At 70.2% G+C, this 54,726-nt stretch carries 60 protein-coding genes (1 of these 60 running past the window's edge); 42 read left to right on the top strand and 18 right to left on the bottom strand.

What is annotated here, in order from left to right:
• Positions 1–32: 32 nt before the first annotated feature.
• The 5 genes from IT072_RS07525 to IT072_RS07545 are packed head-to-tail and all read left to right on the top strand — an operon-like array spanning position 33 to position 4,078.
• On the top strand, positions 33–932 hold the full coding sequence (locus IT072_RS07525) for a F0F1 ATP synthase subunit gamma (RefSeq protein ID WP_223360331.1): 900 nt from the start codon (positions 33–35) through the stop codon (positions 930–932).
• Between the two features lie 40 nt (positions 933–972).
• Complete coding sequence (atpD, locus tag IT072_RS07530; RefSeq protein WP_223360332.1) at positions 973–2,436, top strand: F0F1 ATP synthase subunit beta; 1,464 nt, start codon at positions 973–975, stop codon at positions 2,434–2,436.
• Positions 2,437–2,438: 2 nt separating this feature from the next.
• Complete coding sequence (locus IT072_RS07535; protein WP_025157040.1) at positions 2,439–2,699, top strand: F0F1 ATP synthase subunit epsilon; 261 nt, start codon at positions 2,439–2,441, stop codon at positions 2,697–2,699.
• Between the two features lies 1 nt (position 2,700).
• A complete protein-coding gene (locus tag IT072_RS07540; RefSeq protein WP_223360333.1) occupies positions 2,701–3,258 on the top strand; it encodes an AAA family ATPase in 558 nt (185 codons plus the stop codon).
• Position 3,259: 1 nt separating this feature from the next.
• Positions 3,260–4,078: a YaaA family protein gene (locus IT072_RS07545; protein WP_223360334.1), complete on the top strand. Its 819-nt coding sequence runs from the start codon at positions 3,260–3,262 to the stop codon at positions 4,076–4,078.
• A 358-nt stretch (positions 4,079–4,436) separates the two neighbouring features.
• On the opposite strand, the gene IT072_RS07550 is transcribed toward IT072_RS07545, so the two are convergent.
• Positions 4,437–5,108, bottom strand: coding sequence for a DNA-3-methyladenine glycosylase I (locus IT072_RS07550; protein WP_442786789.1), 672 nt, complete (start codon positions 5,106–5,108; stop codon positions 4,437–4,439).
• Entirely contained in the window at positions 5,105–5,599 is a 495-nt protein-coding gene (locus IT072_RS07555) for a methylated-DNA--[protein]-cysteine S-methyltransferase (RefSeq protein WP_223360335.1), read from the bottom strand. Before IT072_RS07555 ends, IT072_RS07550 begins: the two co-directional genes overlap by 4 nt.
• A gap of 152 nt (positions 5,600–5,751) precedes the next feature.
• Between IT072_RS07555 and IT072_RS07560 the strand changes: the two genes are divergently transcribed.
• The 4 genes from IT072_RS07560 (at position 5,752) to IT072_RS07575 (ending at position 11,186) form a co-directional block, all read left to right on the top strand.
• Positions 5,752–6,723 (top strand): aldo/keto reductase, encoded by a 972-nt coding sequence (locus IT072_RS07560; protein ID WP_223360336.1) that lies wholly within the window; start codon positions 5,752–5,754, stop codon positions 6,721–6,723.
• A gap of 77 nt (positions 6,724–6,800) precedes the next feature.
• Positions 6,801–7,469: a TetR/AcrR family transcriptional regulator gene (locus IT072_RS07565; RefSeq protein WP_223360337.1), complete on the top strand. Its 669-nt coding sequence runs from the start codon at positions 6,801–6,803 to the stop codon at positions 7,467–7,469.
• Between the two features lie 10 nt (positions 7,470–7,479).
• Positions 7,480–9,213, top strand: a complete 1,734-nt coding sequence (locus IT072_RS07570) for an ABC transporter ATP-binding protein (RefSeq protein WP_223360338.1) — start codon at positions 7,480–7,482, stop codon at positions 9,211–9,213.
• Positions 9,210–11,186: an ABC transporter ATP-binding protein gene (locus tag IT072_RS07575; protein ID WP_308443829.1), complete on the top strand. Its 1,977-nt coding sequence runs from the start codon at positions 9,210–9,212 to the stop codon at positions 11,184–11,186. Before IT072_RS07570 ends, IT072_RS07575 begins: the two co-directional genes overlap by 4 nt.
• A 28-nt stretch (positions 11,187–11,214) precedes the next feature.
• On the opposite strand, the gene IT072_RS07580 is transcribed toward IT072_RS07575, so the two are convergent.
• Positions 11,215–11,997: a DUF1206 domain-containing protein gene (locus IT072_RS07580; RefSeq protein ID WP_223360339.1), complete on the bottom strand. Its 783-nt coding sequence runs from the start codon at positions 11,995–11,997 to the stop codon at positions 11,215–11,217.
• A 129-nt stretch (positions 11,998–12,126) separates the two neighbouring features.
• Here IT072_RS07580 and nusA point away from each other — a divergent pair, with 129 nt between their 5' ends.
• The 4 genes from nusA (at position 12,127) to rbfA (ending at position 16,851) form a co-directional block, all read left to right on the top strand.
• Complete coding sequence (gene nusA / locus IT072_RS07585; RefSeq protein WP_223360340.1) at positions 12,127–13,140, top strand: transcription termination factor NusA; 1,014 nt, start codon at positions 12,127–12,129, stop codon at positions 13,138–13,140.
• A gap of 44 nt (positions 13,141–13,184) precedes the next feature.
• Positions 13,185–13,460, top strand: a complete 276-nt coding sequence (locus IT072_RS07590) for a YlxR family protein (RefSeq protein WP_223360918.1) — start codon at positions 13,185–13,187, stop codon at positions 13,458–13,460.
• Positions 13,461–13,540: 80 nt separating this feature from the next.
• Complete coding sequence (gene infB, locus IT072_RS07595) at positions 13,541–16,339, top strand: translation initiation factor IF-2 (RefSeq protein WP_223360341.1); 2,799 nt, start codon at positions 13,541–13,543, stop codon at positions 16,337–16,339.
• 80 nt (positions 16,340–16,419) lie between these two features.
• Positions 16,420–16,851: a 30S ribosome-binding factor RbfA gene (gene rbfA, locus IT072_RS07600; RefSeq protein WP_223360342.1), complete on the top strand. Its 432-nt coding sequence runs from the start codon at positions 16,420–16,422 to the stop codon at positions 16,849–16,851.
• 73 nt (positions 16,852–16,924) lie between these two features.
• Here the strand turns inward: rbfA and IT072_RS07605 are convergent, their stop codons facing one another.
• Positions 16,925–17,788, bottom strand: coding sequence for an A/G-specific adenine glycosylase (locus IT072_RS07605; protein WP_223360343.1), 864 nt, complete (start codon positions 17,786–17,788; stop codon positions 16,925–16,927).
• Complete coding sequence (locus IT072_RS07610; RefSeq protein WP_223360344.1) at positions 17,785–18,342, bottom strand: ABATE domain-containing protein; 558 nt, start codon at positions 18,340–18,342, stop codon at positions 17,785–17,787. The genes IT072_RS07605 and IT072_RS07610 overlap by 4 nt, the downstream gene beginning before the upstream one ends.
• Before the next feature lie 52 nt (positions 18,343–18,394).
• On the opposite strand from IT072_RS07610, the gene IT072_RS07615 reads away from it, so the two are divergent.
• Positions 18,395–19,375 carry a DMT family transporter gene (locus IT072_RS07615; RefSeq protein ID WP_223360345.1) on the top strand — a complete coding sequence of 327 codons (981 nt, stop codon included), beginning with the start codon at positions 18,395–18,397 and terminating at the stop codon, positions 19,373–19,375.
• Positions 19,376–19,384: 9 nt separating this feature from the next.
• Positions 19,385–19,969 carry a hypothetical protein gene (locus IT072_RS07620; RefSeq protein ID WP_223360346.1) on the top strand — a complete coding sequence of 195 codons (585 nt, stop codon included), beginning with the start codon at positions 19,385–19,387 and terminating at the stop codon, positions 19,967–19,969.
• Here IT072_RS07620 and IT072_RS07625 read toward each other — a convergent pair.
• Positions 19,966–20,979, bottom strand: a complete 1,014-nt coding sequence (locus IT072_RS07625; RefSeq protein WP_223360347.1) for a ketopantoate reductase family protein — start codon at positions 20,977–20,979, stop codon at positions 19,966–19,968. The genes IT072_RS07620 and IT072_RS07625 overlap by 4 nt on opposite strands.
• Positions 20,980–21,093: 114 nt before the next feature.
• The gene (locus IT072_RS07630) at positions 21,094–22,587 is read right to left on the bottom strand and encodes a DHA2 family efflux MFS transporter permease subunit (protein WP_223360348.1); all 1,494 of its coding nucleotides are present in this window, start codon (positions 22,585–22,587) and stop codon (positions 21,094–21,096) included.
• Between the two features lie 93 nt (positions 22,588–22,680).
• Here IT072_RS07630 and IT072_RS07635 point away from each other — a divergent pair, with 93 nt between their 5' ends.
• From IT072_RS07635 to IT072_RS07660, 6 genes are read left to right on the top strand one after another with little or no spacing between them, the layout of a single operon-like run.
• Positions 22,681–23,313, top strand: coding sequence for a TetR/AcrR family transcriptional regulator (locus tag IT072_RS07635; RefSeq protein ID WP_223360349.1), 633 nt, complete (start codon positions 22,681–22,683; stop codon positions 23,311–23,313).
• Complete coding sequence (gene truB, locus IT072_RS07640; RefSeq protein ID WP_223360350.1) at positions 23,310–24,218, top strand: tRNA pseudouridine(55) synthase TruB; 909 nt, start codon at positions 23,310–23,312, stop codon at positions 24,216–24,218. Before IT072_RS07635 ends, truB begins: the two co-directional genes overlap by 4 nt.
• Positions 24,215–24,583: a hypothetical protein gene (locus IT072_RS07645; protein ID WP_223360351.1), complete on the top strand. Its 369-nt coding sequence runs from the start codon at positions 24,215–24,217 to the stop codon at positions 24,581–24,583. The genes truB and IT072_RS07645 overlap by 4 nt, the downstream gene beginning before the upstream one ends.
• 49 nt (positions 24,584–24,632) lie before the next feature.
• A complete protein-coding gene (locus IT072_RS07650) occupies positions 24,633–25,106 on the top strand; it encodes a hypothetical protein (protein WP_223360352.1) in 474 nt (157 codons plus the stop codon).
• Positions 25,103–26,044 (top strand): bifunctional riboflavin kinase/FAD synthetase, encoded by a 942-nt coding sequence (locus tag IT072_RS07655; RefSeq protein ID WP_223360353.1) that lies wholly within the window; start codon positions 25,103–25,105, stop codon positions 26,042–26,044. Before IT072_RS07650 ends, IT072_RS07655 begins: the two co-directional genes overlap by 4 nt.
• Positions 26,041–27,261, top strand: coding sequence for an MFS transporter (locus tag IT072_RS07660; protein WP_223360354.1), 1,221 nt, complete (start codon positions 26,041–26,043; stop codon positions 27,259–27,261). The genes IT072_RS07655 and IT072_RS07660 overlap by 4 nt, the downstream gene beginning before the upstream one ends.
• 72 nt (positions 27,262–27,333) lie before the next feature.
• On the opposite strand, the gene IT072_RS07665 is transcribed toward IT072_RS07660, so the two are convergent.
• Positions 27,334–28,284 carry an ROK family protein gene (locus tag IT072_RS07665; RefSeq protein ID WP_223360355.1) on the bottom strand — a complete coding sequence of 317 codons (951 nt, stop codon included), beginning with the start codon at positions 28,282–28,284 and terminating at the stop codon, positions 27,334–27,336.
• A 74-nt stretch (positions 28,285–28,358) separates the two neighbouring features.
• Between IT072_RS07665 and IT072_RS07670 the strand changes: the two genes are divergently transcribed.
• From IT072_RS07670 to IT072_RS07690, 5 genes are all read left to right on the top strand, one after another.
• Positions 28,359–29,318, top strand: a complete 960-nt coding sequence (locus tag IT072_RS07670) for a sugar-binding transcriptional regulator (RefSeq protein ID WP_223360356.1) — start codon at positions 28,359–28,361, stop codon at positions 29,316–29,318.
• Positions 29,319–29,357: 39 nt separating this feature from the next.
• Positions 29,358–30,380 carry a deoxyribose-phosphate aldolase gene (gene deoC / locus IT072_RS07675; protein WP_223360357.1) on the top strand — a complete coding sequence of 341 codons (1,023 nt, stop codon included), beginning with the start codon at positions 29,358–29,360 and terminating at the stop codon, positions 30,378–30,380.
• Between the two features lie 16 nt (positions 30,381–30,396).
• Positions 30,397–31,908: an aldehyde dehydrogenase family protein gene (locus IT072_RS07680; protein ID WP_223360358.1), complete on the top strand. Its 1,512-nt coding sequence runs from the start codon at positions 30,397–30,399 to the stop codon at positions 31,906–31,908.
• Entirely contained in the window at positions 31,905–32,765 is an 861-nt protein-coding gene (locus tag IT072_RS07685; RefSeq protein WP_223360359.1) for an aldehyde dehydrogenase family protein, read from the top strand. Before IT072_RS07680 ends, IT072_RS07685 begins: the two co-directional genes overlap by 4 nt.
• Positions 32,766–32,844: 79 nt before the next feature.
• Positions 32,845–33,438 carry an SGNH/GDSL hydrolase family protein gene (locus IT072_RS07690; protein ID WP_223360360.1) on the top strand — a complete coding sequence of 198 codons (594 nt, stop codon included), beginning with the start codon at positions 32,845–32,847 and terminating at the stop codon, positions 33,436–33,438.
• 42 nt (positions 33,439–33,480) lie between these two features.
• Here the strand turns inward: IT072_RS07690 and IT072_RS07695 are convergent, their stop codons facing one another.
• Genes IT072_RS07695 through IT072_RS07705 form a run of 3 tightly spaced genes read right to left on the bottom strand, consistent with a single transcriptional unit; the run spans position 33,481 to position 35,646 of the window.
• Positions 33,481–34,818: a M20/M25/M40 family metallo-hydrolase gene (locus tag IT072_RS07695; protein ID WP_223360361.1), complete on the bottom strand. Its 1,338-nt coding sequence runs from the start codon at positions 34,816–34,818 to the stop codon at positions 33,481–33,483.
• A 20-nt stretch (positions 34,819–34,838) separates the two neighbouring features.
• Positions 34,839–35,366: an O-acetyl-ADP-ribose deacetylase gene (locus IT072_RS07700; protein ID WP_223360362.1), complete on the bottom strand. Its 528-nt coding sequence runs from the start codon at positions 35,364–35,366 to the stop codon at positions 34,839–34,841.
• Between the two features lies 1 nt (position 35,367).
• Positions 35,368–35,646 (bottom strand): metal-sensitive transcriptional regulator, encoded by a 279-nt coding sequence (locus IT072_RS07705; protein ID WP_021764665.1) that lies wholly within the window; start codon positions 35,644–35,646, stop codon positions 35,368–35,370.
• Between the two features lie 58 nt (positions 35,647–35,704).
• On the opposite strand from IT072_RS07705, the gene IT072_RS07710 reads away from it, so the two are divergent.
• The 5 genes from IT072_RS07710 to IT072_RS07730 all read left to right on the top strand — a co-directional run bounded on the left by IT072_RS07710 (position 35,705) and on the right by IT072_RS07730 (position 41,482).
• Entirely contained in the window at positions 35,705–35,929 is a 225-nt protein-coding gene (locus IT072_RS07710) for a heavy-metal-associated domain-containing protein (protein WP_223360363.1), read from the top strand.
• Positions 35,930–35,988: 59 nt separating this feature from the next.
• Positions 35,989–38,109 (top strand): heavy metal translocating P-type ATPase, encoded by a 2,121-nt coding sequence (locus IT072_RS07715; RefSeq protein ID WP_223360919.1) that lies wholly within the window; start codon positions 35,989–35,991, stop codon positions 38,107–38,109.
• 170 nt (positions 38,110–38,279) lie between these two features.
• Complete coding sequence (locus tag IT072_RS07720; RefSeq protein WP_223360364.1) at positions 38,280–38,708, top strand: RbsD/FucU domain-containing protein; 429 nt, start codon at positions 38,280–38,282, stop codon at positions 38,706–38,708.
• Positions 38,709–38,789: 81 nt separating this feature from the next.
• A complete protein-coding gene (locus IT072_RS07725; protein ID WP_223360365.1) occupies positions 38,790–39,137 on the top strand; it encodes a DUF6804 family protein in 348 nt (115 codons plus the stop codon).
• A 170-nt stretch (positions 39,138–39,307) separates the two neighbouring features.
• Positions 39,308–41,482, top strand: a complete 2,175-nt coding sequence (locus IT072_RS07730; RefSeq protein ID WP_223360366.1) for a DEAD/DEAH box helicase — start codon at positions 39,308–39,310, stop codon at positions 41,480–41,482.
• Positions 41,483–41,557: 75 nt separating this feature from the next.
• Here IT072_RS07730 and IT072_RS07735 read toward each other — a convergent pair whose 3' ends face one another.
• Both IT072_RS07735 and IT072_RS07740 read right to left on the bottom strand, forming a co-directional pair.
• Complete coding sequence (locus IT072_RS07735; protein ID WP_223360367.1) at positions 41,558–41,743, bottom strand: hypothetical protein; 186 nt, start codon at positions 41,741–41,743, stop codon at positions 41,558–41,560.
• A gap of 43 nt (positions 41,744–41,786) precedes the next feature.
• Positions 41,787–42,185, bottom strand: a complete 399-nt coding sequence (locus tag IT072_RS07740) for a DUF3224 domain-containing protein (protein ID WP_223360368.1) — start codon at positions 42,183–42,185, stop codon at positions 41,787–41,789.
• Between the two features lie 77 nt (positions 42,186–42,262).
• Between IT072_RS07740 and IT072_RS07745 the strand changes: the two genes are divergently transcribed.
• The 4 genes from IT072_RS07745 to IT072_RS07760 all read left to right on the top strand — a co-directional run bounded on the left by IT072_RS07745 (position 42,263) and on the right by IT072_RS07760 (position 45,535).
• Positions 42,263–42,880 carry a CYTH domain-containing protein gene (locus IT072_RS07745; RefSeq protein WP_223360369.1) on the top strand — a complete coding sequence of 206 codons (618 nt, stop codon included), beginning with the start codon at positions 42,263–42,265 and terminating at the stop codon, positions 42,878–42,880.
• 167 nt (positions 42,881–43,047) lie between these two features.
• Positions 43,048–44,076 carry a 6-phosphofructokinase gene (locus IT072_RS07750; RefSeq protein WP_223360370.1) on the top strand — a complete coding sequence of 343 codons (1,029 nt, stop codon included), beginning with the start codon at positions 43,048–43,050 and terminating at the stop codon, positions 44,074–44,076.
• A gap of 119 nt (positions 44,077–44,195) precedes the next feature.
• Positions 44,196–45,119, top strand: coding sequence for an NADP-dependent oxidoreductase (locus IT072_RS07755; protein ID WP_223360371.1), 924 nt, complete (start codon positions 44,196–44,198; stop codon positions 45,117–45,119).
• 8 nt (positions 45,120–45,127) lie between these two features.
• The gene (locus IT072_RS07760; protein ID WP_223360372.1) at positions 45,128–45,535 is read left to right on the top strand and encodes a hypothetical protein; all 408 of its coding nucleotides are present in this window, start codon (positions 45,128–45,130) and stop codon (positions 45,533–45,535) included.
• Positions 45,536–45,594: 59 nt separating this feature from the next.
• Here IT072_RS07760 and IT072_RS07765 read toward each other — a convergent pair whose 3' ends face one another.
• Positions 45,595–45,993, bottom strand: a complete 399-nt coding sequence (locus IT072_RS07765) for a DUF5997 family protein (RefSeq protein ID WP_223360373.1) — start codon at positions 45,991–45,993, stop codon at positions 45,595–45,597.
• A 33-nt stretch (positions 45,994–46,026) separates the two neighbouring features.
• On the opposite strand from IT072_RS07765, the gene IT072_RS07770 reads away from it, so the two are divergent.
• From IT072_RS07770 to IT072_RS07795, 6 genes are all read left to right on the top strand, one after another.
• The gene (locus IT072_RS07770; protein WP_223360374.1) at positions 46,027–46,689 is read left to right on the top strand and encodes a LysR substrate-binding domain-containing protein; all 663 of its coding nucleotides are present in this window, start codon (positions 46,027–46,029) and stop codon (positions 46,687–46,689) included.
• Between the two features lie 261 nt (positions 46,690–46,950).
• Positions 46,951–47,358: a hypothetical protein gene (locus IT072_RS07775; RefSeq protein WP_223360375.1), complete on the top strand. Its 408-nt coding sequence runs from the start codon at positions 46,951–46,953 to the stop codon at positions 47,356–47,358.
• A complete protein-coding gene (locus tag IT072_RS07780) occupies positions 47,348–47,884 on the top strand; it encodes an RNA 2'-phosphotransferase (protein ID WP_223360376.1) in 537 nt (178 codons plus the stop codon). Before IT072_RS07775 ends, IT072_RS07780 begins: the two co-directional genes overlap by 11 nt.
• 175 nt (positions 47,885–48,059) lie before the next feature.
• On the top strand, positions 48,060–48,581 hold the full coding sequence (locus tag IT072_RS07785) for a hypothetical protein (protein ID WP_223360377.1): 522 nt from the start codon (positions 48,060–48,062) through the stop codon (positions 48,579–48,581).
• Positions 48,582–49,081: 500 nt separating this feature from the next.
• Positions 49,082–49,546, top strand: a complete 465-nt coding sequence (locus tag IT072_RS07790) for a hypothetical protein (RefSeq protein WP_223360378.1) — start codon at positions 49,082–49,084, stop codon at positions 49,544–49,546.
• A 319-nt stretch (positions 49,547–49,865) separates the two neighbouring features.
• Entirely contained in the window at positions 49,866–51,149 is a 1,284-nt protein-coding gene (locus tag IT072_RS07795) for an alpha-hydroxy-acid oxidizing protein (RefSeq protein ID WP_223360379.1), read from the top strand.
• A gap of 59 nt (positions 51,150–51,208) precedes the next feature.
• Here the strand turns inward: IT072_RS07795 and IT072_RS07800 are convergent, their stop codons facing one another.
• Complete coding sequence (locus IT072_RS07800; RefSeq protein ID WP_223360380.1) at positions 51,209–51,820, bottom strand: hypothetical protein; 612 nt, start codon at positions 51,818–51,820, stop codon at positions 51,209–51,211.
• A 141-nt stretch (positions 51,821–51,961) separates the two neighbouring features.
• On the opposite strand from IT072_RS07800, the gene IT072_RS07805 reads away from it, so the two are divergent.
• Positions 51,962–52,180, top strand: coding sequence for a PLDc N-terminal domain-containing protein (locus tag IT072_RS07805; RefSeq protein WP_223360381.1), 219 nt, complete (start codon positions 51,962–51,964; stop codon positions 52,178–52,180).
• A 24-nt stretch (positions 52,181–52,204) separates the two neighbouring features.
• Here the strand turns inward: IT072_RS07805 and IT072_RS07810 are convergent, their stop codons facing one another.
• The 3 genes in view from IT072_RS07810 to IT072_RS07820 are tightly spaced (at most 42 nt apart) and all read right to left on the bottom strand, a layout consistent with a single transcriptional unit that may run on beyond the window.
• Positions 52,205–52,609 (bottom strand): DUF1622 domain-containing protein, encoded by a 405-nt coding sequence (locus tag IT072_RS07810; protein WP_223360382.1) that lies wholly within the window; start codon positions 52,607–52,609, stop codon positions 52,205–52,207.
• A 29-nt stretch (positions 52,610–52,638) separates the two neighbouring features.
• Positions 52,639–54,642: an amino acid transporter gene (locus IT072_RS07815; RefSeq protein WP_223360383.1), complete on the bottom strand. Its 2,004-nt coding sequence runs from the start codon at positions 54,640–54,642 to the stop codon at positions 52,639–52,641.
• A 42-nt stretch (positions 54,643–54,684) separates the two neighbouring features.
• A protein-coding gene (locus tag IT072_RS07820) for an SDR family NAD(P)-dependent oxidoreductase (RefSeq protein WP_223360384.1) crosses the window boundary here: on the bottom strand, positions 54,685–54,726 show its 3' end. 1,476 nt of this gene lie beyond the right edge of the window; the window shows 42 of its 1,518 coding nt (coding positions 1,477–1,518); its start codon lies off the right edge, out of view; the stop codon is at positions 54,685–54,687.

Genomic DNA, 54,726 nt, shown 5'->3' on the forward strand with positions numbered 1-54,726 from the left:
GCCGGCACGCTCAGTAGGAACTTAGGAGACACATGGGAGCACAGCTTCGGGTCTACCGGCAGAAGATCAGATCTGCCCAGACGACCAAGAAGATCACCCGTGCGATGGAGCTGATCTCCGCCTCACGCATCCAGAAGGCGCAGGCGCGGGTGGCCGCCTCGTCGCCGTACGCCCGCGCGATCACGCGCGCGGTGTCGGCGGTGGCGACCTACTCGAACGTCGAGCACGTCCTGACCACGGAGCCGGAGAAGATCGAGCGCGCCGCGATCGTCATCTTCTCGTCGGACCGCGGCCTCGCGGGCGCGTTCAACTCGAACGTGCTCAAGGAGTCGGAGAAGCTCGCCGAGCTGCTCCGCAGCCAGGGCAAGGACGTCGTCTACTTCCTCATCGGACGCAAGGCGCAGGGCTACTTCAGCTTCCGTCGGCGCGCGTTCGAGCGGGTGTGGACGGGCAACACCGACGCGCCGGAGTTCGAGCAGGCCAAGGAGGTCAGCGACGCGATCCTGGAGTCCTTCCTGCGCGACGCATCGGACGGCGGCGTGGACGAGATCCACGTCATCTACAACCGCTTCGTCAGCATGCTGACCCAGGAGCCGCAGGTCGTCCGCCTCCTCCCGCTGGAGGTCGTCGAGGGTGTGGAGGAGCCGGACCGCAGCCAGGTCCTCCCCCTCTACGAGTTCGAGCCGGACGTCGAGACGGTGCTGGACTCGCTGCTCCCGGTCTACATCGAGAGCCGCATCTTCAACGCCATGCTGCAGTCGGCCGCCTCCAAGCACGCTGCGACGCAGAAGGCGATGAAGGCGGCGAGCGACAACGCCGACAAGCTCATCACCGACTACACGCGCCTCGCGAACAACGCCCGTCAGGCCGAGATCACCCAGCAGATCTCCGAGATCGTCGGCGGCGCGGACGCGCTGAGCGGCGCCAAGTGACATCCGGCCGAGAAGTTTCACAACGAGAAGAGAACGAATCATGACTACCGCTACCGCCGAGGCCCAGGCTTCGACCGCGCAGCCGGCCGGCGTGGGACGCATCGCCCGCGTCACCGGTCCGGTCGTCGACATCGAGTTCCCGCACGACTCGATCCCGGGCATCTACAACGCTCTGAAGACCACCATCACCATCGGTGAGCAGTCGACCGAGATCACCCTCGAGGTCGCCCAGCACCTCGGTGACGACCTGGTCCGCGCCATCGCGCTGAAGCCGACGGACGGCCTCGTCCGCGGCGGCGAGGTCCGCGACACCGGCGCCCCCATCTCGGTGCCCGTCGGCGACGTGACCAAGGGCAAGGTGTTCGACGTCACCGGCCAGGTGCTCAACGCCGAGCCGGGCGAGAAGATCGAGATCACCGAGCGCTGGCCGATCCACCGCCAGCCGCCGTCGTTCGACCAGCTCGAGTCGAAGACCCAGCTCTTCGAGACCGGCATCAAGGTCATCGACCTCCTGACGCCGTACGTGCAGGGTGGCAAGATCGGCCTCTTCGGTGGTGCGGGCGTCGGCAAGACCGTCCTCATCCAGGAGATGATCCAGCGCGTCGCGCAGGACCACGGCGGTGTGTCGGTGTTCGCCGGTGTCGGCGAGCGCACTCGTGAGGGCAACGACCTCATCCACGAGATGGAGGAGGCGGGCGTCTTCGACAAGACCGCGCTCGTCTTCGGCCAGATGGACGAGCCGCCGGGAACGCGTCTGCGCGTCGCCCTGTCGGCGCTGACGATGGCGGAGTACTTCCGCGACGTGCAGAAGCAGGACGTGCTGCTCTTCATCGACAACATCTTCCGCTTCACCCAGGCCGGCTCCGAGGTCTCGACCCTGCTGGGCCGCATGCCGTCCGCCGTGGGCTACCAGCCGAACCTCGCCGACGAGATGGGCCTCCTCCAGGAGCGCATCACCTCGACGCGTGGACACTCGATCACCTCGCTGCAGGCGATCTACGTCCCCGCGGACGACTACACCGACCCGGCGCCGGCGACCACCTTCGCCCACCTCGACGCCACGACCGAGCTCTCCCGTGAGATCGCGTCGAAGGGCCTGTACCCGGCCGTCGACCCGCTGACGTCGACCTCGCGCATCCTCGACCCCCGTTACCTGGGCGAGGACCACTACCGCGTGGCAACCACGGTCAAGCAGATCCTGCAGAAGAACAAGGAACTGCAGGAGATCATCGCCATCCTCGGTGTCGACGAGCTCTCCGAAGAGGACAAGATCACGGTGTCGCGTGCGCGCCGCATCCAGCAGTTCCTCTCGCAGAACACCTACATGGCGAAGAAGTTCACCGGTGTCGAGGGCTCGACCGTTCCGCTCAAGGACACCATCGAGTCGTTCGACGCCATCGCCAAGGGCGAGTTCGACCACGTCGCCGAGCAGGCCTTCTTCAACGTCGGTGCGATCTCTGACGTCGAGGAGAAGTGGGCGCAGATCCAGAAGGAGAACGGCTGATCATGGCTGTTCTCAACGTGAGCGTCGTCGCCGCCGACCACGAAGTGTGGTCGGGCGAGGCGAGCATGGTCGTTGCTCGGACCGTGGAAGGGCAGATCGGTATCCTGCCCGGCCACGAGCCGCTGCTGGCCATTCTCGCCTCCGGCGAGGTGCGCGTGACCCTGAACGGCGGGGAGTCGATCACGGCGCAGGCCGACGACGGCTTCCTCTCCGTGGAGAACAACACGGTCACCGTCGTGGCCCGCCAGGCGGAGCTCGTCTGACATGGCGGAGCCGGCAGCCCCCCTCGACCGCCAGTTCGGTGACGTCCGCGTCCCCGTGCTGGTGGTGATGGCGGGGCTGCCCGGCTCCGGCAAGTCCACGATCGGCGAGATCGTCGCGAGCCGCATCGGCGCGACCGCGATCTCCGTCGATCCCATCGAGGCGTCGATCCTGCGCGCAGGCATCGACTCCGACCAGCCGACCGGCCTCGCCGCCTACCTCGTGGCGGAGACCATGGCCGAGCAGGTGCTCGTCTCGGGCCGCTCCGTCGTCGTCGACGCGGTGAACGCGGTCGAGCCGGCCCGCCTGCAGTGGCGGGATCTCGCGGAGCGCTGCGGCGTCTCCCTGCACGTCGTGGAGACCGTCTGCGACGACGAAGAGCTGCACCGCGACCGGTTGAGCAAGCGCGAGACGCCGATCACGGGCTACGCCGTCGAGCAGAGCATCGAGGACTACGCGGAGTGGAAGGGCGCCAGCGCGGCGCTGCCCCGCATCACCCTGGACACCTCCCAGCCGCTCGGCCAGAACGTCGAGGCGGCGGTCGCCTTCGTCGGACGCTAGCGTGCTGATCCTCCTGCCGCCCTCCGAGACGAAGAGGGACGGGGGAGTGGGTGCGCCGCTCGACCTGGACCTGCTCAGCCACCCCTCGCTCACCTCCGTGCGTCGCGAGGTCATCGACGCTGTGCTGACGCTCTCGGCGGATCGCGACGCTGCGGTCCGCGCGCTCAAGCTCGGCCCCAAGCAGGCCGGCGAGGTCGATCGCAACCGCGCCATCCTCACCTCACCGACGATGTCCGCACTCGAGCGGTACACCGGAGTGCTCTACGATGCGCTCGCGCCGCAGACGCTGGCACCGGACGCGCTGGGATTCGCTGCGTCCACCGTCGCAGTGCAGTCGGCGCTGCTCGGCCTCGTGGGTGCGGCGGACCTCATCCCGGCCTACCGGCTGTCGTTCGACTCGCGACTCTCGTTCGAGCGCGGGGTGCCGTCGCTCAAGAGACGCTGGGCGCCGACGTCGGGCGCCGTGCTGGAGGAGCGAGACGGTCTCATCCTGGATCTCCGGTCCGAGGGCTATGCCGCGTTGGGGCCGATCCCGCGTCGGCGCGGGGCCCATTACGTCCGCGTGCTCGCCCGCGACGAGAGTGGAAACGTCCGTGCCCTCAATCACTTCAACAAGCAGGCCAAGGGCCTGCTGACCCGCGCCCTCGTCGAGGCCGGCATCGACTTCGCCACGACCACGGACCTGCTCGACTGGGCAGCGACCGAACGGTACGAGCTGGCGGGGGCCGCGGACGGCTCGGGCGATCTCGAGCTCGTGGTCCCGGAGGTCGCCGGTTCGCCCGACAGGCTGATGGCCGTATTGCGGAGCGACGCCGCGTAGGCTCCGCCGCACCCGTGTGTGACGCTCGCTCCTCTTCGTGTCGATTCACTCTTGCATTCACGGGAAAGTGAGATAAACTCACACTAAGCGAGAAGGGATCTCCGATCCGAGAAGCGGGACGCCGCGGGGGTGTCAGCGCGACTCGCGGAATAGTCGGGCCGACGAAGCTCTCGACGTGTCATCCCACGTCGGTGTCGGGGTCGTGTGTGATGGTGGTGCGGTACCGCGTGCGGTCGGGCACGAGCGGAGTGTCACCGTCGCCAGCGAGAAACGACCCTCGACAACACGCCTCCGTCGGCCCGACTATTCGTCCGTCAGTCCGGCCGTGTCTGCGGCTGCGGGCCGCGGTGCCCCGCCGTCAGGCGGCCCGGAAGCACCCGGCGAAGTGGTCGTCCACCATCCCGGTCGCCTGCATCAGGGCGTACATGGTGGTCGGCCCGACGAAGCGGAAGCCCCGTCGGCGCAGCTCCTTGCTCAGAGCGGTCGATTCGGGCGTGACGGCCGGCACGTCGCCCCACGCGCGCGGCCGTGCGCTCTCCGGAGCCCTCGGGGGAGCGAAGCCCCACAGAAGCTCCTCGAGGGGCACGTCGAGGCCGAGGACGGCGCGCGCGTTGGAGATCGTCGCTTCGATCTTGCCGCGGTGCCGGATGATCCGCTCGTCTCCGAGCAGGCGCAGCACGTCGTCCTCCGTCATCGCCGCGACCCGCTCCGGCTCGAAGCCGAGGAACACCTCCCGGAAGGCCGGGCGACGGCGCAGGATTGTGATCCACGAGAGCCCCGCCTGGAACCCCTCCAGGGAGAGCTTCTCGTACAGCGCACGCGGATCGCGCTGCTCGCGGCCCCACTCCTCGTCGTGATAGCGGCGGTACTCCGCATCGGAGGCGGACCAGGAGCAGCGGTCGAGACCGTCGTCGCCCCGGGCCAGGGCGGCGCGCACCGGAGTGGATCCTGCGTCGGAATCGATGGCGCGGCCAGCGGCGTTGGTGGCGGCGGCGTTCGTGGCGGCGGCGTTCGTCTCGTCGATGCTCATGCGGCCAGCAGGATCCCCTCGTGCTCCAGGAGCCACAGTTTGGTCGGGACGCCCTCGCCGCCGCTGTAGCCCGTCACCTTTCCGCTCGTGGACAGCACGCGGTGGCAGCCCACGATGATCGGCACCGGGTTCGCTCCGACGGCGCCGCCGATGGCGCGCCCGTACCCGCTGTAGCCGAGCGAGAGCCCGAGCTCGCCGTACGAGGTGAGCGTGCCGAACTCGAGGCTCTGCAGCCGCTCCCACACCGCTCGTCGAAACGGTGTGCCCTCGAACCGCACCGGCACGTCGAACTCGCGCCTGTCGCCGGCGAAGTACTCCGCAAGCTGGCGCGCCGCCTCGTCGAGGACGCCCCCGCTGCGTTCAGGATGCTCGTCGAGCGGGAGGCGGCCGCCGCGCTCGATCGAGAGCGAGGTCACGGCATCGCCGTCGCCGGTGAGCTCGATCCTGCCGATCGGACTCGTGGTGCGGAGGAGGTACGCGAAGCTGGTCATGTGTCGACTCTAGGAGCAGCCACCGACGGAGGCTCGCGGAAATCGGACATTGGGGACACGGGGCGTCGGTGGCCTCGCTGTGGATGGGCGCAGGCCGCTCCCGCGCGCTCGAACCGGGCGGGAGCGGCCGCACCCCGTCCTAGACTCGGGGCATGGCGAACATCGACTACCGCACGCTCGGCGATTCCGGCCTCGTCGTCTCGACGATCGGTCTCGGCTGCAACAACTTCGGCCGCACCGGCACCGTCACCGAGACGCAGGAGGGCACCGACGCCGTGATCGGCGCCGCCATCGATGCGGGCGTCACGTTCTTCGACACGGCCGACATCTACGGCGCCGAGCGCGGGCTCTCGGAGTCGTTGATGGGCAAGGCCCTCGCGGGCAAGCGCGATCGCATCGTCCTCGCCACCAAGTTCGGCATGGACATGGCGGGGACCAACGGCCCCGATTGGGGAGCGCGCGCTTCACGCCGCTACATCCGCCTGGCGGTGGAGGCCTCGCTGCGCCGCCTCCGCACCGACTGGATCGACCTCTACCAGCTGCATCGGCCGGACGGCGTCACACCGATCGAGGAGACCCTCGCGACCCTCGACGACCTGATCGCCGAAGGCAAGATCCGGTACATCGGCCACTCCAACCTGGCCGGCTGGCAGATCGCCGAGGCGGAGTTCACGGCTCGACTGCACGGGCATCCGAAGTTCGTCTCCGCGCAGAACGAGTACAGCCTGCTCGTACGCGACGCGGAGCGCGAGGTCCTTCCGGCGGTCACCGCCTACGGCCTGGGGTTCCTGCCTTTCTTCCCGCTCTACAACGGTCTCTTCACCGGCAAGTTCTCGCGGGAGGGTGGCCCAGCCGACAGCCGCATCATGATGATCCGCAAGCACCTGCTCGACGACGCGCCCTGGGACCGCATCGAGGAGTACCAGGCGTTCTGCGACGAGCGCGGGGTGACCATGCTCGCGGCGACCTTCGCGTGGCTGCTCGCGCAGCCGGGACTCACGAGTGTGATCGCCGGTGCCACGAAGCCGGAGCAGATCGTGGCGAACGCCGAGGCGGCCACCGCGTGGACGCCGACCGTCGAGGAGGTGGCGCGCATCTCGGAGATCTTCGCCGTCGTGCCGTAGCGGGGAGGGAGCCTGTTCGCCGTGGGCGAACGGGTGTGCGTTGTGAGTGAGCACTCACTCCGCGTAGCATCGCCACCGTGATCAGGGAAGACGCCCCCTCCGCGGAGGCCGGGCCGGAGCGACTCGCGCGCGAGGCGCGATCGCGCGCGCAACCCCTCTCGCCGGACGACCGCAAGGCCATGATCATCGACGCGGTCATCCCGCTGCTCATCGAGCACGGCCGCGGGGTGACCACCCGTCAGATCGCGGAGGCCGCGGGCATAGCGGAAGGCACCGTCTTCCGTGCCTTCGGCGACAAGGAGACCCTGGTCGCCGCCGCGATCGAGAAGTACCTCGATCCCGAGCCGCTCAGGGACGCGCTGCGGGCGATCGATCCCGCCCTGCCGCTCGAGCACAAGATCCGCGCGGTCATCTTCCTGATGCGCGAGCGCTTCCAGAGCGTGATGCGCATGATGGCCGTCATCGGTCCGGAGCGTCCGAGCGTGCCGCAGGAGCGCCACGAGTTCGCGCACATCATCGCCCGCATCATCGAGCCGGAGGCGGCGGCCCTCAACCTCCCGCCGGAGCGCGTCGCCTACGTGCTCCGTCTGATCAGCTTCTCGTCCGCGTTCCCGGCCCTCAACGAGGGGATCGAGTTCAGCGTGGACGAGCTCGCCCGGATCGCGCTCCTCGGCGTCGCCGGGCGCCCGTTCGTCGTCTTCACGCCCTCGGGCGCCGCTCCCGCCGCCGACGCGGCTCACCACTAGGAGGTCGCACATGCTCCTGAGACTGCTCGGCCGGTTCCTCCGGCCTCATTGGCGGCTGCTCGTCGGGGTGGTGGTGTTCCAGCTCGGCCAGTCGCTGCTCTCGCTCTGGTTGCCGACGCTCAACGCCGACATCACCGACAACGGCATCGCCAAGGGCGACGCAGGCTACATCCTGACCGTCGGCGCCGGGATGCTCGGCGTCACCCTCGTGCAGGTGGCCTGCTCCATCGCCGCGGTGTACTTCGGCGCCAAGGTCGCGATGCGGGTCGGCCGCGATCTGCGCACGGCCGTCTTCCACAAAGTGGGGGAGTTCTCGGAGCGTGAGGTCTCGCGGTTCGGGGCGCCGTCGCTCATCACCCGCACCACGAACGACGTGCAGCAGGTCCAGATGCTCGTGCTCATGACGTGCACGCTCCTGGTGTCCGCGCCCATCCTCGCGGTCGGCGGCATCGTGCTCGCCATGCAGCAGGACCTCGAGCTCTCCTGGCTCATCGCCGTGAGCGTGCCCGTCCTGCTCGTCGCGGTCGGCCTGATCATCACCCGCATGGTGCCCCTGTTCCGCAGGATGCAGGAGCGGATCGACCGCGTCAACCGCGTGCTGCGGGAGCAGCTCACCGGAATCCGCGTCGTGCGGGCGTTCGTCCGTGAGGACGTCGAGACGGCGCGCTTCACGGTCGCCAACGACGAGGTGACCGAGACGGCGCTCAAGGCGGGCCGGCTCTTCGCGCTGATGTTCCCCATCGTGATGCTCGTGCTCAACGTGTCGAGCGTGGCCGTGATCTGGTTCGGCGCCTTCCGCGTCGACGACGGATCGATGCAGATCGGAACGCTGACGGCGTTCCTGCAGTACCTCATGCAGATCCTCATGGGCGTCATGATGTCGACGATGATGGCGGTGCTCGTGCCGCGCGCCGCGGTGTGCGCCGACCGGATCGGAGAGCTCCTCGCCACCGAGCCGTCCGTCCACGCTCCCGAGAACCCGGTGACCGCGCTGCCCTCCCACGGCACCGTCGAGTTCGTGGACGTCAGCTTCGCCTATCCCGGCGCGGAATCGCCTGTGCTCAGCGACGTGACGTTCCTCGCCAGGGCGGGGGAGACCACGGCCATCATCGGCAGCACGGGCTCGGGCAAGACCACCTTGGTGAACCTGGTGCCGCGGCTGTTCGACGCGACGGGCGGCCTCGTGCTGGTGGACGGCGTGGACGCCGCGGAGCTCGACCCGGAGCTGCTCTGGTCGCGCATCGGTCTGGTGCCTCAGAAGCCCTATCTCTTCTCGGGGACCGTGGCCTCCAACCTCCGCTACGGCAAACCGGATGCGACGGACGACGAACTCTGGCGGGCCCTCGAGATCGCCCAGGCGAGGGACTTCGTCGAGGCGATGCCCGAGGGGCTCGACGCGCCGATCGCCCAGGGCGGCACGAACGTCTCCGGCGGCCAGCGGCAGCGGCTCGCGATCGCGCGCGCTCTCGTCAAGCGGCCCGAGATCTACGTGTTCGACGACTCGTTCTCCGCCCTCGACACCGCAACCGATGCCCGGTTGCGCGCGGCACTCGCCCGCTCGGTCGCCGACGCGACGATGATCGTGGTCGCGCAGCGCGTCTCGACCATCGTCGATGCGGACCAGATCATCGTGCTCGAGGACGGTCGTGTGGTCGGCCGCGGCACGCACGAGGAGCTCCTCGAGAGCAACCCCACCTACGCCGAGATCGTCTCGTCGCAGCTGACCGCGGAGGAGGCGGCATGAGCCAGGACACCGAGGACCGGCCGGCCCCCGCCCGTCCGCCCGTGCGGCGCGGCCCCGGAGGCGGTGGCCCGTTCGGCGGCATGGGGATGCCCGCCGAGAAGTCCCTGAACTTCGGGCCGTCTGCGCGCCGGCTGGCCGGCCAGTTGAAGCCGGAGCGCTGGCCGATCGTCTTCGTGGCCCTGCTCGCCGTGGTGAGCGTCGTGTTCGCCGTGCTCGGACCCAAACTCCTCGGCAACGCGATCAACCTGGTGTTCGCCGGAGCGCTCTCGAAGCAGTTCCCGGCCGGAGTGAGCCAGTCACAGGTGATCGCCGGGCTCCGCGCGGAGGGCCAGGGCCAGTTCGCCGATCTCCTCTCCGGGACGACGTTCACCCCCGGCGCTGGAATCGACTTCGTCGCCGTCGGGCACGTGCTCATGTGGGTGCTCGCGCTCTACGTCGCATCGTCGGTGTTCAGCTACCTGCAGGCGTATGTGCTCAACGGCGTGACCCAGCGGACGGTGTACCGGCTGCGCCAGGACGTGGAGGAGAAGATCAACCGCCTCCCGCTGACCTACTTCGACACGATGCAGCGCGGCGAGCTTCTCAGCCGGGTCACCAACGACATCGACAACATCTCGCAGACCCTGCAGCAGTCGATGAGCCAGCTCCTCACGTCGTTGCTGACCATCGTCGGCGTCGTCGTCATGATGTTCGTCGTCTCGCCGCTGCTCGCGGTGATCGCGCTCGTCACGATCCCGCTGACACTGCTGATCACCGCGCTGATCGCGAAGCGCTCGCAGAAGCTCTTCGTCGCGCAGTGGAGGAACACGGGCGAGCTGAACGGCCAGATCGAGGAAGCCTTCACCGGCCACGCGCTGGTGAAGGTGTTCGGTCGGCACCGCGAGGTCGAGGAGCGCTTCGGGGCGAAGAACCAAGAGATGTACGAGGCGAGCTTCGGCGCGCAGTTCGTCTCCGGCATCATCATGCCGGCGATGATGTTCGTCGGGAACCTGATGTACGTCGCGATCGCGGTCGTCGGCGGCCTCCAGGTCGCGAGCGGCGCGATGCAGCTCGGCGACGTGACGGCGTTCATCCAGTACTCCCGCCAGTTCACTCAGCCGCTGACGCAGCTCGGCTCGATGGCCAACCTGCTGCAGTCGGGCGTCGCGAGCTCCGAGCGGGTGTTCGAGCTGCTCGACGCCGAGGAGCAGACTCCCGACCCCGCGCAGCCGCAGAGCCCTGCCGGGACGAAGGGCCGGCTCGCGTTCGAGGACGTCTCGTTCCGGTACAGCGAGGACAAACCCCTGATCGATGACCTCTCGCTGGTCGCCGAGCCGGGCCAGACGGTGGCGATCGTGGGGCCGACCGGAGCGGGCAAGACGACGCTCGTCAACCTCATGATGCGGTTCTACGAGCTGAACGGCGGACGCATCACGCTCGACGGCGTCGACATCGCGTCGATGACGCGCCACGACCTCCGCAGTCGCATGGGGATGGTGCTGCAGGACACCTGGCTGTTCCAGGGCACCATCCGCGACAACATCGCGTACGGCCGTCCTGGCGCGACGGAGGAGGAGATCGTCGCCGCGGCGAAGGCCACCTACGTCGACCGTTTCGTGCGCTCGCTGCCCGACGGCTACGACACGGTACTGGACGACGAGGGAGGCAATGTCTCGGCGGGGGAGAAGCAACTGCTGACCATCGCGCGCGCGTTCCTCGCCCGGCCGAGCGTGCTGATCCTCGACGAGGCGACCTCGTCGGTGGACACGCGCACCGAGCTCCTCGTGCAGAAGGCGATGAGCGCGCTGCGGGCCGACCGCACATCCTTCGTGATCGCGCACCGTCTCTCGACCATCCGGGACGCCGACCTCATCCTGGTGATGGAGGCGGGGAGCATCGTCGAGCAGGGCACCCACGCGGAACTCCTCGCACGTGGCGGGGCGTACTACTCGCTCTACAACGCGCAGTTCGCCGCCCCCGCCGAGGAGGCGTGAACGGCACGGCTCACGTGAACGGCAGGGCTCAGAGGCGGGCGGCGACCGATCGCACCAGCCAGAACACGCCGTAGGCGATCAGGCCGACTGCGATGAGGATGAGGAGGACGGGTCCGAAGGGGAGCCCGACCAGCGCCTTCAGACTGCCATCGAGCCCGCCTGCTTTCCCGGGGTCGTAGGTCACGGCGCCGGCGACCACGAGGCCGCCGACGAGGAGCAGCGCGACGCCCTTCGCGATGTAGCCGATGCGGCCGAGTGTCGTCGTCACCCCGGCCAGCGCGTTCGGGGGGAGGCGCAGGTCGCGCTCGAAGCGGCGCGTGATCCCGTTGCGGAGGAAGACGACGCCTCCCGCGATGATGGCGAGCCCGACGAGGGCGAGCACGAACACGCCTCCGGGCTGGGCGAGGAGGCGCGCGCTCAGCGTCTTCTCCGACGACGAGGAGTCGTGCGAGCCGCCGAGCGCGATCGAGATCGCCAGGACGGCGAGTGCCGCGTAGAGCACGCACTTGCCGAGTTCGACGAGCCGCGTGCCCGTGCGCTGCGCCCGCATGGCGACGAGGATCTGCCACAAGGCGAGGACGATCAGACCCACCGCGGCCAGCCATACGGCGAACAGTCCGCCCGGCACCGCGACGACCGCTTGCAGGGCGCCGGACTGGTCGGCGTCTCCGCTCCCGCCCGCCGCGATCGCGACGGCGATCGCGCCGATCAGGATGTGGAGGAGGCCGATCGTCGCGAGACCGACGCGGGCGAGGGCACGCACGACGGGGTTGCGTTCGGCGGTGGCGGCGGCTCGGGTGGGGGCGCTCATGCGGTGCACGGTACCCGCGCGGGTCCGGCAGCGGGCGAGGGTCCCACGTTCCCCGAATCTCGGGTACCGTAGATAGTCGAGTCCGCTGTGCCATCGCGCGGCGGCGCAATCTGAATAGAGGAGGCCGGCATGGACATCGACCTCAGCGTCTTGCGTCTCATGGAGCGCGAGAAGGAGATCCCGTTCGACGAACTGGTGCACATCATCGAGCAGGCGATTCTCACCGCCTACCTGAAGCACACCAACCAGGCTGACCACCGCCACGGCCACAGCCACGCGGACGAGGTCCCGGCCGCGCGCGTACAGCTCGACCGCAAGACCGGCCACGTCACCGTCTTCGTGCCCGAGCGCGACGAGGAGGGCAACGTCGTCGGCGAAGCCGAGGACAGCCCGAGCGACTTCGGCCGCATCGCCGCCTTCGCCGCGAAGCAGGTCATCAATCAGCGTCTGCGCGACATCGCGGACGACGCCGTGCTCGGGGAGTTCCGCGGCCGCGAGGGCGACATCGTCGCCGGCGTCATCCAGCAGGGACCGAACCCGCGCATGATCCACGTCGACCTGGGCAGCGTGGAGGCGATCCTCCCGCCCGAGGAGCAGGTTCCGGGCGAGGAATACACCCACGGCTCGCGCATCCGCGTCTACGTCACGAGCGTCGCCAAGGGCCCGAAGGGTCCGTCGATCACCGTGTCGCGCACCCACCCGGCGCTCGTCCGCAAGCTGTTCGCCCTCGAGGTCCCGGAGATCGCGAGCGGTGTCGTCGAGATCGTGTCTCTGGCGCGGGAGGCGGGCCACCGCACCAAGATCGCCGTGCGCGCGACCGAGCCCGGCATCAACGCCAAGGGCGCGTGCATCGGCGAGCTCGGGCAGCGCGTGCGCGCGGTGACCGCGGAGCTCAACAACGAGAAGATCGACATCGTCGACTACTCGCCCGACCTCGCGACGTTCGTCTCGAGCGCCCTGTCGCCCGCGAAGGTGACGAGCGCGTTCGTGATCGACGAGTCTCTCAAGGCCGTGCGGGCGCTCGTGCCCGACTACCAGCTCTCGCTCGCGATCGGCAAGGAGGGTCAGAACGCCCGCCTCGCTGCGAAGCTGACGGGCGCGAAGATCGACATCCAGCCGGATTCGATCCTCGATCGGGAGTAGGAGGGGCCGTGCGTCGACCGGTGTGGTCGGCGCGCGGGTGTAAGATGGAAGCTGTCAGAACGTGCGTCGGATGCCGTTCTCGCGCTCCCCGATCCTCTCTTCTGAGGGTCGTCGCCCGGAATTCGGAACTCGTGGTGGATCGATCCGCCACGCTCCCCGGGCGAGGCGCGTGGCTGCATCCGGTCGACGAGTGTCTCGACATCGCCCTCAAGCGGCGGGCCTTCGGGCGCGCGTTGAGGGTGGAGCGAGCGCTCGACCCGACGGCCATCCGGGCCTACCTACGAGAACAGGCTGAAGAACAAGTGACTTCACATGAGTGACAACCGATGAGCGGCTCGAAATGAGTCCCGTCCGCTACTAACGCCTGCCCTGTCCGGGGTAGGCCCCAGACAGGAGAATTGTGGCTGCAAAACCACGCGTACATGAGGTCGCGAGCGAACTCGGCGTCGACAGCAAGGTCGCGCTCGCGAAGCTCAAAGAGATGGGCGAGTTCGTCAAGGGACCGTCCTCGAGCATCGAACCCCCGGTAGCCCGCAAGCTGCGCGCCGCTCTGGAGGCGGAAGGCTTCACCCCCGAGAAGGCCGCAGCGGCCGCTCCCAAGGCGCCCGCGCCCGGGCCGCGTCCGGGTGCCACGCCCGGCCCGCGTCCCCAGGCGGCCTCAGCCGAGGCCGAGTCCGGCGCGCCCAAGCCGCAGGCGCCGATGTCGGTCGCCGAGCGCCAGGCCGCAGCCGAGAAGGCAGCGGCCGAGAAGGCCGCCGCCGACAAGGCCGCCGCGCAGACCGCCGCACAGTCGGCGCCGCAGGCCGGAACGCCCTCGGCGGCGGGCCCGGCCGACGCGGCCAAGCCGTCGTCCGCGCCGCGCCCCGGCGGCAGCAGTGCGCCGCGTCCCGGCGCACCGCGCCCGGGCAACAACCCCTACTCGTCCAACCAGGGCATGGGCCAGCGTCCCGCGCAGCCCCGTCCGGGCAACAACCCGTTCTCGAGCTCGCAGGGAATGGGCCAGCGCCCCACCCCGAGCAACATCCCGCGTCCCGCTCCGCCGCGTCCGGGCTCGCCGCGCATCGGCGCGCCCGGTCAGGGCGGCGGCCAGGGGCGCCCCGGCGGCAATCGCCAGGGCGGCGGAGCTCGTCCCGGCTTCCAGCAGCGTCCCGGTGGCGCCGGTGGCGGCGGCTTCCAGCGTCCCGGTGGCGCTCCCGGCACGGCCGGTGGGTTCTCCGGCCCGCGCCCGGGCGGTGGCGGCGGTCGCGGTCGTGGACCGGGCGGCGGCACGGCCGGCGCGTTCGGCCGCGGTGGCGGCAAGAGCAAGGCCCGGAAGTCGAAGCGCGCGAAGCGTCAGGAATTCGAGATGCGGGAGGCCCCGTCGCTGGGCGGCGTGACCGTTCCCCGCGGCGACGGCGGCACGGTCGTCCGACTGCGTCGTGGCTCGTCCATCTCGGACTTCGCCGACAAGATCGACGCGAACCCCGCGTCGCTGGTCACCGTCCTCTTCCACCTGGGCGAGATGGCGACCGCGACCGAGTCGCTCGACGAGGCCACCTTCCAGATCCTCGGCGAGGAGCTGGGGTACAAGATCCAGGTCGTCTCCCCGGAGGACGAGGACAAGGAGCTCCTCGAGGGCTTCGACATCGACCTCGACGCCGAGCTGGAGAACGAGTCCGACGAGGATCTCGAGATCCGCCCGCCGGTGGTCACGGTCATGGGCCATGTCGACCACGGTAAGACGCGACTCCTCGACGCCATCCGCAGCGCGAACGTCGTCGAGGGCGAGGCCGGCGGCATCACCCAGCACATCGGTGCGTACCAGGTGTGGACCGAGCACGAGGGCATCGAGCGCGCGATCACCTTCATCGACACCCCGGGTCACGAGGCGTTCACCGCCATGCGTGCCCGTGGTGCGCAGGTGACCGACATCGCGATCCTCGTGGTCGCGGCCGACGACGGCATCATGCCGCAGACGGTGGAGGCGCTGAACCACGCCCAGGCGGCCGGCGTTCCGATCGTGGTCGCGGTCAACAAGATCGACAAGCCCGAGGCCAACCCGGCCAAGGTGCGCCAGCAGCTCACCGAGTTCGGCCTGGTGGCCGAGGAGTACGGCGGCGACGTCATGTTCGTCGACGTGTCCGCGCGGAACAACATCGGCATCCAGGACCTCCTGGACGCGGTGCTGCTCACCGCCGACGCCGGTCTCGACCTGCGTGCGAACCCGAACAAGGACGCCCGCGGTGTCGCGATCGAGGCCAAGCTCGACAAGGGCCGCGGTGCTGTCGCGACCGTGCTGATCCAGTCCGGGACGCTCCGCGTCGGCGACGCGATCGTGGCGGGCACCGCCTACGGCCGCGTCCGCGCGATGGCGGACGAGAACGGCGAGGCCGTCTTCGAGGCCGCCCCGTCGCGTCCGGTCCAGGTGCAGGGTCTGTCGAGCGTCCCGCGCGCCGGCGACACCTTCCTCGTCACCGAGGAGGACCGCACGGCCCGTCAGATCGCCGAGAAGCGCGAGGCCGCCGAGCGCAACGCGCAGCTGGCCAAGGCCCGCAAGCGCATCTCGCTCGAGGACTTCACCCGCGCTCTGGAAGAGGGCAAGGTCGAGGCGCTCAACCTCATCATCAAGGGCGACGTGTCCGGTGCCGTGGAGGCGCTGGAGGAGTCGCTCATGAAGATCGAGGTCGACGACTCGGTCAGCCTGCGCATCCTGCACCGCGGTGTCGGCGCGATCACCGAGTCGGACATCGACCTGGCGACCATCGACAACGCGATCGTGATCGGCTTCAACGTCCGCCCGGACGTCAAGGCCCGCGAGCGTGCCGCCCGCGAGGGTGTCGACGTGCGCTTCTACTCGGTCATCTACAACGCGATCGAGGACATCGAGAACTCGCTCAAGGGCATGCTCAAGCCCGAGTTCGAAGAGGTCCAGTCGGGTGTGGCCGAGATCCGCGAGGTGTTCCGCTCCTCGAAGTTCGGCAACATCGCCGGTGTCATCGTCCGGTCCGGGACGATCACGCGCAACGCCAAGGCGCGCGTCATCCGCGACGGCGTCGTGGTGGGCGACAACCTCGCCATCGAGTCGCTGCGCCGGTTCAAGGACGACGTCACCGAGGTCCGCACGGACTTCGAGGCGGGTATCGGCCTCGGCAAGTACAACGACATCCAGGTCGGCGACGAGATCGAGACCACTGAGCTGCGGGAGAAGCCCCGCGTCTGAGACGGATGCACGGAAGGCCCGGCGGTGATCCGCCGGGCCTTCCGGCTTCACCGTCCATCCGGAAGGAAGAGGAGACAGCAATGGCCGATCCGGCACGCGCGAGGAAGCTCGCTGACAGAATCAAGGTCATCATCGCCAAGCGGCTCGACCGCGGCCTGCGCGACCCGCGCCTCGGGTTCGTGACCATCACGGACGTGCAGGTGACGGGCGACCTCCAGCACGCCACCGTGTTCTACACCGTCTACGGCACCGACGAGGAGCGCGAAGGCTCGGCGGCGGCGCTCAAGGCCGCCACCGGGATGCTCCGCAGCGAGGTGGGCAAGAACATCACGGCGCGTCTGACGCCGACGCTGGAGTTCCAGCTCGACGCCATCCCGGAGAACGCCGCGCACATCGAGGACCTGCTCCGCGAGGCGCGCGAGCGCGACACCGCGGTGGCCGGTCTGGCCGCCGGCGCCGCCTACGCGGGCGACGAAGACCCGTACGTCAAACCGCGCGACGAAGAGGAGTGACCGAGGTTCACGTCGTTGCGCTCATTCCGCGGTTTTGAGCGCAACGACGTGAACTTCGGCGGGAGCCGTCGGGTTACGGGAGGGTGTAGCCGCCCTGGGACCGGACGGCCAGGCCGTCTGCGAGCAGCCCGGCGAGGGCGCGGTCGCGCTGCGCCGCGTCGGGCCATACGCCCTCGAGCTCGGCGGCGGTGACGGGGATGTGGGACGCCCGCAGTTCGGCGAGGATGCGGCCGCGCACCTGGCGGTCGCTGCCCTCGTACTTCTTCTGCACGGCCTTGCGGGGTCCGTCGTATTCCGGGTAGCCGGCCGCCCGCCACGCGCAGCGATCGCGCAGCGGGCACTCGTCGCAGTGCGGCGAACGGGCGATGCAGACGATCGCGCCGAGCTCCATCATTCCGGCATTGAATGCGGCCGCGGCCGGTCGATCCGCCGGCAAAAGCGCCTCCATCGCGGCGAGATCGCGCCGGGCGCTCGGCGGCGCGGGTTCCGCCTGGCCGTCGACGGCCCGGGCAATGACGCGGCGGATGTTCGTGTCGACTACCGGGTGCCGTTCGCCGTACGCGAAGACCGCGACCGCGCGGGCGGTGTAATCGCCGATGCCGGGCAGGGCGAGCAGCTCGGTCACATCGTCGGGGACGACGCCGCCGTGCCTCTCGGTGATGGCGACGGCCGCCGCGTGCAGCCACAGCGCACGGCGGGGGTAGCCGAGCGACTGCCAGGCACGGACCGCCTCTCCGGGCGGCACCGACGCCAGGTCCGCGGGTGTCGGCCACCGCTCCAGCCACTCCTCGAGCCGCGGGATCACCCGCGAGACGGGCGTCTGCTGGAGCATGAACTCGCTGACGAGCGTCCCCCACGCGGTGAACCCGTCGCGTCGCCAGGGGAGGTCGCGGCGGTTGGCGTGGTACCAGTCGACGACCTCGGTCGCGAGGCTCACGCGCGCTTGGTCCGTTCGCGGTAGGCGCGCACGCGCAGCCGCGTCGAGCAGGTGTCGCAGCAGGCCTTGCGCACGTGACTCGGGTCCAGGTAGATCTTGCGGCAGCCGGGGTCGCTGCACTCGCCGAAGTCCTGCGGGTGGTGCCCGAGGTCTGTGGTCGCCGCCGCGACGATACGGGCGAGGGCGGCGCGGGTGTCGGAGGGGCTCTGCGGGCGCAGTGAGGCGTTCCCGGTCAGCTCGAAGGCGGGGGCTCCTGCGCCGAGTTCGCCGAGCGTGCGGGCGGCGTCCGCGGCGCTGGGGGCGTCTGGGCGGAACGGCACCCCGAGGGCCCCGTCCGCGAGGGTGCGGAGCGCCTCGCGGGTCGCGCGCGCGAGGAGGAGGTCGTCGTCCGTGGGCGGGACGGTCGGGGCGAGGCCGACGGCGGCGAGCCACTCTGCGAGGCGCCCGGGGGAGTCGAGGCGTTCGAGCGGATCCTCGACGTAGGGGTAGCGGACGGTGCCGAGCAGGTCGGTCCACGCGGCTCCCGTGTTGTAGACGAAGTCGAGTTCTGCCATGCCGACAGTGTAACGGCTTGACACGTTACCCCGGGCATGCAATCGTAACGCTGTGAACCGTTACAGTTGGTGGCCCCGCGTTCTGCCCGTCCTGTTCCTGCCGATCTACGGCTCGGGGTACATCGCCGGCGCCCTGGGGCTGCACACCATGCGACCATTCGCCATGACGTTCTGGCGGTTCGCGATCGCGGGCGTCGTCGTCCTCGTGGTGGTCGCCCTCCGCCGTGCCCGCTGGCCGCGGGGCTGGCGGCAGTGGTGGCCGGTGCTCGCGGTGGGGCTCCTCATCCAGGTGGTCCAGTTCGGCGGCAACTACACGGCCATGGGTCTCGGGATGCCGGCCGGGCTGACCTCGCTCATCGCGGGGAGCTCGTCGCTCATGATCGCCATCGGAGCGGTGCCGGTGCTGCACGAGAAGCTCGGCGGCCGACGTCTGGTCGGGGTGATCCTCGGCTTCGTCGGCGTCGCTGTCGCCCTCGCCGACCACCTCGGCGTGCCGAGCGGCCCCGTCGGGGTCTTCGCGGCCTTCAGTGCGGCCGTCGGCTACGCGGGAGGCTCGCTGCTGCAGCGCAAGCGGCTGCACGGTGTCGACAGTTGGGTCAGCGTCGCGATCCAGTTCCTCGTGGCGGCGCCGATCACGTTCGTGGCTGCGGAGCTGACCGGCGGCGTCGGTATCCCGCTCACGCCGGAGGCCCTCCTCCCTCTCGCCTGGATCGGCCTCGTGAACTCGGTGCTCGGGATGTGGCTGCTCGGTCAGATGCTCCGGCACCACACAGGTGCGACCTTGAGCGCGTGGAGCAACCTCATCCCGTCGTTCACCGCCGTGCTGGCCGCCCCGTTCCTCGGGCAGGCGCTGACGCCGATGCTGGGCGTCGGACTGGTGATCACCCTCGTCGGCACCGGACTGGTCGTGCTGCCGGAGCGGCGGTCCCGGCGCCGTGCGGCCGCGGACGGGCGCGAGGCCGCCGCAGTGGAGGGGCCGCGCCCGGATGACGAGCGCGAGCAGACCCGTGACGCCGAGCGGAGCGCCGCCTAGGCTCGGGGCATGAGACTGCCGCCGACCCCGCGCGTGCTGTTCCTGCGCGAGCTTGCGCGGGAGCTGCGGCAGGACGGGCGCGCCGGTCGCGTCATCGTGGCGGTCGACGGCGGACCCGGGGGCACGGCGTTCGCCGACGACCTGGCGGCGGTCTTCGACGAGGCGGGCGCCGACGTGGTGCGCGCGTCGATGCGCGACTTCCACCGCTCCCACGCGGACCGCACCCGGCTCGGCCCCGAGACCGTGGAGGGCTACTATTGCGGCGCGTATGACGAGGTGACGCTGCGCCGGGTGCTGATCGACCCGTTCCGGCTGGGTGGAAGCGCCGGCTTCCAGACCGTCGCGTTCGACGAGGCGCGCGACGCGCCCGCCGAGAGCAGGTGGCTGAGTGCGGGCCCCGACGCCGTGCTCGTGCTCGACGGCGAGTTCCTGCTGCGGCCGAGCCTGCGGGACGAGTGGAACGCCTCCGTGCTGCTCGTGGACGAGCCGCAGAACCCGGCCTACCTGGCCGACGCCGACCCTCGCGCGCACGCCGGGGTACTCGTCGACGAGGCGGACCCTGCCGCACCCCGCCGCGTCGCCCGCGAGGGTTAGCGCGGGGCCTGCAGGAGGGGCCGGAGCCGATCGAGCACGACCGGGCGGGGCACGAATGCGCCCGCGTGCTCGACCTCGTGCACGAGCGCGGTGAGGGCGGCGTTCACGGGAGCGGCCCGGCCGAGCTCCGCGGCCTCGGCGACGACTGCGCCGTTCAGGTAGTCGATCTCACTGCGCTGGCCGCGGCGGATGCTCTGCAGCGTCGACCCCGGGTTGGGCGTCGCGCCCATCCGGCGCCTCATGAGCAGCGGGACGATCTGCGCCGCCCAGCGGGGGGCCCGGGCGACGAACCGCAGGATTCGATCGTCGAGGCCCTGGATGCTCCCATAGCGGATGCCGCGGTCGAAGCCGACGCGAGTCGCCTCCTGCATGCTCGCGGTCACGATGGCGCGGAGCGCCCGGTCGCCGAGCGTCTGCTGGACGCTCAGCCCGGTGATCGCGGGCATGGCGTTCACCTGGTTGACGATGAGCTTGGTCCACTGCGCGCCGGTGAAGTTCGCGACCGCGAAGGCGGGCATGGCCGCGTCGAGGACGCCCGCGGCGGCGACGGCGGACGCCGGGGGAGGTCCGTCTCCAGCACCCAGGTAGGTGTTGGCGGTGGTCGTCACCGTGATGCGGCCGGGGGAGAGGTAGCTGGAGGCGTAGAGGGCGAGCGCGCCGACGCAGTCCGAGTCCGGCAGGAGCTCGCTCGCCTGCCGGAGACCGGCGAGGCCGTTCTGCACGACCACGACGGTGATGCCGCGCAGGAGGTGCGCGTTCTCCTCGATGGCAGCCCGCGCATCCTGTGCCTTCGTGCAGAGGAAGACCAGCTCGGGCGTCGACTGCAGCGTCTCGGCGGCGTCGACCCGGGCCGTGTGCTCGCCCCAGCCGCCGTCGAGCCGGAGGCCGTCCCGGCGGATCGCCGCGAGGTGCTCGCCGCGTGCGGTCACCTCGACCAGATGGCCGACGCGGTCGAGCAGCGCCGCGACGGCGCCGCCGATCGCTCCTGCTCCGATGACGCCGATCCGCACGCGGACCAGCCTACGTCGTGCGGCTTGCTGCCCACGCGAGACCGGGGTCGCATCCTGCCGTTCCGCGCGCGCCGAAGCGGCAGGATGCGACCCCTCGGATCGGGATGCGGCCCGTCAGGGGACGGGGACCGGGGCCGCCTCGATCGGGGCGGGCGCGCCGACGTCGTCGTGGCCTGCGTCGTCCGTCTCCGCCGCAAGCCGGGCGGCCAGGCGACGGCCGGGGAGCGCGAAGGCGATCACCGCGGCGACGGCCAGCGCGGACGCGCCCACCCACACGGCGGGGATCGCCGCGTCCACGTAGCCGGTCGGGGTGAGCGTCCCGCCGGCACCGGTGAAGACGGCGGTGAGCACGGCGACGCCGAGGGCGACGCCGATCTCCCGCAGTGTGGAGTTCGTGCCCGACGCCTTCGCGTGATCGGCCCCCCGCATGTTGGCGAGCACGGCCGTCGAGCTGGGAGCGAAGACGAGTCCCATGCCGACGCCGGCGAGCAGGAACGGCGGCCACATCTCGGAGTACGGGAGCGTGGCGGAGAGGGTGAGCGCGATCCAGCCCATGGCCACCGCGAGGAGCACGAGGCCTGCCACGATCGGCAGCCGCGTGCCGGTCCGCGACGAGACCAGGCCCGTCAGCGGTGCGACCACCATCGGCGCGAGGGTCCACGGCATGGTCATCACGCCGGCCTCGAGCGGCGTGTGGCCCTGCACCACCTGCAGGAACTGGATCAGGATGAAGATCGCCCCGAAGATCCCGAAGCTGAAGGTCATGCCGACCAGGTTCGCCGCGGTGAAGCTGCGGTCGCGGAACAGCCGCAGGGGCAGGAGTGGGGCGGGCGTCCGCGACTCCCAGAGCACGAAGGCCACGAGCAGCACGCTGCCTCCGATCAGCGAGACGAGCACCTCGGTGCTGCTCCAGCCCGCGTCGTTGCCGCGGACGATCCCGTAGACCAGTCCGAAGACACCGGGGGCGGCCAGCAGGAGGCCGACGATGTCGGAGCGCACGCGGGCGCCGAAGCTGTTCGGGAGGGCGATTAGCACGAGCGGCACCGCGATCACGCCCAGCGGCACGTTGAGCCAGAAGATCGCCTGCCAGTTCCATCCCTCGACCACGGCGCCACCGATGAGCGGGCCGAGGGCGACGCCGAGGCCCGAGATGCCGCCCCAGATCCCGATGGCGGCGGGACGCAGCCGGGCGCTGACGCTGCCCGCGAGCAGGGTGAGCGAGAGGGGGAGGAGCGCGGCGGCTCCGGCGCCCTGCACGGCGCGGGCCGCGATGAGCATCCAGGGCTCGGTGGCGAGCGCGGCGGCCGCGCTGGCCACCGTGAAGACGACGATGCCGCCGAAGAAGACCGTGCGCCGGCCGAACCGGTCGCCGAGGCCGACGGCCATGAGCATGAGGGTGGCGAAGCTCAGCGTGTACGCGTTGACGACCCACTGCAGCTCCTCGATGGAGGCGCTGAGGTCGCGGGCGATCACCGGGAGGGCGCTGGTGACGACGAGGTTGTCGAGCGTCGCCATGAACATCGGGAGCGAGGCCGCCACGATGGCGAGCCACACCGGGATGCGCCGGCCGGTACGCGCGGCGGCCGGGGCGAGGTCTGTTGCGGTCATGAGCGGGTGTCCTGTTCTCGGAACGAAGCCGAATCAAGGTAGTAATCGAATGATTACCACGGACTCTAGTAATCGACTGATAACCTGTCAAGCGTGACGGACAAGATCACCGAACGGATCCCCTCGGCGCAGCGCCGGGAGCAGATCCTCAGCGCCGCCGGGCGCGTCTTCGGCGAACGCGGATACTTCGGTGCGACCACCGATCAGATCGCCAAGGCGGCCGGCATCAGCCAGCCGTACGTGGTGCGCATGTTCGGCAGCAAGGAGAACCTCTTCGTCGAGGTGCTCAGCCGCGCGCTCGACACGCTGCTCGTCGCCTTCACGCAGACCATCGCCGAGTGGAACGCGCAGGGCCGGCCCGCGGGCGACTCCGTCGACGACCGCAAGGAGATCAGCCGCCGCCTCGGGCTCACCTACGTCAACCTCATCGAGGACCGCGGCATCCTTCTCTCCCTCATGCAGGCGTTCGGGATGGGCCACGACCCGGTGATCGGGGGCAAGGCCCGCGACGGTTTCATCGCGATCTACCGGATGCTGCGGGAGGACGCGGGTTTCGCCGCCGACGACGCGCGCTCCTTCCTGGCGGAGGGCATGCTCCTCAACACCCTGCTCGGGCTGCGCCTGCCGGACGAGTACGGCGACGACCCCTGCGCCACCGAGCTGCTCGAGAGCACGTTCCGCACCAAGCTCCAGCTCGTCCTCGACACGACGGGGGCGGACGCGTGACCGGCAGCGGTCTCCTCCTCGTCGACAAGCCGGGAGGGATGACGAGCCACGATGTCGTCGCGCGCGTGCGCCGTCTCGCCGGCACGCGCAAGGTCGGCCACGCGGGGACGCTCGACCCGATGGCGACCGGACTGCTCATCGTGGGCGTCAACTCGTCGACCCGCCTGCTCACCTACATCGTCGGCGCCGACAAGGAGTACCTCGCGACCATCCGGCTCGGATCCACCACCACCACGGACGACGCCGAAGGCGACGAGACCGGGCGGGCCGACGCCGCCGCGCTCGCCGCGGTCGCGGACGAAGCCGTCCTGGCCGGGATCGCCGACCTCACCGGCGAGATCCAGCAGGTGCCGAGCGCGGTGAGCGCCATCAAGGTCGACGGCAAACGCGCCTACGCCCGGGTGCGGGCGGGGGAGGAGGTCGTCCTCGAGCCGCGCGCCGTCACGGTGAGCGCCTTCGAGCTGCTCGCCGCGCGACGCATGCCGGACTCCCTCGACCTCGACGTGCGCGTGGTCTGCTCGTCCGGCACCTACATCCGTTCCCTCGCCCGCGATCTCGGCTCCGCGCTCGGCGTCGGCGGGTACCTGACGGCCCTGCGCCGCACCCGCGTCGGCCGGTACGACGTGCGAGACGCGCACGACCTCGATACGCTCGAGCCGGACGCGGCGCTGCTGCCCGCGGTGGATGCCGCCACAGCACTCTTCGAGCGCCTCGACCTCACCGAGCAGCAGGCGATCGACCTGACGCACGGGCGACGCATCCATCTCGCCGACCGGGAAGGACCGGGCGGCGTCCCTGTCGCGGCCGTCGCCCCGACCGGCCAACTGGTGGGGCTCATCGAGTTCCGCGGAAAGGAAGCAAGGACCCTCGTGAACTTCCCGACCGACGAGATCGCCACGGCATGATCGAGTGGTTCACCACGGTCCAGGTGATCGTCGCCTGCGCCGCCGGCCTCCTGTGCCTCGTGCTCGGCCTCGCCGGCCGCGTGCCGAACGACCTCACGATGGGCGCCGTCGCGCTCGTGGAACTGCTGCTCCTGGCACAGCTCGTCGTCGCGATCGCGGCGCCGGCGGTCGGAAACACTCCCAGCGGGAGCCTGCCGGAGTTCTACATCTACCTGATCTCGGCGATCATCCTCCCGGCCGCCGGGGGCTTCTGGGCCCTGATCGAGCGCAACCGCTGGAGCACCGTCATCCTGGGCGGCGTCTGCCTCGCCATCGCCGTCATGGTGTACCGGATGGGCCAGATCTGGTTCGTCCAGGGCGCCTGACGCCGCGCGGGCGGCCCGCCTCCCGCGGGCGCGAATAGAATCGTCTTCGATGTCTCCCCTCACCAAATCCGCGAGCGAGCGCGCGCAGCGCACGAGGACCCGGCGCATCTCCGGGATCGGCCGTGTGCTCGTCTTCGTCTACGGCGTGCTCGCCCTGGCGGCGACCGGCCGCAGCGTCTTCCAGATCATCGACCGGTTCGACGAGGCGCCCGTCGCCTTCACCCTCTCCGCAGTCGCCGCCGTCGTCTACATCGTCGCCACCGTCGCCCTCGTCGCGCCGGGCCGTGTCTGGTACCGCGTCGCCTGGGTCACCATCACTTTCGAGCTCGTCGGCGTGCTGGTGATCGGCTCGCTCAGCCTCTTCGCGCCCGCCGCCCTGGGCCTGCACGACGTCGACCCGTTCGGCCGCGACGCCACGGTGTGGTCCGTCTACGGGATGGGCTACCTCTTCGTCCCGCTCGTGCTGCCGATCCTCGGTCTGGTCTGGCTGCGCGGCCACCGCCCCCGCACGGAGGCATCGTGAAGGTCTTCCGCAGCGTCGACGAGGTGCCGGAGGGTTTCGGCCCGAGCGCGGTCACCATCGGCAAGTTCGACGGCGTCCACTCCGGGCACCGCGCGGTCATCGGACGCCTGCGCGAGGTCGCGGCCGACCGCGGGCTCACAGCCGCTGTCGTGACGTTCGACCGCAACCCGCTCGAGCTGATCGCCCCCGCGAAATGCCCGGCCTCCCTCGTCAGCAACGACCAGAAGCTCGACCTCCTCGCAGGCACGGGCATCGACGCGACGCTCATGGTTGCGTTCGACCGCGCCCTCGCCGAGCTGGAGCCCGAGGAGTTCGTGCGCCGCATCCTCGTGGACCGGCTGCACGCCGCCGTCGTGCTGGTGGGCAGCGATTTCCGGTTCGGGCACCGCGGCGCGGGCGATCTGGCGATGCTGCGCGAGCTGGGCGGGGACTACGGCTTCGGAGTCGAGCTCATCGACGACGTGCGCCCGGAGCACGGGCGCCGCGTCTCCTCCACCTGGATCCGCGAACTGCTCGCAGATGGAGACGTCGCGCACGCCGCCGAGCTGCTCGGTCACGTCCCCGCCGTGCGCGGTGTCGTGGTCCACGGCGCCGCCCGCGGACGCGAGCTGGGCTTCCCGACCGCCAATCTGTCGCCGGAATCCGAGGGGCTCATCCCGGCCGACGGCGTCTACGCCGGCTGGCTCACGGACGGCGACGAGACCTACCCGGCCGCCATCTCCGTCGGAAACAACCCGACCTTCGAGGGCGTGCCGCACAAGCAGGTGGAGGCGTACGTCCTCGATCGCGAGCTCGACCTGTACGGGCACCGCGTCCAGGTCTCGTTCGTGCAGCGCATCCGCGGAATGGTCGCCTACCAGGGCGTCGAGCCGCTGATCGCGCAGATCTCGGACGACGTGGAGCGCGCCCGGAGCATCCTCTCGGCCGAGACCGCGTGAGCGGGGCCGCCCCTGCGGTGCGGCCGCTCTGGCAGGGGCGCACGATCGCGCTGCTCGGCATCCTGCTGGTCGCCGCGAACCTGCGCACGGCGGTCGCCGCGCTGTCGCCGATCTACGCCGAGATCCGTGCGGAGTTCCCGGTCTCGAGTCTCGGGGTCGGGCTCCTCGGGATGCTCCCGCCCATCTGCTTCGCCGTGTTCGGACTGGTCGCCCCCTCCTTCACGCGGCGCCTGAGCCTCGAGACGGTCATGCTGATCGCGCTCGGTGCGATGCTCGCCGGACACGTGCTGCGCGCGTCCGCCGGCACGTTCGCCGTGCTCGCCGCCGGGTCTGCGGTCACCTTCGCCGGGATGGGCGTCGGCAACGTGCTGCTGCCTCCGCTCGTCAAGCGGTACTTCCCGGATCGGATCGGGCTGGTGACCTCGCTCTACGCGACGGTCATGTCGGTGAGCACGCTGCTCCCGCCGTTGATCGCGGTGCCCGTCGCCGACGCTGCCGGGTGGCACGTCTCGGTCGGGATGTGGGCCGTCGTCAGCCTGCTCGCCGTGCTGCCGTGGTTGCGCATCCTGATCACGCACACGCCCGCGCATCCCGCGCACGACGTCGAGGTGGAGGGCGCGCCTCCCGCGATGGTGGGCCGGGTGTGGCATTCGCCGCTCGCGTGGGCGATGGCCGTCGTGTTCGCCGTGTCGAGCCTCAACGCGTACGCGATGTTCGCCTGGCTCCCGCAGATCCTGCATGACGTCGCGGGGACCCCGCCGGCCGAGGCGGGCGCTCTGCTGTCGGTGTACGCCGGGATGGGAATCCCGGCCGGGCTCCTCGTGCCGCTGCTCGCCGCGCGGCTGCGGAGCGTCGCCGGCCTCATCTACGCGGCCGTCGCGTTCTTCGTGCTCGGCTATCTGGGGCTCATCCTGGCTCCCGGCGCCGCGACCTGGCTCTGGGTGACGTTCGCCGGGCTCGGGCCGCTGCTCTTCCCGCTCGTGCTCGTGCTGATCAACATGCGTACCCGCACGCACGCCGGCGCCGTCGCCCTGAGCGGCTTCACCCAGGGTCTGGGCTACACGCTGGGTGCGCTCGGCCCCCTCACCGTGGGACTCCTCCATCAGCTGACGGGCGCGTGGACCGTCCCGCTGATCGTGCTCACCGCGACCGCCCTCGCGGCGGCCATCGCCGGGGTCGTCGTCGCGCGCCCCCGCGCCCTCGAAGACCGCCGCTGATCGGCGTCGAGGCGGCGAACACCCCGCCGCCTCGGTCGTTCGCGTGCGACTTCTCGCCGCATCGACGCGCGGTCAGGCGGGCAGGAGGCTCGCGCGGTGGATGAGGGCTCCGGCGCCGATGAGCGGGCCCTCGGAAGAGAGGGCCGACGGGACGATGCGCACCTTGCGCACGAACGGGAAGTAGTGCTCCTCGATGACCGTGCGCATGTGCGCGAACAGGTCGGGCGTCGAGTGCGAGAAGCCGCCGCCGATGGCGACGAGCTCCAGGTCGAGCAGCGCGGTGGCCGAGGCGATGGCGTGGCCGACAGCCCGGCCCGTGCGCGCGATGGCCTCCCGGGCGACCTCGTCGCCGGCGGCGTAGGCGGCGGCGAGCTCCTCGCCCGTCGTCCCGGTGAAGCCGTGCTGCTGCGCCCAGGCGACCGTGTGCGGCCCCGAGGCCATGGCCTCCAGCGCGTACGGACTGCCGAACGTGTCCTCGCCGCGGATGTCGCCGACCTCCACGTGGCCGATGTGACCCGCGTTGCCGGTGGGGCCGGTGATGACGTGGCCGCCGACGATGAGGCCCCCGCCGATCCCGGTGGAGACGACCATGCCCATCACGTTGTCGATGCCCTGCGCGGCGCCGACCCAGTGCTCGGCCATCGTGATCGCGACGCCGTCCATCTCCAGGGTCACCGGGACGTCGAGCCCGGCCGACCGCACCTCCGCGGCGATGAAGTCGCGCATCGGGTAGTCGCGCCAGTGCGGCACGTTGAGCGGCGAGACGAGGCCGCGCACGCGGTCGATGGGGCCGGCGGAACCGATCCCCACGCCGACGACCGACGCAGCGGAGGGGAGGACCGCGAGCGCGTCGCGCACGACTCCGCCGACGGAGGCCTCGAGATCGGCGACGGTGGCGGTGCGGCCGGTGGGGCGACGGAAGCGGGAGCCGGGGACGAGGAGGCCGTCGGCATCGACGAGCGCCGCCTCGACCTTCGTGCCGCCGAAGTCGACGGCGAGAGCGAGGGGTGTGGACACGAGCATCACCCTAGACGATTCGCCGATCGCTCATTTGAGCAACGCCTGCGCAAAGGTTGCTCACGATCTAGGCTGGGCACGTGGCCCTGAACGATACCGACGAGATCCTCGCCGTCAAAGCCGCGGAGCTCTATTACGAGGCGGGCAAGACGCAGGACGAGATCGGCGTCGCCCTCAACGTCAGCCGCTGGAAGGTCGGCCGGCTGCTCGTGGCGGCGCGCGAGCACGGCTTCGTGCGCATCGAGATCGTGCATCCGAGCGCCAGGCGGTTCTCGCTCGAGCGCGAGCTGTGCGGGTTCTACGGCCTGGAGGACGCGGTCGTCGTGCCCGCGGCCGAGAGCGAGTCGGAGACCCAGGCGCGCGTCGCGCAGGCCGCGGCCGACTACCTCACCACGCTGCGGCCGGTGCCGCGCACGCTCGGCGTGAGCTGGGGCCGCACCCTGCACGCGGTCGCCGCCCGGCTCCGCCCGGGATGGGCCGTCGGAGTCAACCCGGTGCAGATCAACGGAAGCGTCTCGAGCACCCGCCAGGCGACCGCCGCCGCGGACACCGCCGTCGTCATCGCGCGCAAGGCGCAGGGCACGGCGACGCTCCTGCCGAGCCCCGCGATCTTCGAGCACGCGGCGACGCGCCGGGCCATCGAGTCGGACCGCTCCGTGCAGTCGGTGCTCGATCTGGCGCGCGCGGCGAACGCCTACCTGTTCAGTGCGGGGGTCGTGGACACCAGCTCGGTGCACGTCGACTCGGGCTACCTGACCCCGGAGGACGTCTCCGAGCTGGCGGCCAAGGGTGCCGTGGGCGACGTCGTCGGCCGGTTCATCACCGACGAGGGCGCCGTGGCCGATCCGGAGCTCGACGGTCGCACCCTCGGCCTCTCGCTCGAGGAGCTCCGCAACGCACGCACGAGCATCGCGGTGATCGCCGGCGAGGCCAAGCACGGGGTCGCCCACGCCGTCGTCGCGAGCGGCCTCTGCACCACCCTGATCACCGACGAAGCCACCGCGAACGACCTCCTCGGCCGCAGCCAGCCGGGTTCGTGACCCGAACCCGTCCCTCGACCCGAATCAGTAAGGAATGACGTGACCATCGAAACCACCGTCCCGCCCGTGCGCACGCTCGCACCGGCGGCGCGCGCCGTCGAGGTGCTCGGCGGAGACCTGACCGAGGCCTCGCTGCGCCGGTACCTGAACGGCATCCCCGGCGTCGACGCGGTCGGGCTCGAGCAGCGCGCCGCCGGGCTCGGCACCCGCTCCATCAAGACGTCCAGCAAGCGCTGGGCGCTCGACACCATCATCCGGCTCATCGACCTGACCACCCTCGAGGGCGCCGACACACCCGGCAAGGTGCGCTCGCTCGTCGCGAAGGCGCTGACCCCGGACGCGGGCGACCCGACCACCCCACGACCGGCGGCGGTGTGCGTCTACGGCGACATGGTCCCGTACGCCGTCGACGCGCTCGGCGCCGCGCACGCCGAAGCGCCCGAGGGTGTCGCCGTCGCCGCGGTCGCGACGGCGTTCCCCAGCGGGCGCGCCTCGCTCGCGGTCAAGCTCGCCGACACCGCAGACGCGGTCGCCGCGGGCGCCGACGAGATCGACATGGTCATCGACCGCGGCGCGTTCCTGTCGGGCCGCTACGGCCTCGTGTTCGACGAGATCGTCGCCGTCAAGGAGGCCTGCCGCCGGCCCGACGGCAGCTACGCGCACCTCAAGGTCATCCTCGAGACCGGCGAGCTGAACACGTACGACAACATCCGTCGGGCGTCGTGGCTGAGCATCCTCGCGGGAGGCGACTTCATCAAGACGTCCACCGGCAAGGTCTCGCCGGCGGCGACCCTGCCCACCACCCTCCTCATGCTCAAGGTGGTGCGCGACTGGCACCGACTCACCGGCGAGGAGATCGGGGTCAAGCCCGCGGGCGGCATCCGCTCCTCGAAGGACGCCATCAAGTACGTCGTGACCGTCGCCGAGACCGTCGGCGAGCACTGGCTGCAGCCGCACCTGTTCCGGTTCGGCGCGTCCAGCCTCCTGAACGACGTGCTCCTGCAGCGCCAGAAGCTCGCGACCGGGCACTACTCCGGCGCCGACTACGTGACGATCGACTGACGAAAGCAGACCCAGAATGAGTTTCCTCGAATACGCCCCGGCTCCCGAGTCGCGGTCGATCCTCAGCCTCCGCGACGAATACGGCCTCTTCATCGACGGCGAGTTCGTCGCCGGCCACGGCACGCCGTTCCAGACGATCTCCCCGGCGACGGAGGAGCGTCTCGCGACGATCGCCACGGCCGACTCCTCCGACGTGGACGCCGCGGTCGCCGCCGCCCGTCGCGCGTACGAGAAGGTCTGGTCGCGGATGAGCGGCACCGACCGCGGCAAATACCTGTTCCGCATCGCCCGCCTCGTCCAGGAACGGGCGCGGGAGCTCGCCGTGGCCGAGAGCCTCGACAACGGCAAGCCGATCAAGGAGAGCCGCGACGTCGACGTCCCGCTCGTCGCTGCCTGGTTCTTCTACTACGCCGGCTGGGCGGACAAGCTGGAGCACGCGGGCCTCGGCCCCGCACCGCGCGCTCTCGGCGTGGCCGCGCAGGTCATCCCGTGGAACTTCCCCCTGCTGATGCTGGCGTGGAAGATCGCCCCGGCGCTCGCGGCCGGCAACACCGTCGTGCTGAAGCCCGCCGAGACCACTCCGCTGACGGCGCTCCTGTTCGCGGAGATCGTGCAGCAGGCCGACCTGCCGCCGGGAGTCGTGAACATCGTGACCGGCGCGGGGGAGACGGGCCGCGACCTCGTCGCGCACCCCGACGTGAACAAGGTCGCGTTCACCGGCTCCACCGCCGTCGGGCGCGAGATCGCACGCTCGGTCGCCGGCACCGACAAGAAGCTGACGCTCGAGCTCGGCGGCAAGGCGGCGAACATCGTCTTCGACGACGCGCCGATCGACCAGGCCATCGAGGGCATCGTGAACGGCATCTTCTTCAACCAGGGCCACGTCTGCTGTGCGGGCAGCCGCCTCCTGGTGCAGGAGAGCATCCACGACGAGGTCGTCGACCGTCTCAAGGACCGGTTGTCGACCCTGCGTCTCGGTGACCCGCTGGACAAGAACACCGACATCGGCGCGATCAACAGCGCCGAGCAGCTGCAGCGCATCCGCGAGCTCTCGGACATCGGGGAGGCCGAGGGCGCCGACCGCTGGACGGCCGACTGCACCATCCCGGAGAACGGCTTCTGGTTCGCGCCGACGATCTTCGACAACGTGTCGACCAGCCATCGCATCGCCCGCGAGGAGGTGTTCGGTCCGGTGCTCTCGGTGCTGACCTTCCGCACCCCGGCCGAGGCCATCGCCAAGGCGAACAACACCCCCTACGGCCTCTCGGCCGGCATCTGGAGCGACAAGGGCAGCCGCATCCTCGCGGTCGCCGACAAGCTGCGCGCCGGCGTCATCTGGGCCAACACCTTCAACCGGTTCGATCCGGCCAGTCCGTTCGGCGGCTACAAGGAGTCCGGCTATGGGCGCGAGGGAGGCCGTCACGGCCTCGGCGGGTACCTGGTGCCCGGGCGCGCCCTGCCGGCGGTCTCCGCCTCGTCCGCCTCCGCCGCCTCCGTCCGCCCGACCCGCAAGGGAGCCAAGAAGTGAGCCGCCTCGCCGTGCCGAAGACCTACAAGCTCTACATCGGCGGGAAGTTCCCGCGCAGCGAGTCCGGGCGCACTTACGAGGTGCTGTCGGCGACGGGCGCCTTCCTCGCGAACGCCGCGAAGGGGTCCCGCAAGGACGCCCGCGACGCCGTGGTTGCCGCACGCGCCGCCGTCTCGGGCTGGGCGGGGGCCACAGCGTACAACCGCGGCCAGGTGCTGTACCGCATCGCCGAGCTCCTGGAAGGGCGGCGGGCGCAGTTCGTCGACGAGATCCGGAACGCCGAAGGCGTCTCGGCGGCCGCCGCCGGCGCGCAGGTCGACGAGGCGATCGACCGCTGGGTCTGGTACGCGGGCTGGGCCGACAAGTTCGCACAGGTCGCGGGCAACGCCAACCCGGTCGCCGGCCCGTACTTCAACATCTCGGTGCCCGAGCCGACCGGTGTCGTGGCGGTGATCGCCCCGCAGGACTCGAGCCTGCTCGGGTTCGTCAGCGCCGTCGCCCCGGCCCTCGTCGCGGGCAACACGGTCGTCGTGGTCGCCAGCGAGCGCTTCCCGCTCTCCGCGATCAGCCTGAGCGAAGTGCTCGCGACCAGCGATGTGCCCGGCGGCGTCGTCAACATCCTCACCGGGTCGCCGGCCGAGATCGCCCCGTGGCTGGCCTCGCACGCCGACGTCAACGCGCTCGACCTGGTCGGCGCGGGTGCGCTGGAGTGGGTCGACCTGCAGATCGCGGCGGCGGAGACGCTCAAGCGCGTCCTCCCGCCGGAGAACGGCACGGACGCGGCGGCTCCGTCGCTCGACCGCATCGCGTTCTTCACCGAGACGAAGACGGTCTGGCACACCAAGTCCCTGCTCTGATCGTCTCGGCCGCCCCGACCCCCTCGCCTCTCCGCCCGATCTGAGGGAGGATGGAGAGGAGTCGGGGAGGATGGTACGCATGCCGGAGGAATGGGACGCGGGCAGGGGCGCGCTGGCCCTGATCGGTGACAGCTTGACGCAGAGCGGCGACTGGTCGGCGCTTCTCCCCGGTGAGACCGTCTGGAACTTCGGCGTCGCGGGGGATACGACGGACGACGTCGTCGCGCGCCTCGGCGATGTCATCGCCTCGCGCCCTGGCACGATCGCCTTGTTGATCGGGACCAACGACCTGGCCTGGCGGCGTTCCGCCGAGCATGTCGTCCGCAACGTGGAGACGGCGCTCGTGACGCTGCGCAAGGAGCTGCCGGAGGCGCGCATCCTGGCGCAGTCCGTGCTGCCGCGCGGCGTCGAGTTCGCCGAGCAGATCAGGGACATCAACCGCCACCTGTGGCAGTTCGCTCCCACCGTGCACGCAGGCTGGCTGGACCTCTGGCCCGCGATGGCGCTGGAGGACGGCGAGCTGAACCCGGCGTACACGGAGGACCGCCTCCACTTGAACGCCGAGGGCTACCGGGTGTGGGCGGGGGAGTTGGCACCGGCTCTCGAGCGCGTGCGCGAACTGCCGCCGTCGAGCCGGGCGATCGAGCTGCCCGACCTGGGCGGGGCTGCCTGAGGCGTCGCTGCGGCGGTCAGGTCCGGCGGTCAGGTCCGGCGGTCAGCTCGACCGGAGCATCAGCTCGTAGAAGTCGATCCCGCGCAACCAGGTGCGCACGTGGATGCGCTCGTCGCGCGCGTGGAGCGTGCCGCGTTCCTCCGTGCTCATCTCGAAGGGCGTGAACCGGTAGACGGTGTCGCCGATCGCGGTGAAGTGGCGGCTGTCGCTCGCCCCGAGCATGATGTAGGGGGTCACGATCGCCCGCGGGTGCGTCCGTGCGAGCGCGGCGACGACGCGTTCCCACTCCGGGCCCTCGCTTGGTGACACCGGGGAGGGTTCGCTGGCGTCGACGGCCTCGATGCGCACCTGCGGGTCGCGGATGGCGCGGCGCAGATGCTCGAGGGTCTCGGCGACGGTCGAGCCCACGGCGATCCGCACGTTGACGACGGCCTCGGCGCTCTCGGGCAGCGCATTGGCGGCCATACTCCCGCGGAGCTGGGTCACGGCGGTCGTGGTGCGCACGATCGCCCGCGTCTCGTCGCTCAGCCGGCCGAACACCGCGCGCAGGAGGGGCTGCAGGCGCCGGGCGCGCGTGAAGACCGCACGGAGCGGGCCGGAGACGTGTGCGCCGAGTGTCTCGACCATCCGCAGGTTCGTCTCCGTGAGGCGGGCGGGGAACGGCTTCGCATTGAGCCGGGTGATGGCGCGGGCGAGGCGCACGGTCGCGGTCATCGGCGGCGGCGTGGACGCGTGCCCGCCGTGCTGCTCGACGGTGAGGCGGACGGAGGTGATGCCCTTCTCGCTCACGCCCACGACGGCGATCGGGCGTGTGACGCCGGGGAAGATGCGCTCGACGACGGCGCCGCCCTCGTCGAGGACGAGCGCCGGGCGCACACCGCGCTCGCGCAGCGCGGTGACGATGGCCTGAGCCCCGCTGCCCAGGGTCTCCTCGTCGTGACCGAAGCTCAGGTAGACGTCCTCGCGCGGGGCGAACCCGTCCGCGAGGAGACGTTCGGCGGCCTCCAGCACGGCGACGACCGCGCCCTTGTCGTCGAGGGTGCCGCGGCTCCACAGCACGCGGCCGTCTCCGGTCCCGGTGATCTCGGCGGCGAATGGCGGGTGCTGCCAGCCCTCGTCGGTGGCGGGGACGACGTCGTAGTGCCCCATGAGCACGGTCGGCCGCCCGGTGGGAGCGTCGCCGGGCCAGCGGAAGAGGAGCGAGTGGCCGTGCTGCTCGCGCTCGAGCGTCGCGTGCACGAGGGGGTACAGCCCGGGCAGGGCGGCGATGAACGCGTCGAAGGCGGCCCAGTCCGTGAGGGTCACGTCGTTGCGGGACATGGTCGGGATGCGCAGGAGGGTGCGGAACCGTTCGACGGCGGCGTCCTCACGTTCGGCCACGGGTGCCCCCTCGGCGGCGCTCACTCGCCGGCCGCCGCTCGGAAGGCGGCGAGGGCGTCATCACCGAACAACACGAAGCGCACGAGCTCGACGGAGCCGACACCGGACGAGAGCACGGCGCGCACGGTGCTGACCGCGATCCGGGCCGCGTCGTCCATCGGCCAGCCGTAGACCCCGGCCGACACCGCGGGGAACGCGACGGTCGTGGCGCCGAGCTCACGGGCGGCCCGCAGGGACGACCGGTAGGCGTTCTGCAGCAGCGACGTGCGGTCCTCCGTCGCGGACCAGACCGGCCCGACCGTGTGGATCACCCAGCGCGCGGGGAGTTCGCCGGCGGTCGTCGCGACAGCCTGGCCGGTCGGGAGCCCGTCAGGGAGCGTCGTCGCCCGCAGTTCGCGGCAGGCCGCGAGGATGGCGGGGCCGCCACGGCGGTGGATGGCGCCGTCGACGCCTCCTCCACCCAGGAGCGAGCTGTTGGCGGCGTTGACGACGGCGTCCACGGCCTGATCGGTGATGTCGCCACGGACGATCTCGATGGGGTCGCTCATCTCAGCCCCGGTTGTTGGAGAGCTCGTAGACCTTGAGCAGCTCCAGGATCGCGTCGTCGCGCTGGCTGCCGCCCTCCTCGAACATCTCGGAGACGTGGGTGCGCAGGTGGTTCTCGACCAGGAGCTTGTTGAGCGATCCGAGGGACTTCTGGATGGCGAGCGACTGCGTGATGATGTCGACGCAGTAGTCCTCGTTCTCGATCATCTTCTCCAGCCCGCGCAGCTGTCCCTCGAGGATGCGCGTGCGGTGGAGGGCTCGTTTCTTGATGTCGGCGATCACTTCTCCAGGATACCGCGCATCCCATATACCCCTATGGGGTATGTGCTACGGTGGGGGCATGGAAACGACCTACGACATCCTCGGCATGACCTGCGACCACTGCGCGCGGGCCGTCAGCGACGAACTCTCCGCGCTCGGCGGGGTCGAACGCGTGGATGTGGACGTCGCCGGGGGGACAGCCACCGTCGCCCACGCGGCACCGCTCGCCGACGACGCCGTGCGCGCGGCCGTCGAGGAGGCCGGCTACACGCTCGGACGCCCCGACCGCCTCCCTCTGCTGTGACCGGCGCGACGACGACCGGGGCCGAGGGACTCGTGCGCGTCGACCTCGCCATCGAGGGCATGACCTGCGCGAGTTGCGTGGCCCGTGTCGAGAAGCGGCTCGGCCGCGTCGACGGCGTGACGGCGACGGTCAACCTCGCCACCGAGCGCGCCAGTGCGCTGGTGCCCGCCACGCTCGACTCGGCCGCGCTCGTGGCGGAGGTGGAGAAGGCGGGATACGGCGCGCGCGTGCTGCACGACGACCGCGAGGAGCACGCGAGCGGCAGCGGCCTCGACGCAGAAGAGACGAGGGGCCACGACGGGGACTCCCGGCGGCTGGTCCCGCGGGCCATCGCGAGCGCCGTGCTGAGCGTCCCGATCGTGCTGATCGCGATGGTGGAGCCGCTGCACTTCGCCGGCTGGGAGTGGGTCTCGCTCGTGCTCGCGGCGCCGGTCGTGCTCTGGGGCGGCTGGCCGTTCCACCGCTCGGCCGCTGTCACCCTCCGGCACGGCTCGACCACGATGGACACGCTCGTCTCGCTCGGGACCTTGACCGCCTTCGTCTGGTCCCTGGTCGTGCTCCTGCTCGGGATGGGCGGCCACGTCTACTTCGAGGTCGCCGCGGTCGTCACGACGTTCCTCCTCCTCGGGCGACTCGCCGAGGCCCGGTCGCGCCGCCGGGCGGGGAAGGCTCTGCGCGAGCTGGCTCAGGCGTCGGCGCGCGAGGTGTCCCGGCTCGACGAGTCGGGGCGCGAGCGGCGCATCCCGGTCGCTCTGCTGGCGGTCGGCGACCGTTTCGTGGTGCGGCCGGGGGAGCGGATCGCGGCCGACGGCCGCGTCGTCGAGGGGGCCGCCGCGGTCGACGCGTCGGCCATGACCGGCGAGTCCGCGCCCGTGGAGGTCTCCGCGGGCGATGACGTGACGGCGGGGACGGTGGCCGCGGGCGGGATGCTCGTGGTCAGTGCCGAACGGGTCGGAGCCGACACGCGGGTCGCCCGGCTGGCGTCGCTGGTCGAACAGGCCCAGCTCGGGAAGACCCGCGCGCAGCGGCTGGCCGACCGTGTCTCCGCGATCTTCGTGCCCGTGGTGATCGGGCTCGCGCTCGCGACCTTCGCCGTCTGGTGGCTGCTCGCGGGCGACCCCGCCGCCGCCGTGTCGCCGGCCGTCGCGGTGCTCATCGTCGCCTGCCCCTGCGCCCTCGGCCTAGCGACGCCCACGGCGCTGCTCGTCGGCACGGGCCGGGCGGCGCAGCGCGGCATCCTGATCTCCGGTCCCGACGCGCTCGAGCGCGCCGGACGCATCGACACGGTCGTGTTCGACAAGACCGGGACGCTCACGACGGGCCGGATGGCCATCACGGAGACGGTCGCCGTGCCCGGTGTGCGGGTCGACGACCTCCTGCGACTCGCCGCGGCGGCCGAGCGCGGTTCGGAGCATCCGCTGGGCAGGGCGATCGCGGAGGCGGCGCCCTCCGACGCGGTCGTCGCCGGATTCCGTGCCATCGCCGGCTTCGGCGTCGCTGCCGTGGTGGACGGGCGGGAGGTCGTGGTCGCGCGCGCGTCCGGCGGTCTCGCCGAGGTGCTCGCGAGCGCCGTCGACGAGATCCGGGGGCGGGGAGCGACGGCGGTCGTCGTCGCGATCGACGGGGAGGCGGCGGGGGTGATCGCGCTGAGCGATCCGTTGCGCCCGGACGCCTCCGAGGCGATCGAGCGCGTGCGCGCTCTCGGCGCCGAGTCGGTCGTGCTGAGCGGCGACCATGAGAGGACGGTGTGCGCCACCGTCGGTTCCCTGGGTGTCCTCCGTGCGGTCGGAGGCGTCGACCCCGAAGGCAAGGCCGCCGAGATCGCGCGGCTTCAGGGCGAGGGACGGACGGTGGCGATGGTCGGCGACGGTGTGAACGACGCGGCCGCGTTGGCGACGGCGGACCTCGGCATCGCGATGGGCGGAGGCTCCGACATCGCGCGGGAGGCGGCCGACCTGACCCTGCTGCGACCCGAGCCGGCACTGGTCGGGGAAGCCCTGCGTCTCTCGCGGCGCATGCTCGCCGTGATCCGCGGCAATCTCTTCTGGGCGTTCGCGTACAACGTGGCGGCCCTGCCGATCGCCGCACTGGGGCTCCTCGACCCCATGATCGCCGGAGCCGCGATGGCGTTCTCGAGCGTGTTCGTCGTCCTCAACAGCCTGCGGCTCCGTCGGTTCTGAGGGAGGGAGCGCACAGCGGATCATTAGCAGGTGTGTATCCGCGCATTCCGGATACTCGGCGGCGCGTCGGGAGGGCCTCCCCTTAATGGGGGGTAGGGGAGGACATACTACTTGTTCTATCCTCATCAGCAGGGGTTGAGAAATATTCGTTTTGCAGGAAAGGCCCGACTTTGCTGAAGAACCTCAGCCCGCTGCTGTCCGGTGCGCTCTTGAGCGCCCTGGACTCGATGAAAGACGGCGAGACGCTTACCCTCGTCGGCAGCGGCTATCCAGAGAACACCATCAACACGCCCGTCGTCCACCTCGAGGACGACACCACCACAGAGGCCGCCGCCGAGGCGATCCTCAGTGTGTTCCCGCTCGACAACATCCACCCGTCACCGATCGCCTTCCTCGACCTGGCAGGCGAGCCCTATGACGTCCCCGACGTCGCCTTCGCCGTCAACGGCATCGCCTCCGATGCCGAGCTCCGTCGTGTCCCGATGGAGCGCCTCGGCCTGGACGAGTTCCTCGACCAGGCCCGCACCTCCTCGGTGATCGTCCGTGTGGGGTCCGACGCCCCGCCGTGCGCCTTCCTGTTCCGCAGGGGAGCGCTCTGACGACGACCGCCGTGTCCGGCTGCACCCGCCCCCCGAGAAGGTCTCGTCTCGGACGGGGCGGGTGCCGCTAGGGTGGTGGGGATGTCCACCTCCCGCACCCCGCAGCAGCCCACCGTCAACCGGGCGGCCCTGGCGCCCGGGATCATCGCCGCGATCGTCCTGCTCGCCGGCCTCGCACTCATCGGCGGTGCGTGGTACCTCTACGTGCAGTACGCCGTCGCGATCCTCGCGCTCATCATGTGCGTGTTCGCGGGGCAGGCCAAGCAGTGGTGGTGGCTGGTGGGTCTCGTACCGATCGCCGTCGTCTGGAACCCGGTCTGGCCGCTCGCCATCGAGGGGACGGTGCTGCGCGCGCTCCACGTCGTCGCGTCCGTCTTCCTGGTGTGCGCCGCGGTCCTCATCAAGATCCCGGCCGACACTCGTCGCTGAACCGCCGCGCATCCGGTAAAATGGTGACGCGCGGCGATTCGTCCGCCGCGCTGCCGGCGTCACCGACGCCCGGTCGGGGCCGCTCGGTCCTCCGGCCGGACATCGCGCCGGCCCTCACGCCTATGGCGCCGCGCTCTCGGACAGCGCGCGGCGCACCCACATGGAGGACCATGTCTCGTTCCGGTCAGCGGACGTCCGGCCAGCGCTCGAGCTCGACGCGCACCCCGCAGCGGCGGCCCCGGCATGCCAACAACGACGGCCTCATCCCCGTCCTCGCCCGCAAGGTGCGCGAGGTCGAGGCGAAGGCGGCCGACGGCAAGAAGCTCGGCCCGACCAACCGCACCAAGTTCCAGGTCATCGCCTTCCTGATGCGCGAGGAGCGCGCCCGGGCCAAGGCCGACCAGGAGCTGAGCGACGCCGCCCGCGCCGAGCAGCTGAAGCGACTGGACGGCATCGCGACCATCCTGGCCAAGACCGCCGCCCGGGACACCTCCCTCATCTCGCTGCTGGAGAGCGAGTCCCCGCCGACCGCGACGGCGCAGAAGATGCGCCGCGACTGGCTGCTCGAGTCCGGCACGGAGCTCAGCCCCGACGACCTGATCATCACCATCGAGCGCCCGGTCGCCAAGACCGACAGCGTCATTCCGCCCGAGCTGGCGGAGAAGCAGGTCGTGCCGCAGTCGGTGAAGGCGCGCCAATTGTCGAATCCGTTCCTCGCGCCCGATCTCTCGCGGCTCACCCCGGCCCAGCCGACCCCGCGCCGCCGCCTCGACTCGTGGGAGCTCCTCGGCCCCCTCTTCAAGTCGTTCGAGTACGGCGCCGGCGGTCAGGCCGCCAGCATGGAGCTTCCGCCCGCGCCCGCCATCGACCGCTACTCGCCCCCCGGGCTCGAGCTCATGCACCATCAGGCCCGATTCGTCGAGAGCGTCCGCCAGGGCCACCGCAGCTTCCTCCTCGCAGACGAACCCGGCCTGGGCAAGACGGCGCAGTCCGTGCTCGCCGCCTCCGTCGCCGGCGCCTACCCGCTCCTCGCCGTCGTCCCGAACGTCGTCAAGATGAACTGGGCCCGCGAGGTGGAGCGCTGGACCCCGCAACGCCGCGCCACCGTCATCCACGGCGACGGTGAGGGACTCGACGCATTCGCCGACGTCGTCATCGTCAACTACGAGGTGCTCGACCGCCACCTCTCCTGGCTCAGCACCCTCGGATTCAAGGGCATGGTCGTCGACGAGGCGCACTTCATCAAGAACCTGCACTCGCAGCGCTCCCGTCTCGTGCTCGGCCTGGCCGACGCCATCCGGTCGAACACCCCGAACCCCCTTCTGCTCGCCCTCACGGGCACGCCGCTCATCAACGACATCGACGACTTCCGCGCCATCTGGCAGCTGCTCGGCTGGATCGACGGCTCCAAGCCGACGGCGGAGCTGATGGAGCACCTGGAGGAGACCGGGCTCACTCCGGCCGAGTTCGGCTTCTACGCCGCCGCCCGCGAAGCCGTCATCGACATGGGTATCGTGCGCCGACGCAAGCTCGACGTCGCAGCCGACCTCCCCAGCCGGCGCGTGGTCGACCTGCCCGTCGAGCTCGACGGAGATCTCGGCCGCTCGATCCGCCAGGCGGAGAAGGAGCTCGCCGACCGGCTCGTCGCGCGGTTCCATCGCGCCGCCGCCGCGGGCCGCCCCGACAGCTTCGACGGCGACGACGAGGCGCACCGCGAGCACCTCATCCGCCTGGTCGCCCAGTCGGAGCTGGAGGAGTCCAAGTCGGCCAAGACCGGGGACAACGTCTTCACCATGGTCCGCAAGATCGGTCAGGCGAAGGCGGGCCTCGCCGCGGACTACACCGCGCAGCTCGCGCGCTCGGTCGGCAAGGTCGTCTTCTTCGCCAAGCACATCGACGTGATGGACCAGGCGGAGGAGGCGTTCGCAGCCCGCGAGCTGAAGACGATCTCCATCCGGGGCGACCAGAGCGCTCTGGCCCGGCAGAAGGAGATCGACGCGTTCAACAACGACCCGGACGTCTCGGTCGCCGTCTGCTCGCTCACCGCAGCCGGTGTCGGCCTCAACCTCCAGGCCGCGTCGAACGTCGTCCTCGCCGAGCTGTCCTGGACGGCGGCCGAGCAGACCCAGGCGATCGACCGGGTGCACCGCATCGGCCAGGAGGAGCCCGTCACCGCGTGGCGCATCATCGCCGCGCAGACGATCGACTCGAAGATCGCCGAGTTGATCGACGCCAAGCAGGGCCTCGCTGCGCGTGCCCTCGACGGCAGCGACGTCGAGGTCGGTTCGGCGGACTCGGTGCAGCTGGATGCGCTCATCCATCTCCTCACGGAGGCGCTGGGCTAGGCGCCGAACATTCGTGCCGAATGTCGCGAAAGCGTCGCGCTTTCGCGACATTCGGCACGAATGAGAGCGCTCCGCTCAGGCGATCCCGGCGTCGTCCGGGTCGAGCGGCACCGGACGGTCGTCGTCGGGGACGATGCGGTCGTCCGCATTGTAGTCTTCCACGGGTACGTCGTCGGCGTCGTGGAGCACAGGCTCGGGCTCGTAGTCGCCCTTCTGGGACTCCCGGAAGTCGTCCTGTTCCTCGTCGCGCCGGTCGCTCATGACACCGAGGGTACCGCTCGCCCCGTTCGGGGTCGAGGGGCCGTCATGTCGTGAGCGAGAACACGAACGATGGTCCCGCCTCGTCGTGCACGATGCGGGCGCCACCCGCGAGACCGGCGAAGTCCCCCGTGCCGGTGCCCGGGACGATCCAGCCGAACGCGGACGGATCGTCGGGGTGCTGGAGCGCCCCGTGGTGCACGGTGAACGAGCCGCTGCGGCCGTCGGTCAGCTCTCCGGTGATGCGTTCGACGGCGAGGTAACCGCGCCCGCCCTCCTCGGTGCCGGAGGAGACGAAATGGGCGACGGACTCGCCGACGAGCCCGTCCGTGTAGCGCTTGCGCATGACGACGGCGCCCACCCAGTCGCCCTCGAGCCCGGCGAGCGGCTCCGGCTCCCAGCCGGTGACCTCGAAGCGGGCGGTGATCGTGTGCGTGGTGTCCATGCCCCGAGCGTAGGCACGGGGAGGCGCCCGGGTCTTGTGATTTCGCGACACGGCCGAAGTGGACTAGACAGTAGGGCATGGAGCACCGGAGCCAGGTCGAGATCGAGCGCAAGTACGACGTGGGGGAGGACACCGTCCCTCCCCAGCTCGTCGGTGTCGGTGCCGTCGCGGTCGCGTCCGAGCCGGAGACCGCGGAACTCGTCGCCACCTACTACGACACCGCCGACCTGGCGCTCGCCCACCAGCGGATCGCGGTGCGCGCGCGACGCGGGGGTTCCGACGAGGGCTGGCACGTCAAGCTCGCGCCCGGCGACGAGGGGCGCGTCGAGCTGCACTGGCCCCTGGGCGACGGGGAGCGCGAGCCGCAAGCCCTGCGGGACGCCATCGCCGACGCGCTGGGAGACGCAACGCTGCTCCCGATCGCGCGCATCGTGAACACGCGGGTGACGACGGTGCTGCGGGATGCCGCCGGATTCGACCTGGCCGAGCTGTGCGACGACCACGTGCGCGGCGAGAACCTGCGCAGCGGCGGACGCGACGAGTGGCGCGAATGGGAGGTCGAGCTCCTGAGCGGTGCCCCCGATACGAAGTCCGGCCGCACCGCACTCCTCGACGGGGTGGAGGAGCGTCTGCTGGAGGCCGGAGCGCGTCCGTCGGCCAGCGGCTCCAAGCTGCAGCACGTGCTCTCGCTCTGACGCCCCGTCCCGCAGGCCCGCCCCAGGGGTGCGACCGTGGACCGCGCGGTCCACGTGCGCGTGGATACCCCACCGCCCACCCGCTGTAAAGGGCGCTTTTGTGCTGCGGGCGGGAGGTCGGGCATGATGCCTAGGGGCGTAACTGAAACGGCGAGAGACGGAGCACCATGAAGATCGGCATCCTCACCAGCGGCGGCGACTGTCCCGGGCTGAACGCGGTCATCCGCGGCGCGGTCCTGAAGGGCGACCGCGTGCACGGCTCGGAGTTCGCCGGCTTCCGCTACGGTTGGCGCGGTGTCGTCGAGGGCGACATCATGCCGCTCGACCGCCACAGCGTCCGCGGCCTCTCCCGTCAGGGCGGGACCATCCTCGGCTCCAGCCGCACGAACCCGTTCGAGGGCGAGCAGGGCGGCCCGGAGAACATCCAGCGGATGATGGACGAGAACGGCATCGACGCGATCATCGCGATCGGCGGCGAGGGCACCCTGACGGCGGCCCGTCGCCTCACCGACGCCGGCCTCAAGATCGTCGGCGTGCCGAAGACGATCGACAACGACCTCGCGGCGACGGACTACTCGTTCGGCTTCGACACGGCGGTCGAGATCGCCACCGAGGCCATCGACCGCCTCCGCACCACCGCCGAATCCCACCAGCGCTGCATGGTGGTGGAGGTCATGGGCCGCCACGTGGGCTGGATCGCCCTGCACTCCGGCATGGCCGGCGGTGCGCACGCCATCCTCATCCCGGAGCAGCCGCAGTCCATCGAGCAGGTCGTCGAGTGGGTCGAGTCGGTCCGCGACCGCGGCCGCGCGCCCGTCATCGTCGTCTCGGAGGGCTTCCACCTCGACACGATGGAGGAGGCCCACTCGCACAAGGGCCTGGACGCGTTCAACCGGCCGCGACTCGGCGGCATCGGCGAGATGCTCGCCCCGATGATCGAGGAGCGCACCGGCATCGAGTCGCGCGCCACGGTGCTGGGCCACATGCAGCGCGGCGGCGTCCCGAGCGCCTACGACCGGGTGCTCGCCACCCGGCTCGGGATGGCCGCGGTCGACGCGGTCTACGAGGGCCGCTGGGGCTCCATGGTGTCGCTGCGCGGCACGGATGTCGTCAACGTGTCGATCGCGGACGCGACCGGCGGCCTGAAGACCGTTCCCGACGCGCGCTACGAAGAGGCCGCGCTGCTCTTCGGCTGACCCGGCCCGGCTCCCGAGCGCCGCGATCCACTACTGGCTCCGAGGCGGCGGGTCTAGGCTCCGTCCTACGAGCGCATCCCGCGCACGGGGATGTCTCGACCGGAAGGAAGGGATGCCGCATGCCCAGATTCGTCCAGTTCGAGGAGTTCGGCTCCCGCGACTACCTGCAAGTGGTGGACCGGGAGCGGCCTTGGCCCGGCCCCGGGCAGCTGCTCGTGCGGGTGATGGCGGCGGGGCTCAACCCGATGGACTACAAGGCCTACCGCGACGAGCGGTCGGCCGGACGGATGGGGGTCACCCTCCCGAGCGGCATCGGCCAGGACTTCGCCGGCTTCGTCGAGGAGGTCGGCGACGGCGTGACCCGGTTCTTTCCGGGTGACGCGGTGCTGGGAACGGCGCCCTTCGCCGCGGTCGCCGATTTCGTCGTGGTCGCCGAAGACGGCCAGGTCGTGCCCAAGCCCGATGCGCTGACGTTCGAGGTGGCCGGCGCGCTCGGCGTCGTGGGGCGCACCGCGATGGCGACTACGGCCTCCTTGAACCTCGGCGAGCACGACACCGTGCTGGTCAGTGCGGCGGCGGGAGGCGTCGGAGTCCTGGCCGCGCAGCTGGCGATCCGCTGCGGCGCCACCGTCGTCGGCACGGCGGGGGAGGGGAACCACGAGTTCCTCGAGACGCTCGGCGTCATCCCGGTGTCGTACGGGGACGGGCTGGCCGACCGTGTGCGCGAGCTCCTCGACGGAGAGCGTGTCACGGCGGCGCTCGACAACCATGGCGGCGGCACCATCGAATCCGCCCTGGAGCTCGGCGTCCCGATCGAGCGCATCAACTCCATCGCGGTCTTCGGCCCGGCGGCGCACGGCGCGGCGAACGTCGGTGGAGCCGCCGCGGGAAATGCCGAGCTCTCCGAGATCGCCGATCTCCTGGCCGAGAACGAGGTCGTGCTGCCGATCGACTCGATCTTCCCGATCGAGCGGACCGGCGAGGCGTACGGCCGCCTCGAAGGCGGCCACCTGCGCGGCAAGATCGTCGTGGTCACGGATTGAGCGCCGCGATGATCGACGACGACACCGCCCGTCTGCTGCGTCAGGCGGGGCTGCGCTGGCAGCCGCAGTCCGGCGACACCTTCGCCATCGACCGGCCCGGGATGGGCGGCGAGCGCTTCACCGTCAGCGAGATGACGATCGAGCCGCACCACTTCGACACCGGCACCATCCTCGGCTTCAACGGCACCACCGAGTGGGCGCTCGACTCCCTCGCCGTGGAGGATGCGCTCTGGATCCCCCGGGAGGATCAGCTGCGGGAGCTGCTGGGCGGGTCGTTCCGTCATCTGGCGCGCACCGCGGACGGCTACCGGGTGACGATCCTCCTGTCCGGCGTCGAGCGGATGTTCGAGCACGACGACCCGGCCACGGCGTACGCGCAGGCGCTGCTCTCCCTCATCGGTGCGTCGGCGGACTGAGCGCGCCCGACCGCATCGTGTCCCGGCGGGTCAGCCGTCGGCGGGTCAGCCGTCGGGGGTCAGCCGTCGGCGCGGCGGGCGGCGCGCTCGGCGTCGCGCGCCTTCACCCGCGCGTTCTCGGCACGCACCGCGGCCTGGGTGGCGCGCTCGGCGACCAGCCACTCCGGCGGATCGGCCAGCAGCGCCTTGATCTCCGCGGTGGTGAGCGCCTCGTCGACGCCGGCACGGGCGAGGCCCGAGTTGGAGACGCCGAGCTTGCGGGCGACCTCGTCGCGCGGGTGCGGCCCGACGGCGCGCAGCGTGCGCAGCCACTCCGGAGGTTCGGCGTTCAGCGCGTCGAACTCGGTGCGGCTGATGTCGCGGTCGCGGAATTCGGCGGGCGCGGCGGGCAGGTAGATGCCGAGCTTCTTGGCGGCGGTGGCCGCCTTCATGGTCTGGGGTCGCTTCTCGGCACTCATGGGTTCCAGGGTACCGTTCGGTACCCTCGGAGGATGACCTCCCGATTCGCCCTGGCCTTCCCGCGGGGCGTCAACGTCGGCAAATGGACGCGCGAGTTCGAGCGGCGGCACCCGGAGGCCGAGCTCGTCGTCGCCCCCAGCGCCGACCCGTTGGGCGTCCTGTCCGCCGGTGACGCCGACATGGCGTTCGTCCGCGACGCAGAAGCGGACGACGATCGGCACCTCATCCCGCTGTACGCGGAGGACATCGTGCTGGTCATGCACCACGAACACCTCCTCACCCTGGAGGAGAAGCTCCACCGCGCGGACCTCGACGGGGAGCCGCGGATCGACGACGAGCCGTCGGAGGCCGCCATGCGCCGGATCGCGGAGGGGGAGGGCATCGCGCTCTGGCCGGCATCGGTCGCGAAGTCCTTGCGCCGCAAAGACGTCGTCGCGGTCCGCCTGGAGGACGGCGACGAGAGCGCCGTGGCCCTGACCTGGCCGCGCGAGGGGCAGCATCCCCTCGTCGACGAGTTCATCGGGATCGTGCGCGGACGCACCGCGCACAGCTCCCGCAACCCCGAGATCGCCGAGCAGCAGGCGGCCGCCGCCAAGCAGACGACACCGAAGCGGTCGACCGCCCGGCAACCCGGGGCGAAGCGTGCCGGCGGTTCGGCCTCGGCGCGGTCCGGTCGGGGCCGCAAGCGCCGGTAGGGCATGTCTGATCTCTCCGAACGACGTCCCGATCGATGAGGTAATGCGAGATCGTGCATTGATCGTGAACACGCGAAGTGCACAGGCACTAAGGAGGGCCGGGATATCCCCACAGGAGTGGACGATTCGGAACATGACAGGCGACCCGGATTCGGAATCGCGACTAGACGGCCAGCTTTCGAACAATAAGCTCGACGGTCGGGGGACCGACGATGTTCACTCCCGTGGTCTTCTGAGGGGCGCGAGAGGAGGAGAATAGGGATGTCAAAGCGTGTCGCGCCCGAACCTGCGCACCGGTTCCTTTTTGAGCTGCCCTACGGTCCCGAAGAGGTCGATGGCGAGTCTTGGCTCAGCGGGCGCGGCAGGATGGAGTTGCGCGTGCCACTCCAGCGCGATGGACTCGGTGTCGATGCCGTTTTATCGTTCGACTGGGTCCGCGCGTACAAGTACATGGTCGAGCCGCTCTGTCTGCCGTTTCAGAGTCAGGCGTACAACAAGCTCGTCGAGGTGGAGAACTCTATCTGGATTTCGGAACTCATCCGAGACCGGCGGGAGCGGAATGTCGCCCACCTCGACCTGTCCCACTTCCTGATCTATATCGCGGAAGAGGGCTGCTACGAGTTCGCTGCTGAGACGTGGCAATATCAGGAGCAATCTCATGGGCACTGATGGAGAGATCAGCAGGGCGATCAGTCATGCTTTACGTCACGCGCCCGAGGCGTACGGGCTTGCTGTGAGTCGCGATGGCTGGGTGTCCGTTCACGACCTCGTACGGGCTCTCGCCAACCACGGCGTTGGCGACGTGACTGAGGAACGCATCCGTCGCATTGTCGCCGAGGCACCTAAGCAGCGTCATGAGATTCGGGATGATCAGATTCGTGCGCGCTACGGGCACTCGGTCGTTATCGCGTCAGAGCTTGCTGGGGATGAACCTCCGAATCTCCTGTTTCACGGCACTCAGCGGCGAAATCTGGCCGCGATTCGCGCGGAGGGCTTGCGACCGATGCAGAGGCAGTATGTTCACCTATCTCCGGAGAAGGAGACGGCATCACGTGTGGCCAGGAGGCACGGCGCCGATGTCGTAGTTCTGACCGTGAAGGCGGCGAGCGCATTTCGATCCGGAGTTCGGTTTGATCATCGTGAGAACCAAGTGTGGATCTGCGAAGCCATTCCGCCGGAGTTTATCGATCTGTGAGCAACAGTGGGAGCCTGAGCCTGCAAATCGCCAAGGATGCGGCGCCCTCGCGGACGAAGCAACTCGCTAGCGTGACGTGGGAGTTCGGTCGAAGCGATGCGACTGGCAAGAACGGGCCGACTGCTAGTTTCCAGCGGGCCTTGAACGCGGCGGGAATCAACTGGAGAGTGGGTCATTGATCAACTGGGGAGACTACTCGCTGTACGAGCCGCCGGTGCTGGGACCGCCAGAGAACATGTCGCGGCGAGATGCTCGGGTCGCGTACGCGGATGTGATGGAGAAGAAGCCTGAGAGGCTCAACTACTTGAAGGCGTTTGCGGCACGCAACGGTGTGGTGCTCGACGGCCATCGAGAGTCGACTGACACGTGGGGGCGGTGGTTCTATGAACATGTGGAAGAGGATCCCGTGCGGCCGGGACGTCTCCTGGGGGACTGGTATTCCTTGGTCTTTGACACGGGGTTGTTTGTCGGAGACCTGATAATCGCGAAGAATCCGGCCCGGTTCTGGAAGATGCAGGAGGGAGGGAAGCAGCACATCTCCTACCAGAAGCCGGTCATCGCAGGCTTTGATGATCCTCGGTATAGCGTCGACCCTGACCGTTTCATCGCGGGGCTTGGCTATGCCGGAATCAAGCGTAAGCCGTTGGACGACTCGCCGATCTGGGAGTACGTCGCCATTGCAGCAGGTGAGGGGTGATCCTCTGCGGATGCTGGTCGGCCCTGGCAGAACAATCAACGATGCCGACGAATCCATGGGAGCGGGAAACGCGAGCCGAAACAAGCTCGCCCCTCCCGCTCGCAGCAGACGACGGTCGAGTCATCTGCGTGGTACATGCCCGTCGACAGATACCCCTGCGCCGCTCCAAATCCAGGGTTGCGAGAGACTGGCAGAAGTCGAGGACTCGCGGTGGGTCTCAGATCTGATCCGAGATCGGGCGACGAAAAGGTCCCGCATCCGAACCCGACGCACTATCTGATCACATCGCAGACGAAGGCTGCTATGAGTTCGCCACCGAATCGTGGAAGTACGGGGAGCAAGCGCATGACCGATGACGCAGAGAACCGCAGCGTCTGTATCCTGAGACGCCGGAACGGCTGTCGAGAGCTACGGCGCTACCCCGACGCTGAGGGAGTGCGGCACGTGCGCAAACCGGCGAACCCGCCAGCGGCGCGGATCGCGAGGAGGGTGACGGGCCGTTGACGCATTCCCAGAATCGGCTGCGGGCGCTCTTCGAATGGGGCGGATGGGAGATTCATACGCCGGGAGGGGCCGTCCTCTTCATCATCGCGGACGGCGTTGATCTTGAGGCAGATCCACGCGTGTTCCGAAGCGTGAGGAGGTCTCCGGAGAGACTCGAGGAGTTCTGGGTCGCGAGTATCGCGGCCAGGGATGCCGCAAGACTGTTCTCGACCGAGGAACGCGGCCCGTACGAGCGGCCGCCATCCACGTCGGAGCCGTGGATTGTCAGGGATCCGATTCCGAGGTGGCGGGTGCAGCTCACGGACGGCACCAGCCTCGAAATCGCGGCCGACACCTACCGGACGATTGGCGAATGGTGCGAGTTCACTTTTGGCGTGGACGATGGCAGCCGTGGCTGGGATGAGCCTGTGCTGTTCGTGCGCTCGAAATGGTTCTCGTCGGCGACGGTCCTGACAACGTGACGTTGGAGGTCGATGTGTCGGCAGAGTTTGGGGTGCGAGTCGTGCACGTTCGACGTCCTGACCGACACGCCGGACAGGCGAGAGGAGGTGAGAGTCGCGAACATGTCAGCTACTGACGTTTCCAAGGCGTCTTCCACGTCCAAGGGGCCGCATGCGCGCGTGAATGAGTGGATCAGTCGGTGATCCTCAGCGACCCGATCCCGACGTGGAACGTTTAGTTTCGCGATCGTGTCGAGGTCGGGGTCTCGGCGGACGGACTCCGTCGGATCAACGCCTGGACCCAAGCACCGTCCAACACACGGTAGAGCAGAATGGCGGCATGGCAGCCAGTGCGGGCCGCGACGCCCAGTCCGAGATCTATCGCGCCGGAGTGAGCGGCGCGCGCCCGCGCATCCCGGTCGGTGCGCACGCCCTGGAACGCGCGGCGCAGCGGAGGATGTCGCGCGCGGCGTTCGCGTACGTCGCCGGTTCCGCGGGCGCCGAGCGCACCGCGCGGGCCAACCTCGATGCCTTCCGGGCGCGGCGGATCGTTCCGCGCGTGCTGCGCGACGTGGCCGAGCGCGACCTCGGCGTCGACCTGTTCGGCGTGCGCCACCCCACCCCGCTGCTGCTGGCCCCGATCGGCGTGCTGGAGCTGGCCCGGCGCGGTGGCGACGCGCTCGCGGCACGGGCGGCGGCCTCCCTCGGCATCCCCGCCGTGCTCTCCACCCAGGCCTCGACGCCGATGGAGGGGGTGGCCGCGGCGATGGACGCGGTGCGCCCCGGCGCGTCCCGCTGGTTCCAGCTGTACTGGAGCTCCTCCCGCGACCTCGTCGCCAGCCTGGTGGAGCGGGCCCAGCGTAGCGGGTGCGAGGCCATCGTGGTCACCCTCGACACCCACGTGCTCGGCTGGCGCCCGCGCGACCTCGACCTCGGCTACCTCCCGTTCAGCCGGGGCCTCGGCATCGCGCAGTACACCAGCGATCCCGTGTTCCGGCGTCTCGTCGCGGAACGGGTCGCCTGCGGACCCGCGCGCGCTCGCACCCGGGTGACCTCGGCCGCCGTCGCCTCCTTCGCGAGCATCCTGCGCCACCACCCCGGCGGGATGCGCCGCAACCTCCGCTCGCCCGAGCCGCTCGCCGCAGTCGAGACCTTCCTCGACGTGTTCGCCGACCCGTCGCTGACCTGGGACGACCTGGCCTTCCTGCGCGAGCGCACCCGCCTCCCGATCGTGCTCAAGGGCGTGCTGCACCCCGACGACGCCCGCAGGGTGGTGGACGCGGGCGTCGACGCCGTGCAGGTCTCGAACCACGGCGGCCGCCAGCTCGACGGGGAGGTCGCCGCGCTCGACGCCCTGCCCATGGTGGTGGAGGCGGTCGACGGGAGGCTCCCCGTCCTCTTCGACAGCGGCGTACGCGGCGGAGCCGACGCGGTCATCGCCCTCGCTCTCGGAGCCCGCGCCGTCGCGATCGGCCGCCCGTACGTCTATGCGCTGGCGCTGGCGGGGGAGGAGGGCGTCCGGGAGCTGCTGCGCAACGTGGTGGCCGAGCTGGACATCACGATGGGGCTGGCGGGAGTGCGCTCGGTGGGGGAATTGGATGCGGGGGTGCTGACGGGTCGATGATCGACGCCTTCGGGCCCGATCGTTCTGGTGGACGAGCAGGCCCGAAGGCGGGAAGGCGGCTATCCGCGACTGGCTCCGGAACCGGAGATCGTGCCGTTCGAATAGACGGTCGCCGTCATTCCCCAGCTTGTCGTCAGATACCCGGGCTGACCGACGTTCCAGGTGCAGTTCATCGACCGACTGCTCGTTCCGCCCCACTCGCTCTTGGCGACGTTGGAGATGGACCACGGCCAGACAACGTAGTTGGTGAAGCAGGCGTGCGAGCCGCGATATCCCGCGTAGCTCTCACTGACCCAGACACGCGAACCGTTGTAGTAGAACGTGCCGTTCTGAGTCTGTGTGTACGCCGCCCCCGTGACGAACTGGCTCCAATGGTTGGATGAGACGCCGGCGTACGCTGCTGCGGCGGTCAGTTCGGCTTTGGCGAGGAGGCTGAGGCCGGAATCATGCGCGATATCCTCCGCGGTCACGATGACCGGTTCGCCGAGGGAGAGGACGGTCGAATTACCGTCCGGACCCTCGAATGATCGCGACTCGCCGGGGGTCACGAATTCGTCGGATGCAGCCTGTGTCCAGGCATTGGCCGGAATGCCAGAGCCGAGCGCGAGTGCGGTCCCGGCGAGGACCGCGGATCCGGTGGCCGCGATGCGACGGTAGGTGGGAAAATGCATGACCTATCTCCTTTGATCGTCAAGCGAGCGAAGTATTCGACGAGGTGTCGATACCCTTCGACCATCCCATCTGAAGTATTAACTTCGCAACACACAGTATCTACTGCTATCGTGTAGACATCACTCGTCGAAGGAGCCGAGATGGAAATCGTGGGTCTGATCTTCGCCGGTCTCGCCGGTGCGTTCTACCTCGCTGCCCTTGCCTATGCGGTGATGCGGATCGCCAAGACGGAGCAACTCAGCCCCATGGAACGGATCATCTGGATCGCTGCGGTCATCGCGTTCCCACTCGCCGGACCGATCGTCTGGTTTCTGCTCGGGCCTCGTCCGCTGGGCGTGGGCGTACCCCACAACCGCTGAGATCCCGTCGTCGCCGGATCGGCGTCACGCCCCCGGGGTCTCGCCCGCCTTCTGCGCCGCCCGCGCCAGCACCTGCGGCCCGGTGACCAGCGCTCGCTTCCACGGGGCGACGCCGTCGATCTCGACTTGCAGCGAGAAGCTCAGGATGGTGCGGATGAGCACGATGATGCCGAGCACGATCGCATCGGTGAGGGTCGGGCTGGAGGTCACGGTCTTCACGAGGTCGGCGGCGACCAGGATCTCGAGGCCGAGGAGGATGACGCCGCCGAACGTCTCGCGCAGGGTGCGGAACCCGACGGTACCGCTCCGGCTGCGCCGCCAGGCGACGAGGGAGATCGCCACCGCCACCACGAAGCCCAGTGCCATCGCCACGACGCCGACGAACTCGAAGGCGACGCCGATGGCCTCGAAGAACGCGTGTCCGTCCATGCGGTCATGGTCCCACAGCACGGGGCCGATCAGGAGACGTGGACGGCCGGTCGGCGTTTCACGTCCTTCTCGGCCTCCCGGAGCACCTCCCTGGTCACCGGGGCGACCTCGCCGACACCGGTGATGAGGAAGCGGAACATGTTCGAGATCGGGTTGCCCTCCGTCCACTCGAAGTAGATCGTCGGGACGACGCCGGTGATGTCGCGGATCTCGAGCAGGACGGCGGCGATGGTGTTCGGGACGTTGCCGCTCCTGACCTGGAGAACGCGGTAGCCGTGCTTGATGACCCCGTGGACGACGAGGTCCTCCTCGAAGTCGGAGGAGTCGGAGCGGAGCACCTCGAGGAAGATGGTCCGCGCGCGCTGCGGGATGTGGCTGAACTTGCGCTCGTCCTTGTTCTTCTCGGCGTACTCCTTCGTGGTGTCGACGTCGGGCTCGTGCGAGATGATGCGGATCTCGCCCTCCTCGGCATCCTCCAGCACGAAGTCGAGGGCGGAGACGTCGAGCGTCACCGAGGTGGCGCGCAGTTCGAAGGAGCGCCCGATGCGGGAGACGATCGAGACGACCAGGATGCCCAGGATGAACAGCAGGGCGATGCGGATGCCGTCGGGGCGCTCGATCACATTGACGACGGTCGTGTAGATGAAGATCGCGGTGATGATGCCGAACAGCACGAACCGGCGCGGCTGCTTCTTGCGTCGGGCGGAGAGGGCCACCGCCAGAGAGGCCGAGGTGATGAGCACGAGCACGCCCGTCGCGTAGGCGCCGCCCTGGGCGTCCACGCTCGCCTGGAAGACGAGCGTGATGAGGAACGCGATCGCGGTGAAGACCAGGACGAGGGGCCGCACGGCGCGGGCCCACTGCGGCGCCATCCCGTACCGGGGCAGGTAGCGCGGCACGAGGTTGAGCAGGCCGGCCATGGCGGAGGCGCCGGCGAACCAGAGGATGAGGATGGTGCTGATGTCGTAGACCGTGCCGAACACGTTGCCCAGGTACTCGTGCGCGAGGTAGGCGAGCGCGCGGCCGTTCGCGGAGCCGCCGGGCTGGAACTCCTTCTGCGGGATGAGCAGCGTGGTGGTGAAGCTCGACGTGATCAGGAACGCGCTCATGATGAGGGCGGCGGTGGTCAGGAGCCGGTGGGCTCCGCGGATGCGGCCGGCCGGGTGGCTGGGGTCGTCGTCCGGGCGGCCCGTGATCTGCGGCATGACCGCGACGCCGGTCTCGAAGCCGGAGAGGCCCAGCGCGAGCTTCGGGAAGACCAGCAGCGCCACTCCGACGATGATGAGCGGGTTGCCGTTCTGCCGGAACAGCATGCCCCACCAGTCGTCGATCGCGGTCGGGTGCTGGAACACCTCGACGATGGAGGTGCCGACCACGATGACGTTCAGGGCGAGATAGACGGCGACGAGGATGACTGCGATGCCGATGGCCTCCCGGAATCCGCGGAGGAAGACGGCTCCCAGCAGCGCGAGCAGCACCAGGGTGATGATCACGTTCTGCCCGTGGAACCAGTCGGGCGCGAACGGGTTCTCGATGGCGTGCGCGGAGGCGTCGGCCGCGGACAGCGTGATGGTGATCATGAAGTCGGTCGCGGCGAAGCCGAGCAGGACGAGGACGAACAGCTTGCCGGCCCACCAGGGCAGCAGCCGCTCCAGCATCGCGATCGACCCCGAGCCGCGGAAGCTCTCGCGCGCGACCCGGCGGTAGACCGGGAGTGCTCCGAGGAGCGTCAGCGCGACGAGCACGAGGGTCGCGAACGGCGAGATCAGCCCGGCCGCGAGGGCGGCGATGGCGGGCTGGTAGCCGAGTGTCGAGAAGTAGTCGACGCCGGTGAGGCACATGACCTGCCACCAGGAGTGCGTGCGCTCGGGGTTGCGCCCGTGCGGACCCTGCTGGGTGCCGCGCTCGTCGATGAGGCCCGACAGCAGCCAATGGCGGAACCGGCCCGCCTTCTGCGGGGCGTTCCCGCCCGGCCGCGCCTGGCCGGGCAGCGGGACGGGCGCCGGCGCGCCGTCCTCCGGTGTGGTCGACATCGTCGCTCCTCGTGGTGGGCCTACGGGCTCAGCGTAGTTCGCTCACCACGCCGACGCGCGGTAGTCCTTGAGAAACACACCGTA

This window comes from Leifsonia sp. ZF2019 (assembly GCF_019924635.1).
Taxonomy (GTDB): Bacteria; Actinomycetota; Actinomycetes; order Actinomycetales; family Microbacteriaceae; genus Leifsonia.

What these genes read in the sequence shown, in the direction of transcription:
- IT072_RS07555 (WP_223360335.1), bottom strand. Translation starts at nt 5,599, where the DNA reads ATGACCAGCTTCGCGTACCTCCTCCGCACCACGAGTCCGATCGGCAGG.
- IT072_RS07525 (WP_223360331.1), top strand. Translation starts at nt 33, where the DNA reads ATGGGAGCACAGCTTCGGGTCTACCGGCAGAAGATCAGATCTGCCCAG.
- IT072_RS07770 (WP_223360374.1), top strand. Translation starts at nt 46,027, where the DNA reads ATGACCTCCCGATTCGCCCTGGCCTTCCCGCGGGGCGTCAACGTCGGC.
- IT072_RS07645 (WP_223360351.1), top strand. Translation starts at nt 24,215, where the DNA reads ATGATCGAGTGGTTCACCACGGTCCAGGTGATCGTCGCCTGCGCCGCC.
- IT072_RS07590 (WP_223360918.1), top strand. Translation starts at nt 13,185, where the DNA reads ATGGAAGCTGTCAGAACGTGCGTCGGATGCCGTTCTCGCGCTCCCCGA.
- IT072_RS07765 (WP_223360373.1), bottom strand. Translation starts at nt 45,993, where the DNA reads ATGAGTGCCGAGAAGCGACCCCAGACCATGAAGGCGGCCACCGCCGCC.
- IT072_RS07620 (WP_223360346.1), top strand. Translation starts at nt 19,385, where the DNA reads ATGAGACTGCCGCCGACCCCGCGCGTGCTGTTCCTGCGCGAGCTTGCG.
- IT072_RS07780 (WP_223360376.1), top strand. Translation starts at nt 47,348, where the DNA reads ATGGGCACTGATGGAGAGATCAGCAGGGCGATCAGTCATGCTTTACGT.
- IT072_RS07680 (WP_223360358.1), top strand. Translation starts at nt 30,397, where the DNA reads ATGAGTTTCCTCGAATACGCCCCGGCTCCCGAGTCGCGGTCGATCCTC.
- IT072_RS07580 (WP_223360339.1), bottom strand. Translation starts at nt 11,997, where the DNA reads ATGAGCGCCCCCACCCGAGCCGCCGCCACCGCCGAACGCAACCCCGTC.
- IT072_RS07710 (WP_223360363.1), top strand. Translation starts at nt 35,705, where the DNA reads ATGGAAACGACCTACGACATCCTCGGCATGACCTGCGACCACTGCGCG.
- IT072_RS07740 (WP_223360368.1), bottom strand. Translation starts at nt 42,185, where the DNA reads ATGGACACCACGCACACGATCACCGCCCGCTTCGAGGTCACCGGCTGG.
- IT072_RS07730 (WP_223360366.1), top strand. Translation starts at nt 39,308, where the DNA reads ATGTCTCGTTCCGGTCAGCGGACGTCCGGCCAGCGCTCGAGCTCGACG.
- IT072_RS07750 (WP_223360370.1), top strand. Translation starts at nt 43,048, where the DNA reads ATGAAGATCGGCATCCTCACCAGCGGCGGCGACTGTCCCGGGCTGAAC.
- rbfA (WP_223360342.1), top strand. Translation starts at nt 16,420, where the DNA reads ATGGCCGATCCGGCACGCGCGAGGAAGCTCGCTGACAGAATCAAGGTC.
- IT072_RS07745 (WP_223360369.1), top strand. Translation starts at nt 42,263, where the DNA reads ATGGAGCACCGGAGCCAGGTCGAGATCGAGCGCAAGTACGACGTGGGG.
- IT072_RS07735 (WP_223360367.1), bottom strand. Translation starts at nt 41,743, where the DNA reads ATGAGCGACCGGCGCGACGAGGAACAGGACGACTTCCGGGAGTCCCAG.
- atpD (WP_223360332.1), top strand. Translation starts at nt 973, where the DNA reads ATGACTACCGCTACCGCCGAGGCCCAGGCTTCGACCGCGCAGCCGGCC.
- IT072_RS07535 (WP_025157040.1), top strand. Translation starts at nt 2,439, where the DNA reads ATGGCTGTTCTCAACGTGAGCGTCGTCGCCGCCGACCACGAAGTGTGG.
- IT072_RS07575 (WP_308443829.1), top strand. Translation starts at nt 9,210, where the DNA reads ATGAGCCAGGACACCGAGGACCGGCCGGCCCCCGCCCGTCCGCCCGTG.
- IT072_RS07760 (WP_223360372.1), top strand. Translation starts at nt 45,128, where the DNA reads ATGATCGACGACGACACCGCCCGTCTGCTGCGTCAGGCGGGGCTGCGC.
- IT072_RS07755 (WP_223360371.1), top strand. Translation starts at nt 44,196, where the DNA reads ATGCCCAGATTCGTCCAGTTCGAGGAGTTCGGCTCCCGCGACTACCTG.
- IT072_RS07570 (WP_223360338.1), top strand. Translation starts at nt 7,480, where the DNA reads ATGCTCCTGAGACTGCTCGGCCGGTTCCTCCGGCCTCATTGGCGGCTG.
- IT072_RS07540 (WP_223360333.1), top strand. Translation starts at nt 2,701, where the DNA reads ATGGCGGAGCCGGCAGCCCCCCTCGACCGCCAGTTCGGTGACGTCCGC.
- IT072_RS07775 (WP_223360375.1), top strand. Translation starts at nt 46,951, where the DNA reads ATGTCAAAGCGTGTCGCGCCCGAACCTGCGCACCGGTTCCTTTTTGAG.
- IT072_RS07715 (WP_223360919.1), top strand. Translation starts at nt 35,989, where the DNA reads ATGACCTGCGCGAGTTGCGTGGCCCGTGTCGAGAAGCGGCTCGGCCGC.
- IT072_RS07810 (WP_223360382.1), bottom strand. Translation starts at nt 52,609, where the DNA reads ATGGACGGACACGCGTTCTTCGAGGCCATCGGCGTCGCCTTCGAGTTC.
- IT072_RS07610 (WP_223360344.1), bottom strand. Translation starts at nt 18,342, where the DNA reads ATGGCAGAACTCGACTTCGTCTACAACACGGGAGCCGCGTGGACCGAC.
- IT072_RS07690 (WP_223360360.1), top strand. Translation starts at nt 32,845, where the DNA reads ATGCCGGAGGAATGGGACGCGGGCAGGGGCGCGCTGGCCCTGATCGGT.
- IT072_RS07800 (WP_223360380.1), bottom strand. Translation starts at nt 51,820, where the DNA reads ATGCATTTTCCCACCTACCGTCGCATCGCGGCCACCGGATCCGCGGTC.
- IT072_RS07815 (WP_223360383.1), bottom strand. Translation starts at nt 54,642, where the DNA reads ATGTCGACCACACCGGAGGACGGCGCGCCGGCGCCCGTCCCGCTGCCC.
- nusA (WP_223360340.1), top strand. Translation starts at nt 12,127, where the DNA reads ATGGACATCGACCTCAGCGTCTTGCGTCTCATGGAGCGCGAGAAGGAG.
- IT072_RS07650 (WP_223360352.1), top strand. Translation starts at nt 24,633, where the DNA reads ATGTCTCCCCTCACCAAATCCGCGAGCGAGCGCGCGCAGCGCACGAGG.
- IT072_RS07700 (WP_223360362.1), bottom strand. Translation starts at nt 35,366, where the DNA reads ATGAGCGACCCCATCGAGATCGTCCGTGGCGACATCACCGATCAGGCC.
- IT072_RS07805 (WP_223360381.1), top strand. Translation starts at nt 51,962, where the DNA reads ATGGAAATCGTGGGTCTGATCTTCGCCGGTCTCGCCGGTGCGTTCTAC.
- IT072_RS07665 (WP_223360355.1), bottom strand. Translation starts at nt 28,284, where the DNA reads ATGCTCGTGTCCACACCCCTCGCTCTCGCCGTCGACTTCGGCGGCACG.
- IT072_RS07795 (WP_223360379.1), top strand. Translation starts at nt 49,866, where the DNA reads ATGGCAGCCAGTGCGGGCCGCGACGCCCAGTCCGAGATCTATCGCGCC.
- IT072_RS07725 (WP_223360365.1), top strand. Translation starts at nt 38,790, where the DNA reads ATGTCCACCTCCCGCACCCCGCAGCAGCCCACCGTCAACCGGGCGGCC.
- IT072_RS07630 (WP_223360348.1), bottom strand. Translation starts at nt 22,587, where the DNA reads ATGACCGCAACAGACCTCGCCCCGGCCGCCGCGCGTACCGGCCGGCGC.
- IT072_RS07560 (WP_223360336.1), top strand. Translation starts at nt 5,752, where the DNA reads ATGGCGAACATCGACTACCGCACGCTCGGCGATTCCGGCCTCGTCGTC.
- IT072_RS07550 (WP_442786789.1), bottom strand. Translation starts at nt 5,108, where the DNA reads ATGAGCATCGACGAGACGAACGCCGCCGCCACGAACGCCGCCGCCACC.